Genomic DNA, 48,954 nt, shown 5'->3' on the forward strand with positions numbered 1-48,954 from the left:
CGCTAAGCTCTCGCCTAGCTCTCTCTTAGCTTACTCCTCGACTCAATTCAACTCACTTCTCGCACGCTTATGACTTCTTATGTTGCCAAAGAACTAGTTTTTTAACTTAAATTGCAGATCTTTAATTATATATTAAATTCACAACAAATCAAGAAAAAAAATATTCTTTATAAAATTTATTGCGATTTTTAACTTCTAACGTCCGCAATTATATCACAAAAATTCAAAAGTCCAACCACAAACAAAAAAACTTAAGAATTTTTTGTGATACTTAAATTTACAAAAAAAAAACAAGAAAAAAATTGTTTTTCTCTTAAGTTCGAGGTTTAATTATACTTTAAAAATTGCTAAATGCAAGTATGAAAATATAAAAAAATTGGTTCTTTTTAAACTTAATTACCATAATAGTTTATAGAATGACTTTTGCGGAAATAGAACAAAATAGGGTTCCAAACCGCTCAAATTCTTTCCATCTACCTTTTCTTGTTTTACCGCTAATATATTATTATTTTTTATACAACTCAATACTATGTTAAGTAATATTAGGAATCGAAATGAACAAAACAAATATTATAAATAACCTTCCATTAAAAATCTCAAGTGATTAATGATTGAAAGATACTATGTAGTTTTGCTATTATATCCACTTCATAAGCTATAATAATGACTGACTATATTGGACATTCTATACAACATAACTTTATAGTGATGATGTGTCAAGGAGTTGGATTTTATAAAGGAGCAAAACCAGCATTTTTATGTATAAATTTTATCAGATACTATTTACCATATATTCATGGGCTTTGTTTGTCTCGTTTTGGATACTTTCTACCTTAACGGCCGTAATTTTAAGTATTGATACAAAAAAAAAGGAGCATGTATTTAACACAATAGAAAGATTTTTTAGCCGTATTGCATTTAAACTTATGGGAGTAAAGGTTGAAATTCTAGGTATAGATAATATTCCTAAAAATGAGCATGTTATCTTTATATCAAATCATCAAAGTATGATGGATATTAAACTTTCTCTTGCTTATATACCTATAAATTTTAGCTTTATCTCAAAAGATACGGTTTTTCATATTCCCATATTAGGGGCTTATATGAGAGCATCGGGACACCTTCCTATTCAAAGAAATGATGATAGAAAGGCTTATGCTACTCTTTTAACGGCTGTTAAGAAATTAACAGAAAAAAAATCACTTGTGGTATTTCCAGAGGGAACAAGAAGTGAAGATGGTCAATTAGGCACGTTTAAAAGGGGTATTTCATTCATTATTTTAAAATCGGGAAAACGGGTAATACCTATGGCTATTTCTGGTAGTAACCAGCTTATGCCAAAGCATGGGTGGCTATCCCATCCGGAAAAGAGACACATTCGAATATCCTTTGGAAATCCCTTGTCTTTTGGTAATTCAAGAACAGATCGAGAGTATACTATTGAGATAACAAATATATTACATAAAGAAGTATCGACGTTATTGCATCAGTAAAAGTGATCTTACAATCTATCGATTCATTGTTGTATACTACCTAATAGATATTCGACTTTCCGGCATTATTGACAATCTATAATAAGGTTGTACAATAGATAACGTATGGAGCTTGGCTTCTGCGAGAGTTATAAAACCATAAGCCTGTTTGTTTAAATAGAGAAAACTAAATACATGAAAATTTTATTATGTTCTATGCCAGATACAGTACCCCAATTCTCTGCCAAGACGTGGAGAGCACCTAATCTCGCTATCTCTTCTATTGCTGGAAATATTCAATCACACCACGAAATTGCTTTGGCTGATTTAATATTAAAAAGAAAAACTTTACTATCTTCAATAAGAGACATTATTCAAGACTACCAGCCTGATATAGTAGGACTTAGTGCCATGACCTTTCAGTTTAATACAGCCCAAAGGATTGCAGATTTCATAAGAAGCTCACAACCGAATATTAAAATTGCCATCGGCGGTTATCATGCTACTCTTATGTATGAGGAAATTGCGTCTTCCGATAAGGGTAAAGTATTTGATTATATCATACGCGGAGAGGGAGAAACAACCTTTCGCGAAGTATTGGATGCCATTGAAGGAAAACAGAGATGGGAGAATATCCCCGGTCTATCCTATCAGGACAATGGTAATTTTATTCATAATATTCCAAGGCCCTTAGAAAATTTGGATACCTTACCACTTCCGCGCCGGGATGTACGTATTTGGAATGGTTATCTGTTTTCCGGGAAAGCCTTAGATATGGTTGAAACATCTCGTGGCTGTACGATGACCTGTAACTTCTGTAGCATGAATCAGATGTACGGGCGTACATTCAGGATATACAGCTTTGAGAGAGTTATGCTTGACTTAACAAATGCGAAAAAAGCAGGGGCAAAGTACATAGCTTTTGCGGATGATAATATTACTCTAAATGTAAAAAGGTTTGAATCTTTATGCGATGCAATTGTAGCTGCCGGACATAACGATCTGTGTTATATAGTTCAAGCAAGTACTACAGGTATAGCGTCTTCCCCAACACTGGCTCAAAAAATGGCCCGTGCAGGAATTCAGATCGTATTTTTAGGAATCGAGAATGTATCTGAGCGTAATCTGAAGATGATGAATAAAGGAAATCTCTTAGAAAAAACAAAAAAGGCAATTGAATACCTTCACAACAATAACATCCTCATTGTAGGCGGTATGATTCTTGGTCATCCAGAAGATAAGGAAGAAGATATAGCACAGAATTTTGAATTCTTTGATAAGGCAAATATAGATTTTTATGGCGAACAAATTATCACCCCTTATCCCAAAACAGGCATGCGAGATATTTTAATCAAAGAGGGTTTAGTTACCAATAGTTATGATTACAGTAAGTACAACGGTTTTTGGGCAAATGTTAAAACAAAATATCTTTCATCAGAAGATTTACAGTTTTTGCGTTGGAAATATAAGCGTAAGTACTCTACTTTTTTTAAAACAACTCCTGTGTTTAAAACTATTTTCCCCGGAGTCAACCTCCTGCGAATATTCATTTTGAGACCTTATTACCGTATAAAAAATTTTATTTCCTCCCTTGGAAAAACAGAACATGATATTTTCAAAAGGGATATGAGAAAATTTATCAAAACAAATAATTTTTTTGGTCCTAATTTTAAATAATATAGCCACAGTTATGGGGGTAATTCGGTTGCGATTATAAAACGCAATGTATTTCAGGGGAAAATGAGAACTGCAAAACTACCAGTACAATTTTATCATGGATTGCATGCAATATAGGTAAACAGAGCTGGCCCCATATAAAGGACATCCTCGTCTAATAAAAATCGGGAGCTGTGTAACGGCAGATTCGTTCCCCTTTCTAAATTACCTGAACCAAGAAAGACATAGGCGCCTCCTATTTTCTCCAGATAATAGGAAAAATCCTCTCCACCCATTTTGGGATCTATTTTTTCTACCGACTTACTACCAAATAGTTCGATGATTTTACTTTGTATGAAATCCAATTGAGGTTGAGGATTATTCAGAAGAGGATGGCCCTTAAGATATTCAAATTGGTACGAGGCATTGTTAACAGAAGTTATCCCTTTGATAGTGTCTTCAATTAGTATGGGCATCCTGTATCTTAATTCTTTAGAAAGGGTTCTCACCGTACCAATAATTTTGACCTTATCCGGAATAACATTAAAGGTTGTTCCCCCTGATATTTGGCAGAGAGAGACTACACAAGGGGATAAAGGATTTACTTTTCGTGATACAATAGTTTGAATAGCCAGAATGACCTCAGCGGCAATAACAACAGGATCTATACACAAATGAGGGGTAGAGGCATGCCCGCCTTTCCCGATAATAGTAATAACAACACGATCCGTAGCTGCCATAGTAGCCCCTGCCCGTAATCCAAAGATACCAGAAGAGATATTGGGCTCGATATGCAATCCATAAATCTCATCTACATTATTTAAAACGCCATGCTCTACCATGAGTTTTGCGCCACCGGGATGTTGCTCTTCGCAAGGTTGAAAGATGAATTTTACCTGCCGTTTAAGTTTATCTTTTAACTGTACCATCAGTTTTGCAGTACCCAGGAGCATTGCCATATTGGCGTCATGTCCGCATGCATGAGCAATCCCCTCATTTTGGGATTTAAACTCAAGATCATTTTCTTCCGTAATCGGCAAGGCGTCCATATCAGCCCTGAAGGCCACCGTGCTCGATGCATTATCAACTGGTAAGATGCCCACAACGCCCGTTTTCGCAATTTCCGATTGTACCTGAAGTCCCAATCGCTTCAATTCTTCTCTGATAACACGGGATGTACGTATCTCCTGAAATCCTGTTTCCGGATAGGTATGAAAATCCCTGCGCATCTGGATAATATAATCATGTATCCCTTTAGCATTTGTCAATATTTCTTCAATCAATATGTTATTTTGCATAGGTGCTTTGTAATCATTCAAAATACAGACAGAAAAGACATATTCTGAACATAAGGGTTAGCCGTTCAGGCAGTCTCCCAAACATTCCTTTTCACTACCCCCAGCCCATTACCTTCCGGCAATAGTAATTTCCCTTTATCAACTGTTACCCCCAGATAAGGATCATTGGTAACGAGCAAGTGTCCATCAAGATCAACATAGTCAACCAGGGAGATAAGATGAGCTGCCGCTGTGATAGACAGGGAACTTTCGATATTGCAGCCTATCATTACTTTAAGATTATGAGCTCTGGCCGTATGAATCATCCGAAGGGCTTCCCGAATTCCGCCACATTTCATGAGCTTAATATTAATCCCATCCACCACACCTGATATAGCCGGTATATCTCCTGCATTTTTAACATCTTCATCTGCAAAAACAGGAATTTTTACACGATCTCTTATCCCTCTCAGGGACAAGATGTTACCAATAGGAAATGGCTGTTCCACAAGTTCAACACCAAGTTCTTCCATGATGTTCAATTTCTTTATTGCCTCATCCACCGTCCAACCTGTATTGGCATCAACACGGAAGATTGCTTTGGTAATTTTGCGCAACTCCTTAAGGATCTCTATATCATTTTTTATACCCACCTTTATTTTCAGAATGGAGAAATCCTTTACTTCATCCACCTTCTCACACATCTTCTCCAGGGTATCAATTCCTATGGTAAATGAGGTCGCTTTTTCCCCAGTTCGATTTAAACCTAAAAGCTTATAGAGCGGTATTTTCAATTTTTTACCCACTATATCATGGAGAGCTATATCGATTGCAGCACGCGCGGCAGAATTGCCGGGGAATTTGTTTGCCAGGGAACGGGTAATATCTTCCGTTTGAAATGGGTCTGCATTTTTTAATACATCGGTAGACTCATTACATACCGCGGCAACGCTCAATATACTTTCTCCAAAAAAACTGGTTGGCGCAGCTTCTCCAAGTCCCGATATTCCATCTTCATCTTTTAGCTCAACTACAATATTATCCTGAATACTACGAGTTTCTCTGGCAATTTTGAAGGTATGCCTCAATTTCAAACTAAGTGGACGATAAGAAAGATTCATGATAAAAGAGGTTGGATAACATCAAGAAATTTGTCCACCCCAAATTTGATGGGATCGGTAACAGGAAGTTTCGTTTCTTCCTCTACCCTTTGGATCTCCTGCAATGCATCGTGATCTGATATGCCGAGACAGTTGAGTGAGATCCCAAGCACTTTACAGGGATAAACAGGCCGTGCCAGATCCTCATAGAGTTTAATCAAATGAGGGAGCGGTATAATAGGAAAGTTACTATAATGACGTAACGTCTTTCGTGCGGGCTGATGACATAAGATTAGACCCTGCGGAGCTGAACCATGAAGGAGACCAAGGGTAACACCTGAGTATGCCGGATGGGTAATAGAACCTTGTCCTTCAATGCTAAGGAGTGAATAATGGGCGCGGTCAAGCACGAGTTTTTCAGCCGCCCCGGAAATGAAGTCAGAAAGGACATGATCTACCGCGATTCCACTCCCTTCAATCATAATACCTGTCTGCCCGGTGGCTACAAAACAGGCATTGATACCCCGCTTCTTCGCTGCATTTGTAATTTCAATAGAGGTCAGCATCTTCCCTATATTGCAATCGGAGCCTACGGTAAGGATACGCAATGCTTTTGTTTCTTGTGCCTTACCGGTTCCAATAGGGATATTCTCAGGTGGTTTGCGAATATCAAAGATCTTTACACGATGCTCCTGAGCTAATACACAAAACTCAAGATCATCACTTAAATGGGTATGGAGGCCACTCATAATATGGAGCTTATTTCTTAAAGCATCTGTGATATGATTACGCCAGTCTGCCGGTAGTATGCCGCCGGGAGGAGCAATACCGATGAGGAGTGTTGTAGGGTTCAGATGTAATAGTTCCTGGATATTGCTGACAATGGGAATTCCTTCACCAATACCAATAATTGAAATAAGATCTTTTCCCGCATTGAAACGGTCTATAATCGCAATAACTTCTTCTTTGCGATAGCGAATAACACCAACTGCTGTTTTTGCACTGAAAACGTCCAGTCTTCCTTCGGCCAATATAACAATCCTGCGTTTCATCATAGGGCTCGTAGAACAGCTATTTTTGCTGCTTTCTCTTAACAACTTTGCTGTGTTGTTTTCTCTGCTTCAGGGGGGTGACAGGCTGTGACTTACTAATGTACGCCATGTATTGCTGCGCATTCATTAATTCGTCAAGAAGATGAGATTCTGGTGTTACAAACTTGATTAACCAACCATGTTTGTAGGGATCATAACTCAAGATGTCCAAATTCTCAAATAGACGTTCATTTACCGCTATGACTTCGCCGCTTATAGGCGATGTAATATCAAGCAGCGTTTCTAACGATTCTACTTCTCCAAAGCAGATATCTGAAAGGATTTCATCTCCGACTTTCGGAAGATCCAGAAATAGCAATTTATCAAGTTTATTAACAATAAATTCTGTTAAACCAACGGTAATTGATTTATTGTCATGAAAAAACCATGCGTGTGCAGGGGTGTACCTTAAATATTCAGGAATCATAAATATAGTACCTCAAAATCAATTAGGCTGCCTTTGGCAGCGGCTTCTCTGCTCGTTCCCAAATTCTGTTCTGCTTTGCTCGTTCCAAATTCCGTCTGGAAACAAGCAGGTCGAAAAACAAGCAGGACGGTTTGAATTTCCTAAACGTCAAGTTAAGTCTTCGGCAACTTTTTAGTGCCAGTAATTAGTGCCAGTGCCAGACGGACACGAACCGCTCATGGAATTCATGTTAATAGAAATGTATAATACCAATTAAGGATAACTGATTTTAAAGAAAACTTCAACGTTAAAATAGTTATCACATAGAGACTTTTTATTTTGAAGAGATTTTTCATGTTATTAATATTTAGTTATTTCAATACTTAAAAATTTAAACCCTTTTACTTTTAATTTTTTACCGTGCAACAAACCTTACTATGAATAAAGGTATCTATTGTCTTATTATTAGGCTACATCAATCGTACATGATAAAGGTCGGATCTCTGGGTATATATAACTTTGCAGCAGGCTTTTATGTCTACATCGGAAGCGCACAAGATAACCTGGAACGCAGGATTGAAAGGCATCTGCGCAAAGAAAAGAAATTTCATTGGCATATCGATTATCTGTTAGCTTATGGGAAAGTTATTTGTGTCCATACCTATGCTCTTGAAAAGAACTGGGAATGTAGGCTGAGTCGGAGAATTAGCACTATAAAAAATGCCACAACTCCTGTAAAAGGCTTCGGTTCATCAGATTGCAACTGCCTTTCTCATCTTTATTTTTTTCAAAATAACCCCGAAGTTAAGATGTCTACCTTATATAGCGAGCAAAATAGCAGTTACTTATAATAAGGATAATTACTCAAAACCAGGTTAAATACCTTTTTTGCTTATCCGATTAATGAGTAAAAATGGAAAAATAAGATGAATTATGATATGAGAAGGTATATAATTAATCGTTAATTTATTTTTTAAAACCTGCATGCCCGGCACATAACGTCAAAGAACTTCTCGAAATTTTCGGTCTTTCTTTCCCTTAATCAAGGAAAAATGGTTTTACTAATGTATAAGACATTGATTAATTATGACTTGCAGGCAAAAGAAGAAAATCCGACAATAACTATATGTATCTTTTATTCTCTATCTGATCTTCTGTTAGCTGAAAAAAATGAACGAAACACCCATGATGCGTCAATATAATGAAATCAAAATACAACATAAAGACGCATTGCTTTTTTTCCGTATGGGCGATTTTTATGAATTGTTTTTTGAGGATGCAAAACTTGCTTCAAAGGTATTAGGAATTACCCTAACGTCTCGCTCAAAGGGAGAAAATTCAATACCGATGGCAGGTGTACCTCACCATTCTGCCGAGTCTTATATCCGAAAATTAATTAAGGCCGGGCACAAAGTAGCCATTTGCGACCAATTGCAAAACCCTGAAGAAGCTAAGGGGATCGTAGATCGTGGCGTTACCCGGATTATAACACCTGGTACAGTCACCGAAGATTCTCTCCTGGAAGATAAAAGCAATAACTATTTAATGGCACTATTAGAAACGAATACCCTGTTTGGATTATCGTGGATCGATCTGTCTACCGGTCGATTTGAGGTAGAGGATATCCAGAAAGACAGGCTTTTTGATGAATTTGCAAGACTAAATCCGTCAGAGCTGTTAATGCCCGAAGAAACCTTTCATAATCATACCGCCTTTGTAGAAAAAATCCGGGCAGAATACAACATCATGATTACCGCCAGACCTGATTGGGAATTTTCAAAAGATACTGCGTATCACATCTTAACAGAACATTTTGGGACAACATCCCTGGAAGGGTTTGACTGCGAAGATGTAGGGCCAGCTTTAGGCGCTGCAGGCGCTGTGATTCAATATTTAAAAGATACCCAAAAGACATCACTAAGGCATATTATAAAAATCCAGAGATACCGGGCAGATAACAGAGTACTTATCGATAAAGCAACGCAGCAAAGCCTGGAACTTACACAAACCATGAGAACCCATGACCGGGAGGGCTCATTACTTGCCATAATTGATCAGACAAAGACACCCATGGGCGCCCGGTTACTCAGGGAATGGGTCATTAGTCCGCTACGGATATCCGCTGAAATTAAATATCGCCAGGTTGGTGTATATGAGTTGTTTGAGAAACCGGAACTCAGACGAGAATTACGGAATATTCTCAGTAACATTTATGATATTGAACGAATTTCAACGAAGATAAGTTGTGGTCGCGCCAATGCCCGTGATCTCATTGCTCTTAAACAATCTCTCTCAAAACTACCCGCTCTGAAAGATCAAATAGGATTTTGTATTTCAGATATCCTGGTAACCACAGAACAACAATTAGATACCCTTGAGGAAGTGCAAACCCTAATCGGCGCCGCTCTTGTATCAGATCCCCCTCCAACAATTAAAGATGGAGGGCTTATTCGAGAGGGGTACGATCCTGCACTCGACGAATTGAAATACATTAGCAAAAACGGAAAGAGCTGGATTGCCAACTTTCAAGCCGAAGAAATTGCCAGAACAGGGATTAATTCTCTTAAAGTAGGTTATAATAAGGTATTTGGCTATTATATAGAAGTAACCAATATACATATGGATAATATACCGAAGACCTATATCAGAAAACAAACTCTTAAAAATGCAGAACGCTTCATTACACCTGAGCTGAAAGATTACGAGACAAAAGTGCTAACGGCTGATGAGCGTGCGAAAGATTTAGAATATGACCTATTTATCCGGATACGCGAAAAGGTAAGCGCCTTCACACCACAGATACAAAAGATATCTGAGACAATTGCGTTGATAGATGTGCTATCCACCCTTGCAAATCTTGCATCGGAAAATCGGTATATCATGCCAGAAATTACCGACAGCCTGGAATTAAACATAATCGATGGACGCCACCCTGTACTCACTCGGAAACTGATAAATGAAAGTTTTGTTCCCAACGATATCAATCTGGATGGAGTAAACAATAAAATAATGATCATTACCGGACCAAATATGGCCGGAAAAAGCACCTATATTCGTCAAGTAGCGCTCCTTGTCCTTATGGCGCAAATAGGAAGTTTTATCCCCGCAAAAGAGGCAGTTATCGGAACCGTAGACAGGATCTTTACACGGGTAGGCGCCTCGGATGAACTCTCCCGGGGGCAGAGTACCTTTATGGTGGAAATGAATGAGACAGCAAATATTCTTAATAACGCCACAGCACGCAGTTTAATTATCTTAGACGAGGTAGGACGCGGCACAAGCACCTTTGATGGAATCAGCATTGCCTGGGCAATTACAGAATATATCTACCAGCATATCCACGCCCGAACACTCTTTGCCACCCACTATCATGAGCTTACAGAGCTTGCCTTGCTCTTTCCGGGCGTCATAAACTTTAATATCCTTGTTAAGGAATGGGGCGATGAGATTATATTCTTACGAAAGATTGTAGAAGGCGGAACAGATAAAAGTTATGGAATACATGTTGCTCGGCTTGCTGGTATACCGAAAGAGGTTATTCAGAGGGCACGCATAATCCTGAACAACCTCGAGGCCGCAACGTTAGATATAAACGGTAAGCCAAAATTTGCACCCCTGAAAACAGTTCAGGATAAAAGGCCTACTCAATTAAAACTTTTTGTATCAAAACAAGATATGGTAATCGAAGAGATTAAGAAGCTTGATATATCTAAGATATCTCCCCTCGAAGCTCTTAACAAACTCAACGAATTGAAAAGGAGACTAGAAGATAACAACGGTTTATAATCGGGAAATCGACACATCGATAAGGTAATTTCCTCATGTCAATCATCCCCCGTTGTACCGAAAACGTTTAACAGTTCGCTTTCGTCTGACATGTATTAAAATGGCTCAATTTATCAAATACTCTACAGGAGAAAGTATGCAATACCTACCGCTTCTTGGAATATCAGTAAATGACTCAGCCGTCTTTCTTATTATAATCTTTTTATTTATATCTGCATTTCTCTTTATGCTCTTTAAATACGGAAGGCTTTATCTCAAGTCTATTACATCAAATGCCCATGTATCTCTCTTACACATAATCGGTATGGCGCTTCGCCATGTCGATATCCAGTCTATTGTAGAATACCGTATTATGGCTAAAAAGGCCGGAATTGACATCGCCGCTGCATCTCTGGAATCACATTCCCTGGCAGGCGGAAATATTAAGCATGTTGTACGCGCCATGATTGCCGCATTGAAAGCAGGCATTGAACTCGGTTTTGATCATGCTTGCGCCATCGACCTTGCAGGAAGAGATGTATTCGATGCGATAAAGGCGAGTATCAACCCGAAGGTAATTGATTGTCCAGATGCAAGAGATTGTTCCACACTGGATGCCGTAACAAAAGATGGTATACAGATAAAGGTTAAGGCGCGGGTGACACTACGCACAAAGATTGACAGGCTCGTGGGTGGAGCAACTGAAGAAACTATTATTGCCCGCGTCGGCGAAGGCATTGTTACTTCTATTGGCTCCATAGAAAACTACAAGGAGGTGTTGGAAAGACCTGACTTAATATCAAAACTTGTCATGGAAAAAATGCTTGATGGAGATACAGCCTTTCAGATTCTTTCTATTAATATTGTCGATATCGATGTAGGCGAAAACATTGGCGCAAAACTCCAGGCTGATCAGGCTGAGGCAGATAAACGTCTGGCCCAGGCAGAAGCTGAAAAACGACAGGGATTGGCTATTGCACATAAACACGAAATGAAGGCACTTGCAGAAGAAAACATGGCAAAAATACTTGCAGCAGAAGCCGAAGTGCCAAAGGCCATTGCACAAGCATTCCGCGAAGGAAATCTGGGCATTATGGATTATTATCATTTGAAAAATATCAAGGCAGATACCGAAATGCGAACATCAATCTCAAAATCCGGCATCTCGCCTGTGATAAAATAACAAATTTCTCTATAATCATGTCGCCCCTTCGGGGTTATTTATTCGTAGTTGTTTATGACTTTGCTGCACAAAGTCCTGTATAATCATGAAATCATCATCTGCAGGATATTCTATCTTACTCTAACGTGTTATATATTCCACGTGATATGATCTTTTGGCTTGTATGATAGAGTATGTCCTGCAGAAATTGAATTGCTTAGGTGTTTCCAAAGGTCTTGGTCGTATATGTCTAATTCTTGTTTGTCATTAAAGAATCAGTATTTGAATAACAGTATCTAATCTCTGTCGTTCGTTCATCTATTACCTGGCAGACTAACTCAAGCGTTAATTAAATTCCCTTGAAAGCCTTAGAATTACTGATAGAATAAGAGAATATAAAGAAGTATCAGAAAACATAAAAACAGGTAAAAATAATCTATGAATATTCTCTTATTATCCATGCCAGACTGTGCCCCTCACTTCAATGCAAACCGGTGGAAACCACCTAATCTTGCCATTTCGTCTATTGCAGGTAATATTGAAGGCCATAACGTTTATCTGGCTGATCTTATCTTACGAAGAACTAGAATTGCTGAAACTATCAGGGAATTGCTCCTACAATATCAACCAGATATTGTAGGATTATCTGCCATGAGTTTCCAATTCGCTACAGCTAAGAGAATAGCAGATCTTGTAAAAAGCCTCAAGAAAGATACTAAAACCGTTTTAGGCGGATACCATGCCACCTTAATGTATCATGAAATGTGCGAAAGTGATGATTCAGGCCCTTTTGACTTTATCATTCGCGGCGAAGGAGATTTATGTTTTAATGAGTTATTAGAGGCCATAGATGGTAAAAGATCTCTGGAAAGCATCCCAGGCATCTCATTTCGGGTTGATAACTATTTTATCCATAATCAAGCACGGCCATTAGAAGATCTTACAAAAATAAAAATTCCAAACCGTTCCCAACGAATATGGAAGGGATATCAATATTATGGTTTCACGCTTGATATTGTGGAATCCTCCCGTGGATGTGTTATGCCTTGCAATTTTTGCAGTATGGATAAAATGTACGGGAAAACCTTCCGAAGGTTTAGTATTGAAAGAATACTTTTAGACATTGCTAACGCCAAACAGAATGGTGCAAATTTCATCATATTCTCGGATGATAATTTTACTTTAGACATCAAAGGATTTGAGTCCCTTTGCGATGCTATAACCGAAGCCGGGCACAACGATATCCGATACATTATTCAGGCAAGTAGCATGGGAATTACTTCCTCTGATACCCTTATTGAAAAAATGGCTAAGGCAGGCTTTCGAATCGTTTTCCTTGGTATAGAAAATGCCTCAGAAGAAAATTTGAGACTTTTGAAAAAGGGAAATATTATCGAGAGAACCAAATTAGCTGTTAAACGACTCCACGAATACAATATTATGATCGTCGGTGGCATGATCATTGGAAACCCAAACGATAAAGAAGAAGATATTGCAAGGAATTATGAATTCTTTGTAAATTTACAAATTGATTTCTTTGCAGACCAGATATTAACCCCCTATCCTAAAACAGGTATGCGTGAAGAATTGCTTAATATGGGACTTGTAACAAATAAATATGACTATAGCCGCTATAACTGTTTTTGGGCAAATATTAAAACAAACTATCTGGAACCAGAAGACATTCAATTTCTCCGGTGGAAATATAATAGAAAATATGCCAATTATATCTGCACCACCCCTGCCTTTATTAAAAATTATCCTCTTGCCTATTATTACAGACAATATTTTCGCAGACCATTTTTCAAGATAAAGAACCGTTTGTTTCAGAATAGCATCAGCGAAAAGGAATTGTACAAAAGGGATATGGAAAGGGCAGAGGCTATGAATAAATTCTTTTAGTATCTTATGTTTTATTTATCATTTCAGATTTGTAATTATATACTGGAGAGTTAATGCTCGTAATATCAATAAATAGGAAAATAAATTATCCTAAATAAGTAATTTATCCATTATAAGCATAATCTATGGTAAATAGGAAAACATTTCTATATAATAGAATTAGGATTTTACTATTGCATAAACAGTCAAATCTTTATTTCATGGTAATTTTTTCTCCGTCCTCTTCAACGCATAAGATCATATTGAATTTACTAGTATTTTGATTTGAGACCCTGTTTTACCAGGAGATTATCATATGCCTTCTGTGTCGATTGTTACCTGTGATGATTATACATTAGAAAAGATTTATCATGCCATTCATAAATCTTTAAGATTACTGGATGGTATTGATAAGCTCGTTAGACCTGGCATGAAGGTGCTTTTAAAGATCAACCTTCTCTCATCCTCACAACCACCTGAAAGGGCTGTTAATACACATCCCGCCGTAGTCAGAGCACTTGTCAATATATTTCAAAAGGATTTTGGATGTGAAGTTTATATTGGAGACTCTTCAGGCAGTGTAAAAAACAGTTCCACCTTCAACGCATTCCGAATAACTCGTATCAATGAGATTGCAGAGGATACAGGAGCAAGGGTTGTCAATTTTGATAAAGATGAGTATATTGATGTTAACAACCATGATTATGAGATCGTAGATAAATTCCGTATCGCCAAAACACTACGGACGGCAGATCTTATAGTCTCCGTACCTAAACTGAAAACGCATGGTTTAACCCAATACACCGGGGCAATAAAAAATATGTTAGGTACAATTCCGGGAAACGGGAAAAAGAATATTCACTTAATTGCGCCAAAACCAACGGTATTTGCTAAGGCATTAGTAGATATCTATCAAATGGTACCGCCTCATCTCATTATTATGGATGCCGTTGTAGGCATGGAGGGAAACGGTCCCAATGCTGGTCAGCCCAAAAAAGTGGGGCTTATCATTTCCAGTCGTGATAGCGTGGCGCTAGACGCTGTAGCTAGCACTATCATTGGATTTGAGCCTATGGCTATACCAACTATTCGATTTGCGCATCAACGTGGTTTAGGCAGTGGCGATCTAAACAACATTCGTGTAGTTGGCGAATCGATCTCCAATGTAGCTGTTCCTGATTTTCAAAAACCCTCCAGTGGCGCCCAGGACTTTGCAGGAAAATATTTGCCAAATTTCTTATTATCTTTGATGTTTGATAATACCTGTTCAACATTTTCTACCGTAAATCACTCGAATTGCACACGATGCTATGAATGCGTAAGAAACTGTCCTGCAGGCGCAATGTCAAAAGAGAATGGCAAGGTAATTGTAGATAAGCAGAAGTGTATCGGATGCTTCTGCTGCGATGAGGTATGTGATTTTGAAGCAATCGAAATGAAACGTTCCTTACTAGGAAGAACACTTTTGGGCATGGCAAAGGCTCTCGGTGTAGAAAAAGTCGAATGAATTGTACTAAGTAAAATAAATGGAAAAGAGTTGATGTAGGGCAAGGCTTCAGCCTTGCAAAGGTGCAAGCCGAAAGGTTTGCCCTACGGAAATGAAATTTCTAACCAGGAAACGAGGATATACTATAATTCTCATAAAGTTATCTATACTTAATTATAGAATACAATTTTTCATGAACGCTTAATTTAAATTATGGAAATACAATGGACGAAGATATTTCTCCCAGAAATTAAGGAGCTTATTGAGACAAAAGATTTCAAAGGATTGAGAGATTTTCTTCGCGAACGTCATCCTGCCGATATTGTAGATATCCTCAGAGAACTTAATCCCACAGAGCGGGTAATGAGTTTCCGGTTACTTGATAAAAACAAAATATCTGAGGTCTTTGCCCTATTCGAGCCTATTGAACAAGAGGAACTTCTCAAGCAATTTACAGAACAGCATGCAAGAGAAATTTTAATACAAATGCAGCCAGACGACCGCACACAACTCTTTGATGAACTACCGGCATATGTAGTAGAAAGACTTCTTAAATTACTTCCATCCTTAGAACGAAAGGAAGCTAATGAGCTTCTCAACTACCCGCATAATTCTGCTGGCCGCATAATGACTCCCGAATATGTAGATCTTCAAATGGATATGACCGTTGGGAAAGCACTTGAGCATATCAGAAAAACAGGGCCAAACCGTGAGACAATTTACATCTGCTATATTGTAGATGAAACCAAAAAGCTTCGTGGTGTAGCTTCCTTGAAAAATATCATCCTCGCTAATACAGACCAACTTATTAAGGATATCATGAATGAAAACGTCTTCTATGTACATACAACAGATGACCAGGAAAAAGCAGCACAGGTAGTTCAGAAATATGATATTCTGGCTGTCCCTGTGGTAGATAATGAAGATAGACTGGTAGGCATTGTTACGGTAGATGATATATTAGACGTTGTTCAGGAAGAAGCAACTGAGGACTTTCAAAGAATGGCTGGTATACAAACTATTGAAGAAGAATATTTTCGTGTTGGTTTTACAAAACGCGTTAGCAATCGTATCTCATGGCTGGTCATCCTCGTAATTGCTGCAACTATATCACAAACCATACTGAGAAGCTATTCCGGGATCTTGAATTCAATAATTGCCCTTACCTATTTCATACCTATGCTCACGGGATCCGGTGGTAATACAGGATCACAATCATCTACCCTCATTATTCGGGCATTGGCAACCGGAGAGATAAAAACAACAGAATGGTGGCGAATTATATTGCGGGAATTTAAGGTAGGTGTTGCACTTGGGCTCATTATGGGCATAATAGCCTTCACCATTGCCGCTATATCCTTAAGGCAAATCACCCTGGCGTTAACAGTTGGTATATCTTTGTCTACTGTAGTTTGTGTTGGAAACATTGTCGGCATAGCAATTCCCTTATTTTTCAGATTTGTAAAACTTGACCCGGCATTTGTATCTGCGCCGCTTATCGCTACCTTGCTGGATGCTACCGGACTGCTCATTTACTTTGAAATTGCCAGAAGAATATTTACCATAGCTGCCTCGTAACTTCACAGACTATACTTTATCTTGACATTCTTTTCGTAGGATGGTATCCTCTATGCAATTTTCTAACATAGAAGGTATTCTGCTATTCATTCACACGGAAAGGAGTTATCGTTGAATAACCAGTATAAATCACCAGAAAGAAATTCTCTGATTTGCGGCCTTGCCTTTGATAATAAGGATAATCATAAAAGAATCACAACGGGAGAAAATTTTTGCATATTAGGTGGTTCTGCGAAAACACACGAAAATCTGGTTGAAATGGTAATGGAATTCAATGCAGCCATCAAAAAATATGGCAAAAAGTTAGATGATCTTTCTGAGACGGAATATTACAATATTGTAAAAGAAATTTGTACTGATAATGAAAAAACATACTGGCTTTATCACGCTTAACTTATAAAATAAACTTATGAAAAAAATTGTTTTTCTCTTTTCTCTTATTCTTTTAAATCTTATTTGCCTTGCTCCAGGCTATAGTACCGATGACTTTCGTGATTTTGATGTGCATTATCAGCTTGGAAATGAATATAATAAACGCGGCATGATTGACGATGCAATCGTTGAATACAAAAAGGCCATTGAGATCAATGGTTATTCTCCACAACTTTATAACAATTTGGGCGTAGCCTATGGCAAGAAAAGATTATTTGATGAAGAGATATCTTCCTATAAGAAGGCAATTGATTTAGACTATTCCTATAAAGATGCTTATTTTAATTTAGGGATTGCTTACGGCGCAAAAGGAATGATAGATAATGAGATTTGCGCTTACCAAAAAGTCATAGAAATAGACCCTGATAGCTTAGAGGCTCTGTATAATCTTGGCCATGCTTATCGCGAGAAAGAATTGTACGATGAGTCCATCGCTGCATATAAAAAGGTACTTAAAATTGATCCTAATTATATCGATGCATACTTCAATTTAGGTGTTACGTTTGGCAAAAAAGGCTTATTGGATGATGAAATCCTGCAATATAAAAAAGTACTAAGTTTGAATCCTGACAGCGCCGAGGCCCACTTTAACCTGGGAATTGCATACGGAGAAAAAAAGATGCTTAATGATCAAGTTAGTGAATACAAAAAGGCTATCGCAATTAACCCAAAGTATGCAAAGGCTTATAAAAATCTGGAATCTATTTATCGTAAAAAAGGAATGAAGGAAGAAGCTGATAGAGAATTGTTAAAATATCATGATTTAGTAAAAAATTGATCTTTGAAAGAGAAGATATTAAAACATTTTTGAATTTTGGTTAAGTCTTTATACTATTATAAAACAAGAGAAGGAGAAATAACAAGATGATAGAAAAATTAAATAAAGTAATAACTGAAAAATCCGAAAAGATTATGGCAAATGAAAAAGTAGAGGGATTCGTAAACAATTTAGGTGGGGTAATGTGCTTTTTTGGGGCTATCGTGTTTGGTATTATGTTCATCGTAGGTGGTGCAAGCCTAATGAAGACTGGTAAGAACTACGTGGTAAAACCATCCGCAGAAGAAGCAACATCCGAGTCTACCTCAACAGAAGAATCCCCCGCAACGGAAACGAGTAAAGAAGAATAATAAAAACACTTTAAGGATAAAAAACTGTGGTTAAAAAGATAGTCTTATTACTATGTACTGTAAGCTTAATCTCATGCCTGTATGCCATACAGTCAGCTCATGCCGTTTTTCCAAAATTAACGCCGGAACAAGTACAAGAAGCCATTGAATATGGGCAAAAAAACAAAAGTTTGGATATGGTAACTTTCTCAAAAAGCTGGACTGTCTCTTTAGAAAAAGGCAAAGGTTTTGCCACCTTATTTACCCCTTATCATAATATTGCCTATAAGGCGAGAAAATTTGCTGTAGAACATAGAGAATTTACTAATAGAGAAATCCAGGAAGTATTGCAAACTGGAGATTCCCTCTCTTTTTCTGTAACTGTTTATGGCGATGAGTATGATTTTGCATTACATTATTCCGCTATGGTTTACCAAAAGGATACGGTCATACAACCTGAATTCGAATTTATACCGGAAATAGCAGAAGCAAGCGAATCCTGGCCTGACTCACCAAGCTATTTAGCCCGTCTGGTCTTTAAATTTCCCATGAACGATATTGACTTAAACACTTCAATTGCATTTGTTGTGATGGTTCCGGGCGGAGAAGAAGTTCATTTTCATTTTGATCTGGCAAAAATAAAATAAATTCCCATTAAACCTTAATCTTCGTGTAATTGGCTTACAGAATATTATGAGAAGTAATATGAGTTTATCATAATGCCACAAAAGAAGATAAACTAATACACTCCGGCTTATCCCGATAAACAAAAGGAAAATTTCCACAATGAAAAAGGTAGATTTTTTAACTTTTCTGATATTATTAGGCTTATCTTCATTCATGGGATGCGCCGGATTTTCTAAAAAAACTATCGAGATTCAAAAAAACCATGCAGAACGCCTGGAATCAATCGATAAAAAAATTCAAGAGCATGAGCAAGTATTTTCAAATTTAAATTCATCTGATAAAAACCTCGAAAAACGTATCGAAGAAGTCTTACGCAAGGTGGCTCATGCAGAAGCAAATTATCTGCAAATTCATTCCATGTTAAAAGCTCTTGATTCAAAAGTAGAAACAGAAAATACTTCCATGAAAAATGCTATCTCTGAAGCTCAAAAAAATATAAGCAATTTTGAAAAAATATTAAGCATAATACAGGAAGAGAAAAACGATTTACAGAATCAAATTGTTACACTTCAATCCCAAATATCTCATATTACAACAGAAATCGAAGAACATAACAAGCAATCTGTCTCCTTATTTCCATCTCTTACCGAGCAGGGAGGTACGCCAAATGAAAAGCAAACGGATGAAGAAAAATCAAAAGGGAATAACATTACAGGGTCATTAGTTACACAACAGGAAAAAGAGGCATTGCAAGACTTATTGGATAAAGCTCTTGCATTATACAGAAACGAGAATTATGAAGAATCATTGAACACATGGGAAAAAGCGCTTGCCATTGATCCTGAAAATCTTGAGGCAAAACTCAATATTGAAATTGTAAAGGAAAAAATAAAATCTCTTTCAAAAAACTAGTTGTTCTATTCTCTATTTTAGTATCTGAATACTTCGATATAAAAGCTAAAGGTAATTAATAATGAAATATTTTTCTTTGATTTTTATAATATTAGCATTAACTTTTCTCCTCACAGGATGCACTGAATTCTCCCGATTTTATACGAAATCATCCAAAAATGATGAACGTCTAGCCTTAATCGACCAAAGGATTCTGGAACTCGAACAAGCACTCTCAAATTTAAATGTATCTGATCAGAATCTGGAAAAACGTATTGGAGAACTCTCACAAAAAATAGATACCAATTACTCAACGCTTCACGAGAGCGTAAACGGCCTTAATGCAAGAGTCGAAAGGAAAGAGCGTTTGCTTGAAGGAAATCTCTTAGAGGCTCAGAAAAATATTAATAATCTTGAAAATAAATTAGATAAATTGAATGAAATTGAAAAGATAAAAACTGATTTGCAAAATCAAATTATTGTTCTTTTATCCCAAAGATCAGCTATCACGGGTTCTGAGATAGGAAAACTGAAAGAGACTCAGAAAGAAGAAGGTGGAGATATAATCGCACAAAGACAAGAGATCATAAACGAGTCGCCCGGGGAATACAAGTTAGAAGAAGTAACAATAAAAGATTCAGATGCTAATCCAAGAATAGCGGAATTACAAAGCATGATGGATGAAGCCCTTGCATTATATAGAGGAGGAAATTACGAAGAGTCATTACATAAGTGGGAAGAAATTATCGCTATTGACCCGGAGAATCTTGAGGCGGAATTTAATATCGAAATTGTAAAGGAAAGAATGAAATTTCTTTCGGGAAAATGAATTATTAATTCGCCGCTCAGTAAATAGCCACCCTGTTCATTACCACATTTAATCAAAACTGCAAGACTTCACTATTTACTCAGTAAAAAGTCTTGCAGCCTCTAGTAAGTCTTTTACAACATAATCCGTATCTGCTACAGCAATAGTAGTATTCTGAGACTCTTTACTATCTTTTATCAATACGCATTTGCATCCGGCATTTTTACCAGCTCGTATATCTACCTCCGAATCACCTATCATAAGAGACTGCGAAAAATCAATGTGGTATTGCCTTGCAGCTTCAAGAAACATTCCAATTTTGGGTTTTCTACAATCACAGTCTTTCGTGTATTGTTGTATCATTCCCTCCTTATAATGGGGACAATAATAAATATCATCGATCATAGCCCCTTCGTTTCTCAGAACATCTGTCATTTTTTTATGAATAAGCTCCAGGCATTTTTCATCAAAAAACCCTCTTGCTATACCAGATTGATTCGTTATAACAATAACAAGATACCCTTCTTCGTTAAAGAGCCGTATACCTTGCGCAGCATTGGGCAGTAACAGTAATTGATCAGGAGAATTCAAATAAGGCTTATGGACAATAACAGTGCCATCGCGGTCGAGAAATACAGCCTTCCTTTTTTTCATTTTACTTATTGCCTGAAAAGTTCTTTCTCAACAATGGAACACAGAATATGCCCAACAGTAATATGGCATTCTTGTATCCGGGGTGTATTGTTTGAGGGAATTTTTAAACAAATATCAGCAATATCTTTTAAGAGACCACCGCTCTCTCCGGTAAACCCGATGGTAATCGCACCGAGGGTTCTTGCAATCTTAACCGCATTCACAATACCTTTTGAATTTCCACTTGTACTAAAAGCCAAAAGGATATCCCCTTGGGTAATTAAGGCTTCAACTTGCCTGGTGAAACAGGTATCGTAACCAAAATCGTTTGCAATTGAAGTCATTACTGAACTATCAGTCGTCAAGGCAACGGCAGGGAGTGGTCGCCGGTTTATCTTGAATCTACCCACGAGTTCCCCTGCAATATGCTGGGCATCTGCTGCACTTCCACCATTACCAATTAAATAGATACGATGATTATTTTTGAATGTCTTAATAATAACATCAGCGATATTCCTAATTACGTTAAGATCCGTTGATAATAACGCCTTTTTCGTATCTATACTTTCTTGTAGCTGTATTCCAATATCATCCATAAATCTTCTTTTTCCTTACCATTCAGATGTCGTATATCTTTACTCTTCATTTTCTTTTTAGCGTAGTATTAACCATGCATAATTTTTCATGATTCAGTTTCGTGGTATCTATCAATTATCCTGGAAACGATATTGGTAGTTGAAACATCTTTTACGAAAGGCGCAAAGATAACTTTTCCTCCGTAGGATTCAACAAATTCCTTGCCTACTATTCCGGCATTTTTCCAATCTTCTCCCTTTACGAGTATATCCGGCCGAATAGCTGAAATAAGATTCAATGGTGTTTGCTCATCAAAAAGAACTACATAAGTTATATCTTCCAATGCAGCGAGTATTTTAGCACGTTCTCTTTCAGAAATAAAAGGGCGACTAGGGCCTTTCAGGGATTTTACTGAACAGTCCGTATTTAATCCTACCACAAGCAAGTCGCCTTGCTTCCGGGCAAATCTAAGATATTCAATATGCCCGATATGTAATATATCAAAGCATCCATTGGTAAAAACAATCTTATCGTTTTTCTTTCTATGTTCGTTCAAAATACTTACCAGTATATCAATATCTTTAATTTTGTTCGATAGTTGATTTCTTCCGTTTATAAGTTCACTCACAATTTCACTCTTGCTGACCGGAGTTGCGCCAATCTTTTCCACCTCTATTCCTGCTGCAATGTTTGCAACCGGAGCAGCGTCTTCAAAACTATAACCACTTCCGACTATCATGCCGAATATACTGAGCACCATATCGCCAGCTCCTGTTACGTCAAATACCGTACGCGGAATAGTTGGTATAACCCTTCCGCCCCTATTTTTGTGGTATAAAAACATACCATCTTTATCAAGGGTAATAACACAATATTCCAGTGAAAGACCCGAAAGAAGCTTTTCTGCCGCCTGATTAAGATTATCCTTATCGATTATCTTTATTCCTGTGGCAAGCTCAGTCTCATTCCTATTCGGAGTTATAGCAGTAAAACCTTCGTAGCAGGCATAATCGCTTACAAGTTTGGGGTCTGCAATCACAATCTTTCTATATTTATTACAAAGCTTTACAATCGTTTGCAAAAATGAGTGAGAAAGTAATCCTTTATTCATATCAGAAACCAGAACAATATCACATATTTGTATGGTTTTATTTACATAAGCGTTCAATTGCGCTTCTATTTCTGAGGCTATTGTATGGATCTTCTCATAATCAACCCGTAGTAACTGTTGCACTCCCTTACCGGCTGTTTGTAAGTGTCCCATAAACCGTGTCTTCAGAGTAGTTGGCCGGCTTTTATCGATAATAATGCCTGTAGTATGAACTCCCATATTCTTAAAAATGTCCAAAAGGATATTTCCATGAGTATCGTTACCGATAATTCCGCAGACAAATACTTCTGCACCTAACGTTTGAAGATTGCTTACAACACTTCCGGCCCCGCCTGCCCGAATATCTTCTGAAGAAACATTAATAACCGGTATAGGAGCTTCTTGTGAGATACGCCTTACCTCACCCCATACATACTTATCGAGCATCAGATCTCCAATAACTAATATCTTGGGAGAACCCAGATTTGAGATAATATTGAGCAGATTATCCATCAACGTAAAACTCCTGTAAAAATAATATTTTATAAAACTTTACTATCCTGGTTATTCTGTATTACCGTATCATCAACTTCTTCATCCAGGAAGTAAGATATTTTAATATTGAGAGAAGAGGATAACTTATCAAGGGTCATAAGGGAGGCTGCTATTTGCCCATTTTCAATCTGAGATAACAGACTCGGCGACAAACCTGTGCGATCTGCCAATTGCTTCTGGGTAATTTTTTTACTTTTTCTTATAGATTTAAGCTTTTTCCCTACAGAACTTTTGAGCTTATCTTTTGAGCTACCAATAAGGCAATATGTCTTTTGTGCAGTATTGAGTGCTTTTCGTAAATCGTTTAAATCGAATGGCTTCTTTAAATAGTCAAATGCGTCGAGTTTCATAGTCTCAACCGCAGTCTTAAAAGAAGGATATCCTGTTAGGATAATAACACAAATATTGCTGTGTTTCGCTTTAATCTCTTTCAGTAATTCCGTACCACTTATTTGTGGCATCTTCAAATCTAATATAACAATATGGAACCTTTCCTGCTCTAAGGCTGATAAGGTATCCATCGGTTTTGTTATACCTTTCGTGATGTATCCTTCGTCAGACAGGAATTTCGTTAAATATAAGTTATAGTCTTTATCGTCATCTACAACTAATATCTTTATTCCTCTATCCATCAACCGTCACCTTTCCAAAATCTATTGGTAAATTGATATCAAAGGTAGTGCCTCTACCTACCTTACTTTTAACACAAATGGTACCATGATGTCTTTCTATGATTCCGTAGGTAATAGACAATCCGAGTCCCGTCCCTTTCCCTACTTCTTTCGTTGTAAAGAAGGGATCAAAGACTTTTGATAGATGATCTTCAGAAATACCTTCTCCGGTATCTTTAAAACTAATCGTGATCATCTTTTTATCTTTTTGGACTGTTGTTATTGAAATAGTATCGCCACGTTCTGTAGCATCATCAGCATTAATCAATAAATTCATAAATACCTGTTGTAATTGTTCTGCAAAACCACTGATCTTTGGTAAAGATGAGGACAGTCTTAAAACGATATTTTTATCTTTTGCAGTAAACTGTTCAATAATAAGGGCAACCGTATTCTTTATTAATTCATTGATATGAACAGGTTTTGGCTGCTCATTTCCCTCAAAGTGAGATAATTCAAGCAAGGAATCGACGGTTTTCTCTATACGCTTTGTTACTTTTTGCATAGTCTTAAATTCTTTTACGTTTTCCTTCGTAAAGGAATTATTCCTTTCGAGAAAGCCCTGTATCATACCGGAAAGGATAGCAAGAGGTGTGTTGATTTCGTGAGCAACACCGGCTGCAAGTCTCCCAATTGAGATCAACCTATCTGAGTGTATGAGCTGCTGTTGAAGCTTTTTCTGTTTTTCTTCCACCTGCTTTTTATTCGTAATATCCTGAATCAACTCCAGTACCTGCACAACTTTTCCATCCTTATCAAAAATAGGCGAACTAATTACATTACAAAACTTTTTCTTGTGATGGTTATAAATAACCCGCTCAATTTGATTTATTTTTCCTGTCTCAAACACCTTAATCGAAGGGCAATCCACAGGCGGAGACTGGAGATGACAATAGGTATCGAAACAGGTATGGTTTACTATATCCTTTCCTAAAGGATGATGCTCGATTAACCGTTTATTCGCCCAGCATATTTTATTATCTCTGTTAATTACAAAAAGATCAGCGCCTATTTCACTCACAATATTATCGAGCTTTTTCTTTTCCTCTTTTAATTCCGTTTCGAGATTCTTCCTTTTCGTTATATCCCGGAAGTGTGCCAGCAGATATAAAATATTCCCCTCTTCTTTCACAACGGTCATATCTAATTCCATCACTAAAATCTGTTGATGTTTACTAATAACTTCAATTTCTGTTGTTGGAACCTTGCTGTTGACTGCAAGAGCAAGAAGCTCTGCAACCAATTTTTTTGATGTCTCAGGCAAGAAATCATAAACGTATTTACCCAAAAGTTCTTCCATTTTGTAGCCAATAATTTCTTCTTCACGCTGGTTTATCGTAAGAATCTTTCCATGAAGATCTATCATTACCATAGAATCCGCGGCATGATTAAATAAAGTCTTATAGCGCTCTTCTGATGCTTTAATACGGTTAAACAGCTTTGTATTTTCAAGGGCAATGGCAAGCTGTGGCGCTATTTGCCAGAGATAATAGTTACATTGCTCATTAAAACTATTTACCTTTTCACTGCCAAAGGCAATAGCGCCAAGCACCTTTCCTTTATAGGTAAGGGGAAATCCACAGCGCGAATGTATTCCTTCTTTATAGAGAACTTTATCCGTCCAAAAACGGACTTTTTTTGTATCGTTGACAATAACAGGTTCTCCTGTTTTAATAATCTCTTCCAAAAGGCTGCCAGACATTGGAAAAGATTCACCTTCACCAATCTCACTGAAATTATAGGTTTTTGTTAATGCAAATACCTGGAACCAATGTCCTTGTTCATTGGAAATAATTATGCAGGCGCGGTCAAATGGTATAACCTTTTTCAACTCACCGCATACCGTTGAAAAGCTTTCTCTTATATCAAGGCTAGTGGCTATCGTCTTATTGATATTACTAATAATTTCTTTGTCTATAAGTGTTTTTTTGAGACTGGCCTCTAACTGCTGCTTATACAGCGCCTTTTCAATGGTCTTTTTTAAATAATCCGGATCAAACGGCTTCAGGATATAGTCAACGGTTTCCAGACACAGGGTATTTATCACCGCCTTTATCTTATTTTGATCAATCATAACAAGTATGATGGCATCAGATGAGGCTTCTTTAATTTTATTTATAAGCGAGATTTCACTAACGTCTTGCAATCTTAAGTCAAATAAAATTAAATCAACTTCATGTTTTTCAAGGATATGAACAGCAGCATCGCTGCCAGATACCACGTAAACATGATATCCATTCTCCTCCAAAAGGCCTTTGAGTGATACACACATCAGCTTATCGTCATCAATGATGAGTATATTGTGTCTCTTATTCATTTAAAACGTAGTCCGTGATGTTTATAAATATCGAACTTATGAAAACTTATTAATGTCGGCTATCTTAATACCGTAGAAAAACTATGTCAAGCAGAAAGCATGATTGTTCAAGTTGCGATATACGGAATAACCTCTGAATTAAAAACTATCTTATAAAAATAAATTATGATATATTTTATAAGCGTGCCAAATAACAATATTTTAATATAGAAAGGAAGGAAAATATACGGGAAATAAAATTTTTAAGGTAAAAATGTCGCCTGGCATATCTATTGGAGTGGCTACACTATAACTATAAGTCCGAAATTTTACCTGCTATCTTAAGTCTGAAAAATTTCCCTATTTACGGTTACTTCTCAAATCTAACCTATGAGGACATCTTAATGATATTCAGACAGTTAAATAAAACATCATGCAAAACCTATCTTATCGGCTCTGAAAAAACAAAAGAAGTGATTATAGTAGATCCTATCCTAAACCAGATAAAAGAATATATATCCCTTATTAAAAACGAGGGATTAAAACTAACACATGTACTGGATACCCATACACATGCCGACCATATTTCAGGCGCTGGCTCATTGGCAAATCAGATGGGCGCTGTATATGCTATGAACCAAAACTCACCTGTCCGCTGTGTGACTTCTTACATTCCAGATGGATTTGATTGCCATCTAAACGATATACCCGTAAAAGTTATGCACACACCTGGTCACACCAAAGATAGCATGTGCCTTATATTTCCAGATCGTATTTTAACAGGAGATACATTATTCTTAGACGATGGCGGAGCAGGACGTACTGATTTACCAGGCGGTGATCCTGCTGAACACTGGGAATCCCTCCAAAAGATTATGAGATTACCTGATCATTTAATTGTCTACCCAGCCCATGAATACCGGGGACGGGAGCCGTCAAGCCTGGGTGAACAAAAGAAAAATAATCCCAATTTACAACCTCGCACAAAAGATGAGTACATCAAGTGGCTCACCGATATGAAACCAGGACCTGCCGAATGGATGAAAGACGTACTTAAGGCTAACTATGCCTGCGCCAGTGATCCCAAAGCGGCATGGATTCCGGCAGACACACCAGCCTGCGAGATTAAGGGCACAGGATCTCCGGAAGTGAATGAACAGCCGGTCCCGACAATCCCGGCAGCAGAAGTGAAACGCCGTGTAGCGGCGAATCAGCTCGATGATACAATTATTTTGGATGTTCGGGAACCATCAGAACTTACGGGTAAATTAGGGGCCATTAAAGGTGCTCTTAATATTCCTGTCGACCAAATAATGCAAAGATTAACAGAGTTAGAAAAATTGAAGACAAAAGAAATTATTATGGTGTGCCAAAGTGGAGGTCGCGCCAACACTGCTGCCACCATCTTATTAAAGAAGGGATTCAAGAAGGTTTTCAACATGAGTGGTGGCATGACGGCCTACCGGCAGGCAGAAAAGACAGAGTAGACCTTTTGCATATCATGTAATCACAAAGGCCGTGGAGACAAAAGATCGTTAATATGATTATTGAAGCAATTGCACAGTAATAATACCGTCAGAAAGCTAAAAATGGTTGAAAATTTTATGGTATTGCTATCGGAAGCTGAGTAATTCGGAAGTGATGGTGTGATCCTGCAGAGGTTGCTTCAGCCGCATCCAGCACCCGCTTAAGGGAAGTTCTGCCCGGACTATCGATGTCTAAAAAACGATAACCATCCCATGTTGCCGTTCCGTACATTCGAATACGTCCCTCCTTCACAAATTCTTCAAGTACATCAAATGCCAGAGAAAGTCTGTGGTAAAATTCATCTTGATCCAGTCCAAAGGTTTTTACTGGGGAGATTCATGTAACCTCCTCAAAAATCAATCACCTTTTTCATCTACCGGGCAACAAGAAGCTTCACTACCATTGCAACAACACACATAGTAAGTATCATCCTGATAAACCGTTCACCCTTGCTTACAGCAAAATGACTGCCAACCAAGGCCCCCAGACCATTACCCATCGCTAAAATTAAACCTATCGTCCAATATATCTTGTTATGAGCTACAAATACAAGGAGCGAAAACATCGCATTGATGCCGGCAATAAACACCTTGTGACTATTCGTCTTTACCAGATTTAGTCTACCAAGTATATTGAGAGCCATAATAATGAGGAAACCAACACCCGCCTGAATAAACCCGCCATAAACTCCAGCGAAGAATAAGGAAACCATAATGACTGTGCGCCGTTTCCAACTTAGCTTAGATATATCCTCATGAGAGTAAGCATTGCCGTTCTTCCTCTGAATTGGGTTCCAGAGAATAAGTCCGAGAATGAGTATCATAACGACAGCCAATGTTCTTTTGAAGAACACATCGGGTATTCCTACAGCCAGTTGGGCGCCAATAACAGCCCCTATCAGGGGAGGACCTGACAATATAAGGCTTGTCTTAAAATCCGAGACACCCTTTCTCCGAAAGCCGGCAACTGCGAATACACTCTGAACGGTAATTGCCAGGCGGTTAGTTCCATTCGCCACGGCTGCCGGTAAACCAAGAAAGATAAGCATCGGCAGGGTAAGAAGTGAACCACCACCTGCAAGTGTATTCATAAATCCCGCTGTTACACCTACAACAAAGATAACAAAAAATTGCCATATTTCCATGTAAATTCAGCATCCTTATAATGGCATCAGCTCTCTACCTGCTATTTTAGAACCTAGCTTCCACGATGCTTTCGTCTGCCTTCTTTCCACTTTTGTTAGCTCAGTATAGAGTCCAAGAGCATCAATTCCTGATGTAAAACTCTTGCTTATTGCCTCGGCTGCAAGCAGGCCTGTAGATAGTGCACAAGAAATTCCCTCGCCAAAGGCATTTAAGAAGCCGGCAGCTTCCCCGACAAGCAGGATATTTCCCTTTCCCAGATAAAAATTACCTGTCGTACACATATCATTACCCAGACAACTCGCTTCCCGTACCAGATTTTTCAGCGTTAGACCAAACCTGTCTTTCAGCATTTCAGAATATTTCCGAAGGTAAGGATCTATCTTACCACCTTTTCTCACTGCAGTGCCAAAGACTTGTAAACCATTTTTTACATTATACCATGCATACACATCGCCATACTGTGAGTCCAGAAAACCATGATAAAAGTAAGGATCTAAATCAGAAGTACCCTCATAATAATTCTGATACGCAATAAACCATTTTAAGCCTTTTTCAAACTCTGGTTCAAGTCCAGCCCTGATCACAGACTTACTGCCTTCTGCACTTATTACATACCCGCACGTAATAGGTATCAGTTCATGACTGATTGTATCGTAGCACTCCAGGATTACAGAATTACCCAAATCCTTAAATCCTTTTAAACAACAGCAATCCCTGACTTCTGCCCCTGAATTTTTAATCAACCAAGAATCATAGTCTGAACGCCATACGTTTGGTGCGCCATTACCGTCCTTGTGGAATGGCCAATCTGAGAAATTTTTACTATCAGTCCAGAATCTGACACCCTTTAAAAGGTTTGGTGTAACGTATACTGATTCAGGGATTTTACCAAAATATCTTTCCATTATATCCTGTGATTTTTTAAAAATAATACCCGAACATATCTTATATCTGGGAAGTTTCTTTTTATCTATCACAAGCACCTTGAATCCTTCATTTACTAAACCTCTGGCTGAAGCTGCGCCGGAAGGACCGGCGCCAACAATGACAACATCATATTTCATCTACCAGTAACTCCTAAAATTGTTTTTAAGACGTATGATAACCCTTGCTAAATCGTTTAACATCTGATACATTGGTACGTAATCTAACAGGCGCAGTTCTTTTTTTTATATTAGTATTCTCTCAATTCTTAAGCTAAAGTCAATGCGCTTTTTCTCACTATTCAAATACATAACCTTAAGTTTTAAGAAATAAAAATTTACATTGATAAACAATAAGAGGTATGCTCGTTTGAGGTGTTATCGTATTATCTTTTAAATTTATTCTTAGAAAAAAGTTTTATCCTGCCACGGTCATTACTTACATAAGAAATACAGAAAGAGTACTTCCGTTGCTGCTTGCTGTACTATGAATACAATACTTTTAACCCTACTTATAATCTTTTACTTTCCGGCTGCATTATGGCTGTTTCTCTACGGTATGAATAATTATTACATGATCTACCTTTTTTTAAGGAAAGTGAAGAAAGAATCATTCCAAAATAAAGAATTCCTGAAAAGATTTTGGCTAACGAATAAAGATACATTGCCAAAAGTTACCACACAATTACCAGTCTATAATGAAAGATACGTAGTAGAACGTTTAATTCACGCAGTTGTGAATATCCATTATCCAAAAGAACTTCATGAAATACAGGTATTAGATGATTCTCAGGACGAAACAAAGGATATCGTAGCCGCCCTGGTAAAAAAATATAAAGATATGGAATATAATATAAAGCATATCTCAAGGGAAAATAGAATAGGCTTTAAGGCCGGCGCTTTAAATACAGGGCTCAAAATGGCAGAAGGAGAGTTCTTAGCAATTTTTGATGCCGATTTTTTACCTGATAAAGATTTTTTTTATAAGACCATTCCCTTTTTTTATGAAAAAGAAAAAGTTGCTTTGGTTCAGGCGCGATGGGGATATGTAAACAGAAATTATTCCCTTTTAACCATAGCACAAAGTATCGGTATGGATGGACATTTCATTATCGAACAAGGTGCCAGAACGTGGAATGGACTGTACATGAATTTTAATGGAACTGCCGGAATATGGAGGAAAGAAGCCATTATCGATTCAGGCGGATGGCACTATGATACCCTAACGGAAGATTTAGATCTATCATATAGGGCGCAATTAAAAGGGTGGAATACAAAATTTATTTTTGATGTTGTCGCTCCTTCAGAAATACCCATCGATGTAAATGCCTATAAATCTCAGCAACACCGATGGGCAAAAGGTTCAATACAAACTGCTAAAAAAATCTTACCTCAGGTTTTTAAGTCGAAAGATGGATTTATAAAAAAGATGCAGGCATGTATACATCTCAATCAATATATGGTCCACCCTATGATGATTGTTCTTGCCTTACTCTCTTACCCGTTAATGTTTCTCTTAAAACCAACAAATCGTATATCAGTCTCTTTCACTATGAAAATCGTGTGGTGTTTAATACTGTTGGGTACCTTTGCGCCATCATTTCTCTATATAATTTCTCAGAAAGTAAGCTGTAAAGATTGGTTAAAAAGATGTATTTTTATACCGGCACTTATGATTATAGGATGTGGTATTGCCATCAATAATACCAAAGCAGTAGTTGAAGCGCTCTTAAATATGAAAAGTGATTTCATCAGAACACCTAAATATGGCGTTATTAAACGGGATAAGATCACGGCAATAAAGAATTATGCATTAGCGGTAAATTTAACTTCTTTTGGTGAAATATTCCTGGGCATATATTGTCTCGCAGGATTTATACAATATTTAATGAATAAAGAATTTATCTTCGGATACTTCTTACTGATCTGCACTATAGGGTTTTTCTCTATAGGCACCCTCTCTTTTATAGAAAATATTAAAAGAAGAAGGGCAATGTATTAGACAGGCGCAAATCTCCTTCCATCCTCTTCTACAATTCAATTAAGCAAATGCCTGCGCACGTATTTACTTACACTTATAAAGATAGCACATACACGCTGTTGAATTTTATAGCCTATAAACTAGCCATATCGAAAAAGAGAGCAAAGCAACTGCTGGATAAACGACTGGTTTTTGTAAATAAGAGACGAATATGGATCGCCTCTTATCAATTGAACAGAGGAGATGTTGTTGAAGTCCTCACAGAAGACACACAACCCGCGCAATCTAAAAAAGGCGTTATCCTGTATCAGGATGATCATTATCTGATTGTCTCAAAACCTCCGGGTATCCTTACAAATGGCGCTGAGAGCCTTGAGAACAATTTAAAGATATATTTAAAAAATAATCGCATGAGAGCTGTCCATCGGTTAGATAAAGATACTTCTGGCGTCGTTATCTTTGCAATGAACAAAGGTGCCTTCGAGCATATGAAAACTTTGTTCAAAGGGAATCTTGTGAAAAAGGTCTACAGGGTTATTGTAAAAGGAAATGTGGGGATACAAAATTTTACTATAGATACACCCCTACACGGGCAAAAGGCTGTGACACATGTGAAGCTCTTAAAAAGAGGAAGAGACACCTCCTATCTGGAGGTGAATATCGAAACGGGCAGGACACATCAAATCAGAACCCACCTTGCCTCTGCGGGATATCCCGTCATCGGTGAAATGGAATACAATCGCAAACCAATTAAAAACCCCCTGTTGAGGCACATCAGAAGACAGATGCTTCATGCCTATCAAATAACGTTCTCTCATCCATACACTCACAAAACGATATCCATAACAGCAGAAATTCCTGATGATTTTAATCAAAATCTCAAAACCTTTGGCCTTGCAGAATAAAATATTCTGTAGCATATTTCATCATAAAAATGGAGGAAACGAAATCGATTATAGAATCGAACTGTTGAACAGTGAAGGTTTGACCGTGCCCCCATGCGATTCCATACCTGCAATTCGTCGAGTATTCACTGCCTCGGTCCGTCAGATCAAAAGGCGCTCTCCAAGGGCTCCAGCGTTATATCATCGAACCAGGCTTTACCGGTCACCAAGCTGCCATAAAAGCCTAGACGGCAGGCGAGTGTGACGATGGGATTCTCGGGACGGAAGGCAACACAGACTTGTGTCCAGTCGAAACTTCCGGACAGACTTTGGGAAAGAGTGAATCCTCCTATGATCGACACATTGGCCCCAACTGCCGCTTCAGGTCCGGTGGCAATATCCTGGCCCCGTATCCATCCCCGACACATATAGGTTTTGCCGGAATCGAGATTCGGCACCGTTTGAATCCACCTGGCATCGTTAGGCGCAGACGCCAAAATACTGACACTTCGTTGACCTTCCTTCGCAACGCTGGTCTCCCAGGTAAAGGTGGCGGCAGAGAATATATAGGCATCAGGCTGCCAGGCGTCCGGGGTCGGACTGGTACCCTGTTCGAAAGAGGGATTAGACAACACGTTGATTTGCGTCACATCTATTGGCAATACTGTGATGTCGAACACCAATCCACCGTTGGCAGCCCATCGCAGGTTGTCGATTTGAAATACGTTCTGGCCACCAAAATACGACCGCAATACAAGCGGTCTGTGCAGGTTAGGGTTCTCCGGATATAAGAAATCATCCAACTGAGGAACTTCGCCCGGAGCAATGTATCCATCGGCTGCTTCCAATTTGAGCAGAGGTGGGTCTATAGTTTGATTGGAACCTTCCAGCACATGATAAATGGCAAGTCCGTTATAGGGTGGAGCATTCGAACCGAAACCACTGTCCGGCCGGTGTCGATATTCGATCAGGAAATATTCATAGGTACGCGGGGTAGAAACACGCACAGCTTTCATACGTTCATCAGCGGACGGCAAATGGATACCGCGCCTGGTCCGGCGGACAACCTTCGGCTTGACCCAGCCGAGCAAGGTTCGTTCGTACGCGGTAAAATCCTGCGGAGGAAGTGTCCCGCTATTCGACATGATGGTGAGGTAATGGACCGTGTCGTAGCTAATATCGTCGTATTTCGAATCATACAGATCGGGTATACCAAGGGTGTGAGCAAGTTCATGGTTGAAGTTGCCAGTCTGAGCAGCAACGACGCTACCGCTATTTTGTTTATCAGTAAAATTGTTGACACCCGCATTGCGGCTGGTACCACCTTCCCCCAGGTAGTCATAATCCATTCCATTATTCGATGCGATAATCCACATGCTATCGACGACACCGTCGCGGTTTGCGTCATAGTCCGCTCTGTTGATCTGCTGCTTGGCAAGAGTGGCTACGGCTTCACGATAATCCCCCTCACTCGGATAGGCATCGGCCTGAAGGTTGACAGGCAGCGTCACACGAAGGATGTCCCACTGAAATTTCTCCAAGCCCCGGCTGAGCCAAGCCCAGTGCTCTTCCATCTTATGTAACTGATCGGAAAGTTCCGCAACATTGTTGATCCCTTCTCCCTGCCAATCTTCCAGGCGGGTATCGGCAAAATCGGCGATTACAGCAAGGCCCTTACGCCGGTGCAATCGCTTGATCGGAGGACCAGCCAGCATGCGGCTCGTAGCCGCCGATAAGGAATGCCCCGGCTCTGGAGCGGATGCACCGGACACAGTGCCGATAATGAGACCATCCTTGCTGCTCGGTACTTGGTGAGCAATTGCTTTATCCGCCACACCTCCATAAATGGCCAGGGCAAGGAAAGGAAAGAATAACGGTAGTGCCCACCTGGGGAAGCACATTCTCAATTGCATCAGGATGCGGCCGACTTTCGCCGCATCCACGTCCGTTGTTATCAGCTTATACCAACTAAACATCCCGTGTTGTTCGAATCGTTCGTCCATTGTCTTTTCCTCCTAACGTTGATTAAATTGATCCTCATAATATGCGGAATGTCGGTAATAGATAAATAACCCCTGTTGCCTGAACCCAGGCGGTAAACCGCCTGAAAGGCCGGAGTATAAGCTGCAGACGGCCTGCTCCGGTGCGAGATTAGGTGCTCTATAAGGATTGCCCAGTACCTGCCCACCTCTGTCCGTTCTTGCCCTTGGCCTTTTACCCCACAACCGAGGTCACCCCAAGCGGCTGTAACAGACGGAGACTATACCTCTTCAGGCTGTGTTCTTAATCTCTGATAACAACATCGACTTTATCGATCCCCCACGACTCATCCGTAATGTCTTCTTGCAATCCAGACATCCTAAACCGCAGAATTAAAGTGTCACCGGTGTAGGGTACCCGGAAGCGTAAACGATAGGTAGAATCTGAGAAATGAGAGGGATTAACGAGAGAATAGTGCAAATTGCCGATACGGTACGTGCCCGTCAGGGGTAGACTGCCTGGCCAAGGATAACTTTGGCTGCTCTGGGGAGGTTGAATTGGAATTTTGAGGTTGGAGAAACTCGTCGCGAGATGAAATGCTCCACTCGTGGTTCCAATACCACTAAATTGGAATGCCTCATCGCCGTCCATTGAGCGAATGACATACACATCAAAGGTGACTTCTGCTACCCCTTCCACTGGGACATCGGAAAGCGTCAGTACCACGGTATCGTTGCTCAAACCGTCATTGCTACCCGCACGGCCAAGAAAACGCTGACCTGATGGCGCAGTGTTTATACCAAGTGAAGTAGTAGGCGAAGTCCATTCAGGTTTGACAGTGGCATTTGAGAAATTATCATGGAAAGAAGTCTCTACCGCGTTTGCATTTGCTGTGGAGATGCAAAGCACTGCCAGCAGCACGGAGAAATAAATCCTCAATTTATTGATCTTTTTAGATGTACTCATAATTTAACGCCCCCCTCCTTTTCTCTATTGATTATTAGTAGTAAAAGAAACCCTCCTAATGCTGTCTGGTTTCCATCGTTGATCACTATAACTATACAATAATCATTAAAACAGATGTGTCAGATATCGTAGACTTGCAAAGCAAATACCGTAACATAAATAATACAGAAAGAGATTTTATGCATTATTTACTATGCATTAGATTTTAACCACTTAGGAATACAAAAGAACAACTATAAATAGCAATAGTTTTATTCAAAATGAGGCATGAAAAACGTGACATAGCGCACAGGTGTGACGGCACACAGTGTGTCACGGCACATTGTATGATCTGCACGCCTGTTTAATTATACTCCACATGAAGCAAGGGAGCACCAGCCTGGTCTCCCTCAAATGACTCTGCTATTCTCTTACCTGTCCCCGTAATAATCAATACCAGCGAGTTGCCGCTCGACCATCCGGAACGATTCACTATCTCTTGTATGACTGCGGCTATGTTGGGTGTCCGCTGATCAGGACCTGCTTGTCCCACAATCGCCCACGGTACGGGAGACCACGACACTGCCGATGTCGTTCTTGGTCTGGATGATATATTTTTCTTAAGAGAAGTAAATGCCGTAGCATTATCAACTTTTTCTCCCTGAATCGTGAGTGAAGGAGTTCCCGACGAGGTTGCCTCGTCTGCCTTGAATTGAATATAGGCATTGACGATTATAGCATTTTGAGGGATATCAACTCCGCTGAAGCGCATCCCTACTGTTTGGTTTCCACCATCAAAAACTAATTCAAGATCATCGCCGTTGAGCGCCATATTACCTTTAGCCTTCTCTTCCGCATCATCAGAACCAATTGAAACCCGAAAATCTTTAATTACGGAAACACTGCTCACAACAACTTCCACATCATCGCTTGCAGCCAACTCACCATCGTTGGCATCCAGGCGCAGTACATACGTGCCCGCATCTGAAAAGCTCGCCGTTGTAACAACAGCATTGTTATCGGTAAAAGTGACCGTACCTGGTCCGCTTACCTTACTCCATGTGGTGGTCACTGCACCCGGTGGATCTGGTAAGCCGTCATCCGTTACCGTACCATCCAGGGAAGCACTGCCGGACAAGGTGATTGTCTGGTCTGGCCCCGCGCTGACTACCGGCGGCCGGTTTGCCGAAGGAGATTTAGTAATGGTGAATCCATCGTCAAGTACGGTCCCGTCAGATCTCAGCGCCTGGAATGTCAATATATCATTATCAATAATAACGTGTGCAAATGAATACTCCGAATCGCATCGAATGACCCAGTCGGGTAGTGTGGTGGAGCAGGGATGAAGCCCCGCGCCACCGCCGCCAACCACGAGATAAATTTGTCCATGTCCGGCAGTAGAGAAATTATAAGCCTCCGGTCCGAAATTATTCGAATTATCTTTAATAAGAGCATTGTAAGCGAGTGGCTTAGTCCTGGCATAATTATGGTTATGGCCCTGGAATACCAGATCAACGTTGTATTTATCAAAGAGAGGCTGGAGGTTTGCCCGTAAGCTGGTAGAATCAGAGTGACTTCCTCCGCCTGAGTAAACATTGCGATGAAAACAAACAATAATCCATTGTATGTTGGGATCCGATGCAGCGGCAGCCAGATCACTGTCTATAAAAGCATACTGGACGCTGTCAGGATTTGTTGAGCTATCGGTATTTGAATCGATTGTCAAAAAATGTGCATTCCCAGCATTGTAAGAATAATATCGCTCGGTCAGAGTTCCGTTGGTGGGCATTGAAAAATGTGCCTGAGCGAAGCTATAAGGGGGATCATTGCCAGTAGTATCATGGTTTCCCCACGCTGGCATCAGGGCAGCCGAAGTGGCGTAAACAGATTGCTGTTCAATCCAGGTATGATAGCTGCTATCGGATGATGTATATGCAAGATCACCGGCTATAAGGTGTAGGCCGGCATTTTGTGCAGACAGAGCTGCATTAATAAGAATAGAATTCGGCTCTGTGTTTTTATCGCCTACGACAGTGAAAACCAAACCGCCGGTTCCCGATGTGCCTGGCGCTGGCGCAGTCCGAAAAGTATAATCCTGACTCCATAATCCACCATCATCACTTACACGATAATGATAAAGTGTATCCGGGGTAAGGCCTGTTAACTCGACGGTATGAATAGGTTCACCATGCACGGTATCCACGCCGGCAGTCATACTGCCATACAGGGTAGTTTCTCCGTACTCAACCATTGGCGGGCTATGACTGGTATCTGATGACCACATAACCGTCATAGAACTTGCAGGATCATGTTGCCAGGAAAGATGCACCTGGCTTACCGCCGCATATGCTTGTGATGAGAACATCAATATTGAAAAACCAAATAAGAACATGAATAACTTATGTAAAGGCCTGGTTGAATGCATACTTCAATTCCTCCTTATAAAGTCATTACATTAATAGGAAATTACTTATTTAGTTTACGTTTACTGCATGGTAAAACAAAAACGAAGGGATTGCAAGTTTTTTTGTAAGCTTTATTTTTCGGCAAAATACAGAAAAAGGATTTTGAACAGATAAATCACTTTATATTTGTAAGTACTTCATCTATACTTGACTTATGGTAATTACGGTAAAATCTCAAACCTTTTAAGAATTTTCGGCTAAAACAATGACTCCACAATTTCATCTTCGATGGGCCTCTTTGTTCAGGTCTTTTTCGAGAAGTTCTGGTATTATTGCCTTTATGGTAAGCCTCTCTGTGCTTGTCGGCTGGATATTTGATATTGCGGCCCTAAAGAGTTTTAATCTTGACCCCGCTACTACGATGAAGGCCAATACAGCAATCTCCTTTACCCTGGTTAGTGTTTCTTTATGGTTGATCCAGATGAAACGTGCAAACCAATGGACAAGTCGTATAGCACTAGGATGTGCATGTACCGTCTCACTCATAGGACTCCTTACGCTTATTGAATATTCGACTGGCTGGGATATTGGTATTGACCAATTAGTATTTCAGGATCATGGTATAGCCTTTGGAATATCTTCTCCGGGTAGAATGTCTCCCATTGCTGCATTGAATTTCTTTCTTATCGGAATAGCCTTAGTGTTTCTCAATACAAAGAACCAGAAACACTATCGTTTTGTACAAGTTTTAATCTTCATAATAATCTCAATTTCCTTTCCGATTCTTATAGGATATTTTTATAGTATAAAGCCTCTTTATCGCATTGCCTTTTATATAGGAATAGCAGTACATACAGCGATACTCTTCTTCATACTCTGCATCGGCATCCTTTCGCTCTATCCAAACCGTGGTCTCATGGCGTTGCTTACCAGTGTAAGCGATGGAGGACGCCTGGCACGTCGTCTGTTAAGTGCAACGGTTCTTATCCTGCCTTTTTTGGGTTTGCTAAGATTGTTAGGAGAACGACAAGAAGTTTATAATACCGAATTTGGTTTATCAATTCAGGTAGTATTCAGTGTCGTTATTTTTGTATTTCTTATCTGGCGGAGTGCCATAGCACTTGAGAGAAAGGGTATAGAATACAAGCAAACGGAAGAACAATTATATGAAGCAACCCAGAGACTGAAATTCCACATGGAAAACTCTCCCCTGGCTGTGGTTGAGTGGAATTCAGATTATCGGATTACCCGATGGAACGATAAAGCAGAGGTGATTTTTGGATGGAACAGCAAGGAGGTACTAGGCAAACGCATCGATGAGCTACGCTGGGTTTATGAAGAGGATTGGGACAAGGTACAACAAGTAATGGCTGACATGCTGGATGTCTCACGTCCAAGCAACATTAATAAAAACCGCAACTACCGCAAAGATGGCTCTGTTATTTATTGCGAATGGTATAACTCTGCATTACTTGATGCTTCAGGCAAACTTGTGTCTGTTCTTTCACTGGTATTGGATGTTACCGAACGAAAACAAATGGAAAAGAAGTTTCAGGAAAGCCACAGAACACTTGAAGCCCTTATGGAATGTATACCAGAAGGAATAACCATTGCTGATGCGCCAGACGTCCATACCCGTATGATTAGTAAGTATGGAATACAGTTAACCGGACGTTCACAAAAGGAACTTAAGGGTATTCCGGCAGAAATACACGTACAACAATGGGATATCTTACATCCTGATGGTATTACACCTGCCACTTCAGAAGAACTACCATTGACCCGGGCTACTCAAAAGGGAGAGGTAATAATGGATGAAGAATGGATCATACGCCAGCCAGATGGAAAAAAAATTACCGTACTTTGCAATGCCGGACCGATAAAAGACGAAAATGGCACTATTACGGGAGGTATTATCGCCTGGCGGGATATCACCGGACGGAAACAAATGGAGGAGGAAATAAGAAGTATTGCAAAATTTCCCTTAGAAAACCCATATCCCGTATTACGGATTGCTCAGAATGGTACACTTCTCTATGCTAATCCAACAAGCCAGCTTTTATTAGATGAATGGAATTGTGATATTGGTCAAAATATACCAGATTTTCTGTACCGATTTATCAGAGATGCCTTCGATTCCAGGAAAATAAGGAAAGGCATTGAAATAGAGTACAAGGATAAGGTATTCTCTTTTACCATTGTACCCGTAATGAATACCAACTATGTTAACTTATATGGGGCAGACATTACCGAGCAGAAACAAACTGAGAACAAACTGAAGAAACATGAAAAACAGCTTGAGGAACTGGTAAAGATACGCACTGCTGAGTTGGAAGTAAGCAATGAGCAACTCCACCAGAAAATTGAAGAACGTAAGCAAGCAGAAGATATATTAGAAAAAGAACGGCATTTCTTAAAGACTATCCTTGACACCATAGAAGTAGGAATCGTTGCCTGTAATTCACATGGTATCTTAACGCTTTTTAATCGTGCTACTCAGGAGCTTCATGGTTTACCCGTAGAACCTCTTCCCGCTGAGCAGTGGGCAGATCATTATGATTTATATCTTCCTGATGGTGTAACAAAAATGGAAAAGGACCAGATACCTCTCTTCCGCGCCCTTCAGGGAGAAACCGTTCGGGATGCAGAACTGATGATTATCCCAAAGCGTGGTGCTGTACGCTTAATGTTATCTAGTGGACAACCATTAATTGACCGTTATGGTAAGAAGTTTGGTGCTGTTGTTGTTATGCATGACATTACTGAACGCAAAAGGGCAGAGGAAGCACTTCGTGCAAGTGAAAATAAGTACCGTCTGCTTGTTGAGAACTTGCCACAAAGGATATTCTATAAGGACAAAAATCTGTCATACGTATCCTGCAATGAGGTTGCAGCGAGAGATTTACAGATCAGACCAGAGGATATCTCCGAAAAAACAGACTATGACCTCTTTCCAAAAGAACTTGCCGATAAATACAGGGCCGATGATAAAAGAATTATGGAGTCAGGAAAAAGAGAGGATATCGATGAAATATTTATTACCCATGGGAAAGAACTGGTCCTTCATACCGTAAAAACTCCCATAAAGGATGAAAAAGGGAATACGATTGGTATCTTAGGCTGTTCCCTGGATATCACCGAAAAGATTACTTTACAGAAGGAGGCAGAACAGTCCCGGCATCTGGCATCATTAGGTGAACTGGCAGCCGGTGTAGGTCACGAGATTAATAACCCGATAACAGGCGTTATCAACTGTGCACAAATGCTTTTTAATAAAAGTCAGGAGGGAAGCAGAGAAAGAAACCTTGCCAGCCGGATTATTAAGGAAGGAGACCGGATAGCAAGGATTGTCCACAGCCTTCTCTCCTTTGCTCAACCCGGTGGTAGAGAGAAAAAAGGTATTATCAGTATACATGAAATACTATCTGACACCCTCATACTAACGGGGGCGCAGTTGCGAAAGGAAGGTATCAGGCTAAAAATGGATATTCCTCAAACATTACCGAAAATCATTGCAAATGCTCAACTCATTCAGCAGGTATTCCTGAATGCTATTAACAATGCAAGGTATGCCCTGAATCAGAAGTATCCGGACACACACGACGATAAAATCCTTGAGATTTCAGGGGAAGAAGCAGTGTTCAATAATGGTCCTTCTATAAAAATTACCTTTTATGATCATGGTACTGGTATACCGGCTCACATACGGAATAAAGTGATGAACCCTTTTTTTACCACAAAACCAGCAGGTAAAGGAACTGGCCTGGGTCTGAGCATAAGCCATGGTATTATAAGAGATCATGACGGTAAGCTTATCATTGACAGCGTAGAAGGAAGATTCACGAAAATCTCAGTTATTCTCCCGGTGAAACCTTATGCAAGGCCAACAACGGTGTAATAGGGAGAATCTTCATATTGTCCATAAGGGAAAAGGAATGACAACTTCTTATTCAGTCCTTATGTTTTTCTTTTGTCTATCCCCAACCGCCACCAAGCGCCTTATAGATGTTTACACTAGCATTAAATTGTTGTTGTTTGATGTTTACTAATTCGAGGCGGGATTGCAGGGCATTTTGTTGTGTTATTAACACCTCCAGGTAATTTGCTCTGCCAGTTTTGAATAGTTCCGATGATATTTCTATTGATTGAGTTAAAGCCGTCACTTTTTTGGTTGTAAGGTTGTGCGCCTGTTCCAGATTTTTGATGCTATTCATCTCATTATACACTTCTATATAACCATTGATAATTGTTTTCTGGTAATTGTACAATGCCTCTATCTGTTTAGCGTGCGCAGTTTTAAATTGTGCTTTAATTGCACTCCGGTTAATTAACGGGACGGTTAAACTACCAAGTGCAGTGTATGCAATAGATTCAGGCGATCTCAATAAAAATGAGGGATTAAAAGCCTGAAAACCCAGTGCCCCTGTAATGTCTAAGGAAGGATAAAATGCTTTCTTTGCCGACTTTACATCTGCTTTCGTAGCCATCAGTTCAAATTCAGCTTGTCTTATATCAGGTCTGTTTTTTAATAAATCTGAGGGAATGCCTACTTTTACCTGAGCAGGAATTTCTTTTGAGAAAATTGATTTTTCACGGATGATAGGTTGCGGGAATCTACCCAATAAAAAATTTATTCTGTTTTCAGTCACGGTAATTCTTTGAAGGATTTCGACTTCCAAAGCCCTTGAATTTAACACTTGCGCCTCAAACTGCTGCACGGCTAGCTCATTGGCTGCGGCAGCTTGTTTTTGAATGGTAATAATAGCAAGCGCTTCTTCCTGTAGTTTGATAGTTTCTCTGATAATTTCTAATTCTTTGTCCAAACTTAATAATTCGTAATAGGCAATTGCTATTTCTGAAATTAAGTTGGTAAGCACTACATTTTTCCCTTCAATGCTACCAAGATAACGGGCAAACGCAGCTTTCTTCTTATTACGGAGTTTGCCCCAAATATCCACTTCCCATGTTGTTTGCAAACCGATAAAATAATCGGGAAGATCGTCAGGTACTATTTGCCCGGGGGTAATCTCGGTTGCTCTGTTTCCGGCGCCATCCATAGTATAGCGCCCGAATCTTCTTTGTGCAACAGAACCGACACCGGAAATTTCGGGGAACAAAGCCCCTTTCCGCAGTCTTAAATCTGCCCGTGCAATTTCAATTTTTTGCAAGGTCATCAATACATCCAGATTATTTTTTAAAGCTGTATCGATTAAACCGGTTAATGTAGTATCAGAGAAAAACTGCCGCCAGTCAATCTTTGCTGAATTTGTTAAATCTTTTGTATCTGCAAATGATTCAGGTATTGTTTTTAAGGTACTGTCTTCAATATTTTTTGTTATCTGGCAACCTGCCATAAGTGAGCATACAGCCACAAAACCAAAGGCTAATGTATTCTTCGATTTCTTCATTGTTTTAAATTACCTCGGTTAACGCTATTTCTTCTTTGGTTCCTTTCCTTGCAAACTTTTCTGCAAGAGTCGCAAAAGCTACATACAGACCCGGAATAATAATTACCCCGAATATCGTTCCGAACAGCATGCCTCCGGCTGCTGCTGTGCCAATAGTTCTATTGCCAACAGCGCCTGCGCCGGATGCAAGCATTAAGGGAATCAACCCGGCGATAAAGGCAAATGAGGTCATAAGGATTGGTCGCAACCTCACGGTTGCCCCTTCAACGGCAGCTTGCATAGGTGTGCGTCCTTCTCTGTGTTTTAATGAGGCAAATTCAACAATCAGAATGGCGTTTTTACCTAATAAACCGATAAGCATAACCATGGCTACCTGAGCATAAATATTGTTTTCTAAACCCATGATCATTAAAAGGAGAAATGCTCCGAATACCCCGGTTGGTAAAGAGAGAATAACGGGCATGGGCAAGAGAAAACTTTCATACTGTGCAGACAATAATAAATACACAAATACCAGACAAATAAGAAAAATATACACTGCTTCATTGCCTGCCAACACCTCATCGCGGGTTATACCTGCCCAATCTATATCATACCCTTTGGGCAATTTTTCTTTTGCCACTTCCTGAATGGCTGCAATAGCGCTTCCGCTGCTGTATCCTTCAGCAGCTTCTCCGTTCACCTCTGCCGATGGATACATATTGTAACGGGTTATCTGATCAACTCCATAAATCCTTTCTATTCTCATAAAGGCAGATAACGGCACCATTTCATCTTTATTATTTTTTACATACAACTTAAGGATGTCCTGGGGCTTGGCCCGGTATTCAGGTAATGCTTGTACCATTACTTTATACATTTGGCCAAAGCGGATAAAATTGGTAGCATATTCACTGCCTAATAAGGTTTGTAAAGTACCCATTGCATTATCAACCGTTACTCCTTTTTGAGCGGCTTTATCATGATCAATATGAACCATGTATTGCGGAAAGCTTGCATCAAAAACGGTGAAAGCCCTTGCTATCTCAGGCCGGTCTTTCAAGTCGTTGATAAACTGGTTGACCACCGTTTCCATTTTTTTTAAATCCCCTCTGCCGGTTTTATCCAACAACCTTAATTCAAAACCACTGGCATTTCCATAGCCCGGCACGGCTGGCGGAGGGAAGAATTCAGTCTTTGCGTCTTTAATGTGTTTCGTTTTTTCGGCAACAAGTTCAATGATGTCATTTACAGATTCCTTTCGCTCTTCCCAGTTTTTTAAGTTAATCAAGCAAGTGCCATAAGTAGCGCCTGTTCCATCGGATAAGATATTTATTCCTGCTAAGGAAGAAACCGACTCTATGGCTTCAATACTTTCACATGCCTTTTGCACTTCATGCACTACTTCTTTTGTCCTTTCTAAAGTTGAGCCGGAGGGAGTGGTAATGCTGGCATAAAATGTTCCCTGGTCTTCATTGGGAATAAACCCTGAAGGGAGGAACTTGCCTAAAACGCCTGTTCCAAGGCAAAATATCAGCAATACTGAAAAAGTTATAACCTTACGATTAGCAATGACGCCAAGTAGTCTTTGATAGCGTTCAGAAAGATTATTGTACCAGGAATTGAAACCGCCGAAGAAGCGATTCAGCAAAGATTTTCTGGTATGGCCACCATGGGCACGTTTCAATAATAGGATACAAAGAGCAGGGGTGAGCGTAAGTGCAACGATTCCTGACAGAACGATAGATATTGCCATGGTAAGGGAGAACTGACGGTAGAAAATACCGGTAGGACCCGACATAAAAGCCACAGGAACAAACACAGCCGACATAACCAGAGTAATAGCAATAATAGCTCCTCTGATTTCTCTCATCGCTTTTTCGGTAGCTTTCTTTGCTCCGATATGTGAGTGTTCCATTTTTGCATGCACCGCTTCTACCACTACTATGGCATTATCCACGACAATGCCTATAGCAAGAACTAATGCAAAAAGGGTAATCAGGTTTAAAGAGAAACCTAACAACTGCATGAAGAAGAGGGTACCGATCAATGAAACAGGTACGGCAATAGCGGGAATGAGTGTTGAACGCCAATCCTGCAGAAAAATAAATACTACCAACGATACCAGTAAAAACGCCTCAATCAGGGTTTTTAAAACTTTATGAACAGAAGCATCTAAAAAACGTGACACGTCATAACTAATCTCATAATCCATACCTTCAATAAAGGCGGATTCTTTAATCTCAGCTATTCGCTTTTTCACATTACTGATTACTTCAGTGGCATTGGAACCGGGCAACTGTTTGATTATGATGGAAGCTGTGGGTTTGCCATTAAATTTTGATTCTACATCAAAATCGACCGTACTAAACTCTACCTCAGCAATATCTTTTATGCGGAGAATTTCCCCGTCGGTATTTGATTTTATGGGGATGTTTTCATACTGGCCTTTATCTGTATACCTGCCTGTATATTTTACCACGTACTGTAATGCCTGTGCTGATTTATCCCTATCCGAACTAACTCCTACTTTACCCGGGGCAGCTTCTACATTTTGTTCCTGTAATGCTTCCCGTACGTCATCTGTAGAAATATTATAGGCAAGCATTTTATCGGGTTTTAACCAGATACGCATAGCGTATTCCCTGGCTCCCAATATATCTGCATAACCAACCCCATGAATTCTTTTTAATTCCGGCAGTATATTAATATCAGCAAAGTTGTACAGGAATTTTTCTTCCAAAGTAGGATCTTTGCTGAAAATATCTAAATACATCAGCATAGCCCTTTCTTCCTTCTCGATTTTTACACCATTTTTTATTACTTCCGAAGGAAGTTCATCCGTTACAACAGCCACCCTGTTTTGAACATTTACCGCAGCAATACTGGGGTCAGTACCTGCTTCAAAAATAATTTGTATTACACCCACACCATCGTTTCCCGAAACGGACGACATATATTTCATACCCGGAACACCATTGATAACACGTTCCAAAGGCACAATGGCAGCTTTTGTAACGGTTTCTGCATTGGCGCCGGCAAACTCAACGGTAACAATTACCGATGGCGGGGCTATATCGGGAAATTGCGTCATTGGCAATTGGGTTAAAGATAATACCCCCAGCAAGGTGATGATTAAAGATATTACTATGGATAAAATGGGTCTATGGATAAATTTTTCAGTCATTATGTTTCCTGTTTAGTTTTTAACCATCAACATGGTTTGTTCTTTTGATTGTGCCAGTATTTGTTTCATGGAAATAACTTCTGGAATTATCTTATCTCCTTCTTTCACCAGTTGAATACCTTCATAAACAATTCTATCATGGGAAGATAATCCGGATTCAATCACATACAAATGAGGGATGCGAAGCTTTGGAACAATGCTTTTCATTTTTACGGTGTTGGAGGAATCTACCGTAAATACATACACCTTGTCCTGAATTTCAAAGGTTGCTTTCTGCGGAATTATTAAAGCGTTTTTTTCTTCTCTTATTACCCTGACTTTGCCACTGGAACCATGTTTTAAAAGGAGATCCGGATTAGGAAAGCATGCCCTGAAAGCGATATTCCCGGTGTCTTTGTCAATTGTCCCTGCAACGGTTTCAATACATCCGTTAGAACTATGAATTTGATTGTTCGCTAATACTAACGTCACATCATTCTTCTTTTCTGAGTCTATGAGTGTGGTAAAGTCTAAATACTCTTTTTCAGATACATTGAAATAAGCAAACACCTCTTTGTTATCTGAAAGGGTAGTTAGCAGAGTTCCTTCATCGACTAAACTTCCGACTTTATTGGGAATCCTGTCAATTATTCCATTAAATGGCGCTCTTATGGCTGTATAAGACAGATTTAATTCAGCGCTTGCTACATACGATTTTGCTTCATTAACCTTTGCATGAAGCGCATCCAGTTTCGATCGAGCCCTCTTAAGCTCTGTTTTTGAGACGATATTTTTTTCTACCAGCATTTTTACATTCTGTAAATCAAGTTCGGCAGCTTTTGCATCTGCAAAGGCACTTTTTAGCATTGCCTTAGCTTGCAATAAATCTATTTCATACTTCTGACTGCTTAAACTAAAAAGAATTTGTCCATCCTTTACAATTTCACCTTCGTCAACATGGATTTTTTCAATATATCCTTTAACCCTGGTTCTTATCTCTACGTGTTGTAAAGAATGTATGTCTGCGACATAATCATTCGTATATACCGTATCCATAACAACAGGATTGGTAACAGGATATTTTTCCCGATTATCGGTAATTTCTTTTTCTGATGAGCATGCGGGTATGAGTAAAGCAGCGCATACACTCAAATACATAGATGCTTTTTTCATAGGAATAATTCACAATATAAGGTGATAGGAAATTGTCTTTTCTTAAGGATAACAGTAAATCAAAATAAAAAAACAAAAGATAACAAGAAAAAGTTCCCAGGATGACTGGAAATTAATTTTTCCTTTTCCAGGATGTCCGGAACATATCAGGTAAAAACCTTATGGGATGGAAAAGGTATGCCGGAGAAGTGATTTTTTTTGAAATTCTTGCCACCAGGAGACCGGATCATCTAAGGTAAGCGGTTTTTAAGCGACAGGGTGCATCTCATATGCATCAAGCTATAGCAATCCAACAGATGAAACCGAACAGAATGTGAGGAAAGTTGAGTCTTTGGCTAATAGGTAAGTGTATGAAATGGAGAGGATTCTGAAAATGTCATTGCGAGGGTAGTGTCCGAAGCAATCCCTTGAATATTTTAGAAGAGATTGCTTCGGAAAAGACCCTCGCAATGACAGACTGGGTAATCCTTCTTCAGTTGATGATATGTTCGGTTTCATCATTTGGATACTATAAGCTCTCGTAGATTGCTGGCTTGTTCCCAAACCATGTCCTCATGTAAATAAGGAAGAGTTTGGGAATAAGCTACCCTCGCGGGTTCAATTTTGTAAATTGAAGCTCCTTGCGGGTTGTAGAGTAAAACACTGGCGTAGTGGCTACAGGCTGAGGTTTGTCTTCCCCGTTTCTCTCCGTTTCCTCTGAGAGTGTCACACGATCACAGCCATACCCTATTTCCAGCATCTTCTCGTCAAACCGTACGTGAGGTTTTCCCTCATACGGCTTTCCTGTCGTTTCTTCTTCCGTGGCGTCTTGCTGACATAGGTCTTGCCTTCACGGTTTCTGGTGAGTCTAAAGTCAAACCCCAGGAAACTGAAACATC

General features: G+C 39.3%; 36 protein-coding genes. 18 read left to right on the forward strand and 18 right to left on the reverse strand.

Annotated elements, in window-relative coordinates; translation table 11 throughout:
• The first annotated feature begins 758 nt into the window (after positions 1-758).
• Positions 759-1,493: a lysophospholipid acyltransferase family protein gene (locus FBQ94_RS08505; RefSeq protein ID WP_007223357.1), complete on the forward strand. Its 735-nt coding sequence runs from the start codon at positions 759-761 to the stop codon at positions 1,491-1,493.
• A 174-nt stretch (positions 1,494-1,667) separates the two neighbouring features.
• The gene (locus FBQ94_RS08510; protein WP_007223358.1) at positions 1,668-3,149 is read left to right on the forward strand and encodes a B12-binding domain-containing radical SAM protein; all 1,482 of its coding nucleotides are present in this window, start codon (positions 1,668-1,670) and stop codon (positions 3,147-3,149) included.
• Between the two features lie 95 nt (positions 3,150-3,244).
• On the opposite strand, the gene FBQ94_RS08515 is transcribed toward FBQ94_RS08510, so the two are convergent.
• The 4 genes from FBQ94_RS08515 to FBQ94_RS08530 form a co-directional block, all read right to left on the reverse strand.
• Positions 3,245-4,426, reverse strand: a complete 1,182-nt coding sequence (locus FBQ94_RS08515; protein ID WP_051006244.1) for a M20 metallopeptidase family protein — start codon at positions 4,424-4,426, stop codon at positions 3,245-3,247.
• Positions 4,427-4,491: 65 nt separating this feature from the next.
• Positions 4,492-5,493, reverse strand: coding sequence for a dipeptide epimerase (locus tag FBQ94_RS08520; RefSeq protein ID WP_285442091.1), 1,002 nt, complete (start codon positions 5,491-5,493; stop codon positions 4,492-4,494).
• Positions 5,494-5,522: 29 nt separating this feature from the next.
• Positions 5,523-6,560 carry an N-acetyltransferase DgcN family protein gene (locus FBQ94_RS08525; protein ID WP_007223361.1) on the reverse strand — a complete coding sequence of 346 codons (1,038 nt, stop codon included), beginning with the start codon at positions 6,558-6,560 and terminating at the stop codon, positions 5,523-5,525.
• Between the two features lie 16 nt (positions 6,561-6,576).
• Positions 6,577-7,023 carry a glycine cleavage system protein H gene (locus tag FBQ94_RS08530; protein WP_007223362.1) on the reverse strand — a complete coding sequence of 149 codons (447 nt, stop codon included), beginning with the start codon at positions 7,021-7,023 and terminating at the stop codon, positions 6,577-6,579.
• A gap of 416 nt (positions 7,024-7,439) precedes the next feature.
• On the opposite strand from FBQ94_RS08530, the gene FBQ94_RS08535 reads away from it, so the two are divergent.
• The 12 genes from FBQ94_RS08535 (at position 7,440) to FBQ94_RS08590 (ending at position 20,760) form a co-directional block, all read left to right on the forward strand.
• Positions 7,440-7,853: a GIY-YIG nuclease family protein gene (locus FBQ94_RS08535; protein WP_040544653.1), complete on the forward strand. Its 414-nt coding sequence runs from the start codon at positions 7,440-7,442 to the stop codon at positions 7,851-7,853.
• Between the two features lie 319 nt (positions 7,854-8,172).
• Positions 8,173-10,788 carry a DNA mismatch repair protein MutS gene (gene mutS, locus FBQ94_RS08540; protein ID WP_040544655.1) on the forward strand — a complete coding sequence of 872 codons (2,616 nt, stop codon included), beginning with the start codon at positions 8,173-8,175 and terminating at the stop codon, positions 10,786-10,788.
• A 136-nt stretch (positions 10,789-10,924) separates the two neighbouring features.
• Positions 10,925-11,950 (forward strand): flotillin-like protein FloA, encoded by a 1,026-nt coding sequence (gene floA / locus FBQ94_RS08545; RefSeq protein WP_007223365.1) that lies wholly within the window; start codon positions 10,925-10,927, stop codon positions 11,948-11,950.
• Positions 11,951-12,367: 417 nt separating this feature from the next.
• Positions 12,368-13,831, forward strand: a complete 1,464-nt coding sequence (locus FBQ94_RS08550) for a B12-binding domain-containing radical SAM protein (protein WP_007223366.1) — start codon at positions 12,368-12,370, stop codon at positions 13,829-13,831.
• Between the two features lie 295 nt (positions 13,832-14,126).
• Entirely contained in the window at positions 14,127-15,317 is a 1,191-nt protein-coding gene (locus tag FBQ94_RS08555) for a DUF362 domain-containing protein (protein WP_007223367.1), read from the forward strand.
• A 192-nt stretch (positions 15,318-15,509) separates the two neighbouring features.
• Complete coding sequence (mgtE, locus tag FBQ94_RS08560; RefSeq protein ID WP_007223368.1) at positions 15,510-16,874, forward strand: magnesium transporter; 1,365 nt, start codon at positions 15,510-15,512, stop codon at positions 16,872-16,874.
• 111 nt (positions 16,875-16,985) lie between these two features.
• Positions 16,986-17,267: a hypothetical protein gene (locus tag FBQ94_RS08565; protein WP_007223369.1), complete on the forward strand. Its 282-nt coding sequence runs from the start codon at positions 16,986-16,988 to the stop codon at positions 17,265-17,267.
• A gap of 16 nt (positions 17,268-17,283) precedes the next feature.
• The gene (locus FBQ94_RS08570; RefSeq protein ID WP_007223370.1) at positions 17,284-18,084 is read left to right on the forward strand and encodes a tetratricopeptide repeat protein; all 801 of its coding nucleotides are present in this window, start codon (positions 17,284-17,286) and stop codon (positions 18,082-18,084) included.
• 86 nt (positions 18,085-18,170) lie between these two features.
• Complete coding sequence (locus tag FBQ94_RS08575) at positions 18,171-18,434, forward strand: hypothetical protein (protein ID WP_007223371.1); 264 nt, start codon at positions 18,171-18,173, stop codon at positions 18,432-18,434.
• Positions 18,435-18,460: 26 nt separating this feature from the next.
• Positions 18,461-19,060, forward strand: coding sequence for a hypothetical protein (locus FBQ94_RS08580; RefSeq protein ID WP_007223372.1), 600 nt, complete (start codon positions 18,461-18,463; stop codon positions 19,058-19,060).
• A gap of 139 nt (positions 19,061-19,199) precedes the next feature.
• Positions 19,200-19,952: a hypothetical protein gene (locus tag FBQ94_RS08585; RefSeq protein ID WP_007223373.1), complete on the forward strand. Its 753-nt coding sequence runs from the start codon at positions 19,200-19,202 to the stop codon at positions 19,950-19,952.
• A gap of 61 nt (positions 19,953-20,013) precedes the next feature.
• Positions 20,014-20,760 (forward strand): hypothetical protein, encoded by a 747-nt coding sequence (locus FBQ94_RS08590; RefSeq protein ID WP_007223374.1) that lies wholly within the window; start codon positions 20,014-20,016, stop codon positions 20,758-20,760.
• 75 nt (positions 20,761-20,835) lie between these two features.
• Here the strand turns inward: FBQ94_RS08590 and gmhB are convergent, their stop codons facing one another.
• The 5 genes from gmhB to FBQ94_RS08615 all read right to left on the reverse strand — a co-directional run bounded on the left by gmhB (position 20,836) and on the right by FBQ94_RS08615 (position 26,581).
• Positions 20,836-21,393: a D-glycero-beta-D-manno-heptose 1,7-bisphosphate 7-phosphatase gene (gene gmhB, locus FBQ94_RS08595; protein WP_007223375.1), complete on the reverse strand. Its 558-nt coding sequence runs from the start codon at positions 21,391-21,393 to the stop codon at positions 20,836-20,838.
• A 5-nt stretch (positions 21,394-21,398) separates the two neighbouring features.
• Positions 21,399-21,968, reverse strand: coding sequence for a D-sedoheptulose-7-phosphate isomerase (locus tag FBQ94_RS08600; RefSeq protein WP_007223376.1), 570 nt, complete (start codon positions 21,966-21,968; stop codon positions 21,399-21,401).
• Positions 21,969-22,054: 86 nt separating this feature from the next.
• Positions 22,055-23,551, reverse strand: a complete 1,497-nt coding sequence (gene rfaE2 / locus FBQ94_RS08605; protein ID WP_007223377.1) for a D-glycero-beta-D-manno-heptose 1-phosphate adenylyltransferase — start codon at positions 23,549-23,551, stop codon at positions 22,055-22,057.
• Between the two features lie 29 nt (positions 23,552-23,580).
• Positions 23,581-24,225 (reverse strand): response regulator, encoded by a 645-nt coding sequence (locus FBQ94_RS08610; RefSeq protein ID WP_285442092.1) that lies wholly within the window; start codon positions 24,223-24,225, stop codon positions 23,581-23,583.
• Entirely contained in the window at positions 24,218-26,581 is a 2,364-nt protein-coding gene (locus tag FBQ94_RS08615; protein WP_007223379.1) for a PAS domain S-box protein, read from the reverse strand. The genes FBQ94_RS08610 and FBQ94_RS08615 overlap by 8 nt, the downstream gene beginning before the upstream one ends.
• Before the next feature lie 383 nt (positions 26,582-26,964).
• Here FBQ94_RS08615 and FBQ94_RS08620 point away from each other — a divergent pair, with 383 nt between their 5' ends.
• Entirely contained in the window at positions 26,965-28,047 is a 1,083-nt protein-coding gene (locus tag FBQ94_RS08620; RefSeq protein ID WP_007223380.1) for an MBL fold metallo-hydrolase, read from the forward strand.
• A gap of 115 nt (positions 28,048-28,162) precedes the next feature.
• Here FBQ94_RS08620 and FBQ94_RS08625 read toward each other — a convergent pair whose 3' ends face one another.
• The 3 genes from FBQ94_RS08625 to FBQ94_RS08635 form a co-directional block, all read right to left on the reverse strand.
• A complete protein-coding gene (locus FBQ94_RS08625) occupies positions 28,163-28,318 on the reverse strand; it encodes a hypothetical protein (RefSeq protein WP_007223381.1) in 156 nt (51 codons plus the stop codon).
• 142 nt (positions 28,319-28,460) lie between these two features.
• Positions 28,461-29,231 carry a sulfite exporter TauE/SafE family protein gene (locus FBQ94_RS08630; RefSeq protein WP_007223382.1) on the reverse strand — a complete coding sequence of 257 codons (771 nt, stop codon included), beginning with the start codon at positions 29,229-29,231 and terminating at the stop codon, positions 28,461-28,463.
• A 15-nt stretch (positions 29,232-29,246) separates the two neighbouring features.
• Positions 29,247-30,296: an NAD(P)/FAD-dependent oxidoreductase gene (locus FBQ94_RS08635; RefSeq protein ID WP_007223383.1), complete on the reverse strand. Its 1,050-nt coding sequence runs from the start codon at positions 30,294-30,296 to the stop codon at positions 29,247-29,249.
• A 457-nt stretch (positions 30,297-30,753) separates the two neighbouring features.
• Between FBQ94_RS08635 and FBQ94_RS08640 the strand changes: the two genes are divergently transcribed.
• Both FBQ94_RS08640 and FBQ94_RS08645 read left to right on the forward strand, forming a co-directional pair.
• Positions 30,754-32,157 carry a glycosyltransferase gene (locus FBQ94_RS08640; RefSeq protein ID WP_285442093.1) on the forward strand — a complete coding sequence of 468 codons (1,404 nt, stop codon included), beginning with the start codon at positions 30,754-30,756 and terminating at the stop codon, positions 32,155-32,157.
• Between the two features lie 98 nt (positions 32,158-32,255).
• Positions 32,256-33,041: an RluA family pseudouridine synthase gene (locus FBQ94_RS08645; protein ID WP_007223385.1), complete on the forward strand. Its 786-nt coding sequence runs from the start codon at positions 32,256-32,258 to the stop codon at positions 33,039-33,041.
• A 146-nt stretch (positions 33,042-33,187) separates the two neighbouring features.
• Here FBQ94_RS08645 and FBQ94_RS08650 read toward each other — a convergent pair whose 3' ends face one another.
• From FBQ94_RS08650 to FBQ94_RS08660, 3 genes are all read right to left on the reverse strand, one after another.
• Positions 33,188-35,023: an immune inhibitor A domain-containing protein gene (locus tag FBQ94_RS08650; protein ID WP_007223386.1), complete on the reverse strand. Its 1,836-nt coding sequence runs from the start codon at positions 35,021-35,023 to the stop codon at positions 33,188-33,190.
• 280 nt (positions 35,024-35,303) lie between these two features.
• Positions 35,304-35,966, reverse strand: coding sequence for a hypothetical protein (locus FBQ94_RS08655; RefSeq protein WP_007223387.1), 663 nt, complete (start codon positions 35,964-35,966; stop codon positions 35,304-35,306).
• A 343-nt stretch (positions 35,967-36,309) separates the two neighbouring features.
• Complete coding sequence (locus FBQ94_RS08660) at positions 36,310-38,370, reverse strand: purple acid phosphatase family protein (protein ID WP_007223388.1); 2,061 nt, start codon at positions 38,368-38,370, stop codon at positions 36,310-36,312.
• Between the two features lie 245 nt (positions 38,371-38,615).
• Here FBQ94_RS08660 and FBQ94_RS08665 point away from each other — a divergent pair, with 245 nt between their 5' ends.
• Complete coding sequence (locus FBQ94_RS08665) at positions 38,616-42,248, forward strand: PAS domain S-box protein (protein WP_007223389.1); 3,633 nt, start codon at positions 38,616-38,618, stop codon at positions 42,246-42,248.
• A 76-nt stretch (positions 42,249-42,324) separates the two neighbouring features.
• Here the strand turns inward: FBQ94_RS08665 and FBQ94_RS08670 are convergent, their stop codons facing one another.
• The 3 genes from FBQ94_RS08670 to FBQ94_RS08680 are packed head-to-tail and all read right to left on the reverse strand — an operon-like array spanning position 42,325 to position 48,076.
• Complete coding sequence (locus tag FBQ94_RS08670; protein ID WP_007223390.1) at positions 42,325-43,758, reverse strand: TolC family protein; 1,434 nt, start codon at positions 43,756-43,758, stop codon at positions 42,325-42,327.
• 4 nt (positions 43,759-43,762) lie between these two features.
• Complete coding sequence (locus FBQ94_RS08675) at positions 43,763-46,924, reverse strand: efflux RND transporter permease subunit (protein WP_007223391.1); 3,162 nt, start codon at positions 46,922-46,924, stop codon at positions 43,763-43,765.
• Positions 46,925-46,936: 12 nt separating this feature from the next.
• Complete coding sequence (locus FBQ94_RS08680) at positions 46,937-48,076, reverse strand: efflux RND transporter periplasmic adaptor subunit (protein WP_040544664.1); 1,140 nt, start codon at positions 48,074-48,076, stop codon at positions 46,937-46,939.
• Positions 48,077-48,954: the final 878 nt, after the last annotated feature.

It is taken from the genome of Candidatus Jettenia sp. AMX1 (assembly GCF_030263775.1).
GTDB classification, from domain to species: domain Bacteria; phylum Planctomycetota; class Brocadiia; order Brocadiales; family Brocadiaceae; genus Jettenia; species Jettenia caeni.

Coding starts and splice junctions, on each gene's coding strand:
- rfaE2 (WP_007223377.1), bottom strand. CDS start 23,551: ATGGATAATCTGCTCAATATTATCTCAAATCTGGGTTCTCCCAAGATA.
- FBQ94_RS08650 (WP_007223386.1), bottom strand. CDS start 35,023: ATGGACGAACGATTCGAACAACACGGGATGTTTAGTTGGTATAAGCTG.
- FBQ94_RS08670 (WP_007223390.1), bottom strand. CDS start 43,758: ATGAAGAAATCGAAGAATACATTAGCCTTTGGTTTTGTGGCTGTATGC.
- FBQ94_RS08515 (WP_051006244.1), bottom strand. CDS start 4,426: ATGCAAAATAACATATTGATTGAAGAAATATTGACAAATGCTAAAGGG.
- FBQ94_RS08675 (WP_007223391.1), bottom strand. CDS start 46,924: ATGACTGAAAAATTTATCCATAGACCCATTTTATCCATAGTAATATCT.
- FBQ94_RS08590 (WP_007223374.1), top strand. CDS start 20,014: ATGAAATATTTTTCTTTGATTTTTATAATATTAGCATTAACTTTTCTC.
- FBQ94_RS08525 (WP_007223361.1), bottom strand. CDS start 6,560: ATGATGAAACGCAGGATTGTTATATTGGCCGAAGGAAGACTGGACGTT.
- FBQ94_RS08680 (WP_040544664.1), bottom strand. CDS start 48,076: ATGAAAAAAGCATCTATGTATTTGAGTGTATGCGCTGCTTTACTCATA.
- FBQ94_RS08635 (WP_007223383.1), bottom strand. CDS start 30,296: ATGAAATATGATGTTGTCATTGTTGGCGCCGGTCCTTCCGGCGCAGCT.
- FBQ94_RS08510 (WP_007223358.1), top strand. CDS start 1,668: ATGAAAATTTTATTATGTTCTATGCCAGATACAGTACCCCAATTCTCT.
- FBQ94_RS08660 (WP_007223388.1), bottom strand. CDS start 38,370: ATGCATTCAACCAGGCCTTTACATAAGTTATTCATGTTCTTATTTGGT.
- gmhB (WP_007223375.1), bottom strand. CDS start 21,393: ATGAAAAAAAGGAAGGCTGTATTTCTCGACCGCGATGGCACTGTTATT.
- FBQ94_RS08570 (WP_007223370.1), top strand. CDS start 17,284: ATGAAAAAAATTGTTTTTCTCTTTTCTCTTATTCTTTTAAATCTTATT.
- FBQ94_RS08600 (WP_007223376.1), bottom strand. CDS start 21,968: ATGGATGATATTGGAATACAGCTACAAGAAAGTATAGATACGAAAAAG.
- FBQ94_RS08530 (WP_007223362.1), bottom strand. CDS start 7,023: ATGATTCCTGAATATTTAAGGTACACCCCTGCACACGCATGGTTTTTT.
- FBQ94_RS08655 (WP_007223387.1), bottom strand. CDS start 35,966: ATGAGTACATCTAAAAAGATCAATAAATTGAGGATTTATTTCTCCGTG.
- FBQ94_RS08665 (WP_007223389.1), top strand. CDS start 38,616: ATGACTCCACAATTTCATCTTCGATGGGCCTCTTTGTTCAGGTCTTTT.
- FBQ94_RS08535 (WP_040544653.1), top strand. CDS start 7,440: ATGAATAAAGGTATCTATTGTCTTATTATTAGGCTACATCAATCGTAC.
- FBQ94_RS08550 (WP_007223366.1), top strand. CDS start 12,368: ATGAATATTCTCTTATTATCCATGCCAGACTGTGCCCCTCACTTCAAT.
- FBQ94_RS08630 (WP_007223382.1), bottom strand. CDS start 29,231: ATGGAAATATGGCAATTTTTTGTTATCTTTGTTGTAGGTGTAACAGCG.
- FBQ94_RS08620 (WP_007223380.1), top strand. CDS start 26,965: ATGATATTCAGACAGTTAAATAAAACATCATGCAAAACCTATCTTATC.
- floA (WP_007223365.1), top strand. CDS start 10,925: ATGCAATACCTACCGCTTCTTGGAATATCAGTAAATGACTCAGCCGTC.
- mgtE (WP_007223368.1), top strand. CDS start 15,510: ATGGAAATACAATGGACGAAGATATTTCTCCCAGAAATTAAGGAGCTT.
- FBQ94_RS08625 (WP_007223381.1), bottom strand. CDS start 28,318: ATGTACGGAACGGCAACATGGGATGGTTATCGTTTTTTAGACATCGAT.
- FBQ94_RS08505 (WP_007223357.1), top strand. CDS start 759: ATGTATAAATTTTATCAGATACTATTTACCATATATTCATGGGCTTTG.
- FBQ94_RS08610 (WP_285442092.1), bottom strand. CDS start 24,225: ATGGATAGAGGAATAAAGATATTAGTTGTAGATGACGATAAAGACTAT.
- FBQ94_RS08555 (WP_007223367.1), top strand. CDS start 14,127: ATGCCTTCTGTGTCGATTGTTACCTGTGATGATTATACATTAGAAAAG.
- FBQ94_RS08575 (WP_007223371.1), top strand. CDS start 18,171: ATGATAGAAAAATTAAATAAAGTAATAACTGAAAAATCCGAAAAGATT.
- mutS (WP_040544655.1), top strand. CDS start 8,173: ATGAACGAAACACCCATGATGCGTCAATATAATGAAATCAAAATACAA.
- FBQ94_RS08585 (WP_007223373.1), top strand. CDS start 19,200: ATGAAAAAGGTAGATTTTTTAACTTTTCTGATATTATTAGGCTTATCT.
- FBQ94_RS08615 (WP_007223379.1), bottom strand. CDS start 26,581: ATGAATAAGAGACACAATATACTCATCATTGATGACGATAAGCTGATG.